Source organism: Aquidulcibacter sp., from assembly GCF_044346625.1.
Lineage (GTDB): Bacteria > Pseudomonadota > Alphaproteobacteria > Caulobacterales > Aquidulcibacteraceae > Aquidulcibacter.
Genome location: NZ_JBIIYV010000005.1, coordinates 1 through 55673 on the forward strand (window position 1 = coordinate 1; position 55673 = coordinate 55673).

Below are 55673 nucleotides of genomic sequence, written 5' to 3' on the forward strand. Positions count from 1 at the left end.
CCTCAAATCCATCGATAGTATCTTTGCCATCCATGTTGGCCTCCATCACCAACATAAATGGTGAATCACATCACACCTGATTTGGGAATACACTCGATTCCTTTTTCAGGAAAACCGCTCTAAAGTCTCCAGATGAGTGAATTTACCATGTTCACAATCAGAAGTGTGTATTTGTTTGGTTTATTCACAGTCCCAAGCAAGTATCCTAAGTCAATGCATGGGTAATGACGTTTTTCTTTAACTAAGCCACAACACTCCTAAGGTATTGTCGAGCATTCGCTATTCAACCAGTACAAAGAAGTTTAGGTGAAACTTGAACACCATCGCAACTTACGTAAAGCTGGACTCGGAGACACTTGAGGCTGTCTTGAACCTTCATGAGCGTTATGCAAACGGGATCGACGGCGGCAAACGAGCCTCTTTGAAGTTTGTCGACTTTTCTGGGATGGACCTCTCAGGTCGCAATTTAGCAGATGCCGAGCTGACCGGCTGCGCATTTGAAAACGCCAAATTGATCAAGACAATCTTTGAGCGCGCTGTGCTTTTTGCCTGTGATTTCCGCAAGGCTGACTTGCGCGGAGCGCGTATGGCGAAAGCGGATATGCGCGGGGCAAATTTGCGCGGTGCAGACCTCTCCCATGCCGACTTGACCCAATCGGACTTCCGCGAAGGCGAAGTTGCCGTTGCAGACAAAAAAAATGGCATGATGGTCATCAAGCACCGGATGCGCCCGGGTGATGCAGAGGGCACCTTGTTTGTCGGCGCGACGCTTGACGGTTCGCAATTCAACGGCGTGCAAGCCAAGGGTGCTGACTTCCAAGACTGCTCGATGAAGGGTGCCAAGCTATCGGGTGCCATTTTGAAGGATTGCAATCTGGCTGGTGCCGACCTGCAAGATGCAGACTTAACCGGGGCTAGGTTGGAAGGTGCGCATTTTGAGGACGCAATTCTAACGGGTGTTGCCTTAGGCTACTCTAAGATTGACCCCAAGATGGCCAAAGGTGCCTTGGGCGACCCCAGCGACAGCGCAAAAATTCGTGCTATCCAACTTGAGAATATGGCCAATGAGCACCAAGCTTGGTGGGAAAGCAATGGCACCGCGGGTCAGCACGCTAAGTTCGATGGCGAGGACTTGCGTCCTATGTCTTCCATGTTCAAAGGTATGCGATTAACGGCTATCTCAGCCGTGAAATGTAACGGCGTTGGCGTGCGCTTCGTTTCGACCCAGTTGCAAGGTGCCAATTTTTCTGAAGCCGACTTGCGCGGAGCGTGTTTTGCCGGGGCCGACTTGCGCGGGGCAAACTTCACGCGTGCACGCCTGAAAAAGGCCGACTTCCGCAATGCCAAACTTAGCCCATTGCGGATCACCGCTGACAAGACCAAAGCAACCGACTTTACCGGCGCAGAAATGCGCTACGCCAATTTCGACCAAGCCGATATTCGCGAAGCCCTTTTTTATGATGTCGATATGCTGGGGACGAGCTTCCGCGGCGCGCAAGCGACAGGGGCCAAGCGGGGTAAGTCCCCCACAGCCGAACACAGTGGCAATGCTGCAACTGGCTCGCCAGCAGCTGCTGAAGCCCAGGCAAACGCCGCTTAGTCTGAACAAGGAAGAAGGCCCGATGGTGGCGGGAGAGAGACTTGAACTCTCGACCTCACGATTATGAGTCGTGCGCTCTAACCAGCTGAGCTACCCAGCCAACGCATCGGGGAGCCGTCATTTAGTGCGCATCGACTCTCGGGGCAAGCCTTTGGGTCAGTTGGGCCAAAAGAGTCTTCCGTTTGGCTTCTGTCCGCACCAAACTTGCCTCTTTCACATGGCCAAAACCACGCACATCGTCTGGCAAATTAGCCAGCTCTACAATCTGGCGATGGGTGGAAGCCGATAGGCTTTGAAGCCAGACGGACAAGTCTGCCAGATATTGATCCCGGAAGGCGCGCTCTTTAGCCCGCTCCTCTGTCGCGCCAAAAACATCAAGCGCTGTGCCGCGCAAAACTTTGCCGTGCTGCAGGACTTTAAACGCACCCAAAATCCAAGCGCCGAATGCCTGCTTCTTGGGAAGGCCGGTTGCCTCATCCTTGGCGGCAAGCAATGGTGGGGCCAACCAAATCTTCAAAGTCTTCCGGCCGCCCAAGGTGGCGTTTAGGCCATCCAGATAAGCAGGGTCGGCATACAGGCGCGCAACTTCATACTCATCCTTATAAGCCATGACCTTCGCCAGATTGACGGCTACCGCTCGTGTCAAAATGCTGCCGAGGCTTGCTTGGGTTTCAGCTTTGCGGACTTGGGCGACCGCGTCCGCATAGATTTGCGCATAGCTTTGGTTTTGATAGGCGGTCAGATGGGCAATGCGATGGGCGATTAAATCGTCGAGGGATTTTTCGGGTGGCGGCTCACGAACCGGAACCATTTCTGTTAGCCGTGCCGGATCATAGGCCGCTAGACGGCCCAAATCGAAGGCCAATACATTTTCATCAATCGCCACGCCATTGAGCTTAATCGCCCGATAAAGCCCGCGCAAGGAAACTGGAACCAAGCCACGTTGCCACGCAAAGCCCAACAGGATCATGTTGGAGTAAAGCGCATCATAGAGATATTCTTCTGCCAAGCCTTCGGCATGGATCACGCCCAGCTCGCGAACCGCTTGGCCAAACAAATCGACCTTTGGCTGGCCGCGATAGCCGCGGGTGCGGTTATGGATGAACTCGCTAGTCGGCTGAATGTCGAAATTGGCGACGGCACGGGTGGTCTCTTTGCAAACCAGATTGAGGCCATCGAGATTGGTCGCAACGATCAAGTCGCCGGCAATCATCACATCGGCAGACGCAGGTGGAACCCGACCCGAACGAATATCTTGCGGCTGATTAGCGATGCGCACATGGCTCAACACCTGCCCACCCTTTTGCGCCAGCCCGGTCATGTCGAGCGTAGAGGACGCTTTGCCGTCAACATGCGCTGCCATGCCGACAATTGCGGAGACAGTTGTCACGCCCGTTCCACCAACGCCAGTAAAGACGATGGAGCGTGGACGGTCCAAACTCATTGGCTCTGGCAGAGGGATATTGGTGGCGTCAAAGGTGGGGCGTGCCCGCTCGCGCTTGGCATTATGGCTGCCTTCAATTGTCACGAAGGACGGGCAGAAACCATCGACACAGCGCGTATCTTGATTGCAAGAGGATTGGTCGATCTGGCGCTTGGTGCCGAAATCGGTTTCGAGCGGATGGATCGATAAGCAATTGGATTGTTTAGAACAATCGCCGCAGCCTTCACATACCGCTGGATTGATATAAGCGCGGATCGAAGTCGCCTTGAGCAGCTTGCGCTTGATGCGGCGGCGCTTTTCCGTGGCGCACATTTGGTCATAGATCAGGACGGTAACGCCCTTGGTCTCGCGCAGGCGGCGCTGGACCGCGTCTAATTCTTCGCGCGGATAGACGCGGACGGACGGCTCTAGCACCACATTGGCATAGCGCGTCGGCTCGTCGGCGACGATCACGACTTTCTTGACGCCCTCACCCAGCAATTGCTTTGCAATCTGGGGCGTGGTCTGCCCGCTTTCCGTAGATTGGCCACCGGTCATGGCCACAGCGTCATTGTACAAAAGCTTATAGGTGACATTGACGTTGCCAGTCACTGCCGCGCGAATGGCCAAAGAGCCTGAGTGGGAATAGGTGCCATCGCCCAAATTGACGAACACATGGTCTTCTTCGGTAAATGGTGCTTGGCCGATCCAACCAATGCCCTCGCCGCCCATTTGGCTGGTCATGTCGGTTTGACGCTCAGGCATGAAAGTTGCCATATAATGACACCCAATCCCGGCTAGCGCGCGCGAGCCTTCAGGCACGACGGTTGAGCTATTGTGGGGGCAGCCAGAACAGAAGTGCGGTGTGCGGTGCGCGTCGCCTTCCAGCGCTTGTGCCCGGTCCTTACTTTCCTGCACGCGGTTCAAATAGGCTAAAGCCTGCTCGCGGTGTGGGCCTTCTGGCACCAAATCAAACAGCGTCTTAGCCAGCACGGGGATGGAAATCGAAGCGGTGTCTGGCAGCAATGGCGCGCCATTCAATCCCTTTTTACCAATCACCCGCGGGCGCCTGCCATCGGGCAAATCATACAAGGCATCGCGGATCTGGGGTTCGATCAAAGCGCGCTTGTGTTCGACCACCAAAAGCGTCTCTAACCCCAAGGCAAAGCCGCGCAGATGATAGGGCTCCAAAGGCCAGGGCATCGCGACTTTATAGATGGCAAAGCCTAAATCGGCGGCCAGTTCTGGACTAATCCCCAAGGCATCTAAAGCTTCGAAGATATCGCGCGTGGCCTGCCCCGTCGCGACCAGTCCGATGCGGCGCTTTGGTCCAGCCAAGATTTCCCGGTCAAGGCCATTGGCCCGCACAAAGGCTTGTGCAGCTGGCAGCTTATACTGACGTAGGCGCGCCTCTTTCGCCATCGGATCATCTCCGCGACGCAGGCTCAACCCTTCGGGCGGTAAGTCGAAGTCTGTGGGCAGGCGGATATCAAAGCGGTGGGCGCCGACATCGATCACAGCGCCCGAATCCATTGTGTCGGCCAAAGCAATCAAGCCAGTCCAAGCACCTGAAAACCGCGATAGAGCAAAACCGTACAGACCAAAATCTAGCACGTCTTGGATCGACGCGGGCGACAGGATCGGCATTTCCGCGTCGATAAAGGCAAATTCAGACTGGCTCGGCAATGTGGAGCTTTTACAGACATGATCATCGCCTGCAATCGCTAAGGTACCACCAAACTTCGACGTCCCTGCGAAGTTTGCATGCTTGAAGACGTCGCCGGTGCGGTCAACACCGGGCGCTTTGCCATACCAAATGCCAAACACCCCATCAAAGCGGGCACCAGCAAATTGTCCTAGCTGCTGGCTACCCCAAACAGCCGTCGCGCCCAGATCTTCGTTGAGGCCCGGCCAGAACTCGATGTCATGGGCTTTCAAAAGCTTAGAGGCGCGCTCCAGCTGCATGTCATAGCCGCCCAGCGGTGAGCCGCGATAGCCAGAGATAAAGCCAGCCGTGTTCAATCCGGCCTTCACATCGCGTCTTTTTTGGTCCAAAGGAAGCCGCACGAGCGCTTGGATGCCGGTGAGAAACGCTCTACCCTCGTCGAGTTCATACTTGTCGGTCAGAAGAACTTCGCGATGGAGCATCTGGTTTGGCCCTCGGGTTTATGACCACGACGAGCATGGCCTGCTTTTATCCCGGCATCATCTTCTGTTTTCGCGGAAAAAGCTTGCTCTTTTTTTCGTTATTTGCAAAAGAATGCGCAAGATACATGTTCACTTTGCCAGAATTGAGAAAAATTCGTGTCTGAAGAATTAGACGCCATTGATGTCCGCATCCTCGATCTAGTCCAAGAAGATGCGGCGCTCTCCGTTGCCGAGATTGCCGACAAGGTTGGCCTCTCGTCAAGTCCATGTTGGCGGCGGATTAAGCGGCTGGAAGAGATTGGCGTCATCACCAAGCGGGTGACCATACTGGAGCGCGCCGCCTTAGGCCTAGATTTTGAGGTCATGGCCTCTGTGAAGCTGGCCCTGCCAAACCGCGAGAACCTCGAAAAGTTTGAAGCCGCTGTGGCAACTTGGCCTGAAGTCGTCGATTGCGCAACTGTGACGGGGGCCGTCGACTATATGATTCGGGTCGTGACCACAGATATGCACGCCTATGATGGCTTCTTGCGCGACAAATTGTTGGGCCAAGGACTGGTCTCCGATGTGCAATCGCGCATCGTGATTCGCGTGGCCAAGCGCACGACTTCGGTTCCCTTGGGTCTGAGCCAGTCTAAGCGGCGTTGAGGACGGCAAAGCCGCGTTCAAGGTCCGCGATCAAGTCTTCTTGCGCTTCCAAGCCAATCGAATAGCGCATGATCGGCCCGTTTGGATGGTGGGCTGGAAACTGTCGGGTGATTTGGACGGTACTGGGCAAAGCCAAGCTCTCAAACCCACCCCATGAAAAGCCCATGGAAAAAATCTGATAAGCTTCTGCCATCGCATTGATTTTCGAAGCAGCGATTGGCTTGAACACGACCGAGAACAAGCCACCGGCACCGGTAAAGTCGCGCTGCCAAATGGCGTGGTCGGGGTGGGATGGCAGTGCAGGATGCAGCACTTGGGCGACTTCTGGCCGCCCCTCAAGCCAGCCAGCGATTTCGCGCGCAACCCGGTCTTGATGGGCCATACGCAGACCCATGGTGCGCATGCCGCGCAAGGTCAGCCAAGCATCTTCGGCGGATGTGCCGATACCCAGCATCTGGTGCATGGTTTTAAGCTTGGTCAGCCAGTCGGGGCTATTCGTGATTAAAGCGCCTGCTAGCACATCGGCATGTCCGCCCTGATACTTCGTCAAGGCTTGCATGGAGATATCCACGCCCAGATCAAACGGCCTCATATAGACGCCCGCCGTCCACGTATCGTCGATCAGGGTTGCAACACCATGCGCCTTCGCGACGGCGGTAATGGCCGGGACATCTTGCAGCTCAAACGTAAGCGAGCCAGGGCTTTCAAGGATGATCAAGCACGTGTCAGGCCGGACTAGGCCAGCAATGCCTGCCCCAATTCGTGGGTCATAAATCTCTGTTTCGACGCCATAATTGCCCAAGACTTCGCGGCAAAACCGTCTGGTCGGGCCATAGGAAGAATCGGTCAACAGCACATGGTCGCCAGCCTTTGTCGCCGCCATCAGGGCCAAGGTCAGCGCTTGCAACCCAGACGGCGCGAGCACAGTGCCAATCCCGCCAGAAATCTCGGTCAGCGCGTCACACAAGCGATCCTGCGTTGAAAGGCCTTCGAGCCCATAGCCCTTCATGTCGGCCAACGGGCCCGCGCGATAAAGGTCGTCGGCTTGATCAAACAAAATTGTCGAGCCGCGCTGGATCGGCGGATTGATCACCCGCTCATGAGAAAACGGATCGCGGCCAACTTGCACCAACCGGGTAGCCACAGAAAGGCTCTCGGCACCCCCAGCTTTTGACTTCTTGCTCATCCAGCAGCCTCAGTCTCGATCGGCGAGGCAGGGTCTGCTGCCCACTCGCTCCACGCCCCGTCATAGACAGGCACATCCCACAGCCCCAGACGGGCTAAGGCTAAAGCAATGACGCAGGCGGTGACCCCAGAGCCGCAGGTGGTCACTAAGCGTTTACTCAAATCGACACCCGCGGCCTTAAAGACCTCCGCCAAGTCGGCTGGGTCCTTCATCGTGTTGTCAGGCTTCAACAAGCTTGAGAAAGGCACATTGAAGGCACCGGGCATATGGCCGCTGGGTAGATTGGCGCGCGGTTCAGGTGCTGTTCCCGCGAAACGCCCTGCAGGGCGGGCATCAAGAATTTGCGCGACCCCAGATTGGACCTTTGCCAAGACTTGGCCCTTATCGCGGATCAAATCGGCGCGACGGCGAACGGTAAAGTGGCGTTCACGCGCGATCGGGGGCATATCCTCTGTCGCACGATTCTCAGCCTGCCATTTCGGCAAACCGCCATCGAGAACCACAACATCGTCATGACCCATATGGCGAAACATCCACCACACCCGGGCAGCAGAGAACACACCTGTGCTGTCATAAATGACCAAACGCAAGCCGTCGCCTAGGCCCAGTTTTTTCACCCGGCTCGCGAATTTTTCAGGGCTGGGCATCATATGGGGAAACGGGCTGGTGGTGTCTGAAATCTCATCAATATCAAAGAAGACTGCGCCTGGAATATGGGCCACATCATACTCTTCCTTGGCATTGCGCCCAGCCGCTGGCATATGCCAAGACGCATCAATAATGCGTACGTCTGGCGCATCAAGCTTGTCGGCCAGCCATTGCGTGGAAACTAACGGATCATCAGGATTGGCCCAGCCTGCCATTGTCTTATCCTCAACCAGTTCATTGCGCTGCACGCCCAAGGCGTGCGACACGGGGTTTTTTCAGTTCTTATGATCCACTAAAGGGATTTCAGCGTAAGTTGCAAAGAATATCTCATAACCCAACGGCACAACAAAGCACATGAACGACGAATTCATCACGGACACGATTCAACAGGATCAGCGCTATCAGGCGCTCTTGCTGGACTACGCGGCAGGAAGCCTACCGCGTGGGCCTGCTTTGGTGGTTTCGGCGCACTTGGCCTTGCAACCCCAAGCGCGCGAGTTCACACGCACCTTTGATGCGGCTGGCGGCATATTGTTGGACGCGATTGAGCCGGTGGACATTGCCCAGCCAACTTGGTTGGCGGCCGAAGTTGGCCAAGACTATTCAAATCATGCGCTACGCGAGATTGATGATATGACCCATGTCTTGTCGTCACTCGACCAAGGTCGTTGGCGTCGCAATTTGGCTGGCATGTTGATGATGCCTTTGCCGGGCAGTGATGCTGAATTGCTGAAGCTAGAAGCGGGCCGCAAGGTTCCCGAACACGGCCACGCAGGTCTTGAAGTCACGCTTGTCCTTTCAGGCGCTTTGGACGATGGCAATCAAGTCTATCGTCGCGGCGATTTATTGGTGCATGATGAAGACAGCGAGCATCAACCCGGTGCAGCCAAGGGTGGCGATTGCATTTGTTTGATCGCGCAAACCGGCCCAATACACCTGAAGGGCCCCTTGGGCTGGCTGATTAACCGTTTCAACTGACTTTTGCCTGATACTCTCCTTAGCTTTCATTGAAAGAGGTTTTTGCGATGTCTGCCCACAGCACCTTCCAGAAGTGCATTTTTGCTGCCGTCATTGTGCTGGGTGGCACGGCGATGGCGTCTAGCGCGGCCGCTGCCACGACGCCGGGGCGGACGGAGTTTGAAATTCTGATGAACGGCAAGCCTGTAGGTCGTCACAGCGTGACGGTCTTTAAATCTGCCGATATCACAAATGTTCGCATTGCGATCGATATGGCAGGCAAGATTGGTCCAATCGGGTTTACCTATCGACACCGGTGCGAAGAAGCTTGGCGCGGTACCCAACTCACCAGCCTGAACTGCACCGATAAGGAAAATCGGTCTAGCAAGTCTGTCGCGGCGAATTTGCGCGGCACAGACCTAGTTGTCGACGGCACAGGTTTCAAAGGTAGCGCTCCGGCGAGCCTGCTACCGTCCAGCTGGTGGCGATTCAGCACCATCAATCAAACCCGCCTCCTCGATAGCCGCGATGGCAAGCTAAGCCGCGTCAATGTGAACCGGGTTGGCGAAGAAGTGCTGCAGATCGGTGGTGCCCCAGTTAAGGCCAATCACTACCGCGTTCGCGGCGCTGTCAATACAGACCTGTGGTACGACGGGACGGGGCGCTGGGTGCGCACTGCGTTCAAGATTGCGGGCCAAAGCTTTGACTATCGCAAGGTGACTACCCTTACCGGATCGCCTCGCGAATAGGCCTAAACGCTTGAATTCCGGCGGTTGGCCTCAATTTCGGCTCGAATGCGAGACTGTTCTGCCGCATCAATCGGGAAGCCGCGCATCAAAATGATCGAGACGAGTTTCAGGCCAATTGGAATGGCGCAATAAAGCGCGACAAGGCTGTTTAGCGCCAAGTCGGTTTGGCTGCCGCCTTGCGTATTGAACCCGACCAATCCCAAGATTCCAAAGGCCGCCCCGGCCGCCACCGCTAGAGCCAGCTTGGTCGCCACGCTCCACAGCGCAAAGTAGAGGCCGGTTCGGGGCGCTTGACCGGTTTTGAGCTCATCAAGGTCGACAACATCAGCCTGCATGGCCGCTGGCAACACGATGTCGGCACCCAAAGCCAGACCCGAGCCGACGCAGACGATTAGAAACAAGATCCAATCCTGTGGCCCGGTAACGCCCAACGCCAGCGCAAAAATCAGGCAGGCCCAAACCATCGCCCACCGCCAGACGCGGTCTTTGCCAAACCTCCCGCCCAACCAAGCCCAAAAGGGCGCAGAGATTAGGCCTGCGAGAAAATAGGTCCCCAACAAGGCGCCTTGCAGGTCGGGGCGGCCCAAACGCTCGGATACGAAATAGAGAAACAAAGTCGCCGGTAGCCCATTGGCAATGCCATTGATAACATAGGCCACAACTAAGCGCCGAAATGGCTCATTGCCGGCACAATCCTTCAAACCCTCCTTCAAACTGGCCACCGGCTGTGTGGTCAAAGGGGGGTCTGGCACCAAAAGCACACAGATGCCGCACGCCAAAGGCGTTGTGATCGCAGCAAACAGCCCCAGCATTGCCAAAGCTTCCCGAAGCGGGCCGCCGTTTGAGACAATGGCCACAAGACCCACCGCGCCAATCACACCTAGAACCGTGGCAATCTCGCGCCACGCCGTCACCACAATGCGCTCGCGATAATCAGGGCTGAGCTCTGCGCCCCACGCATTCAGGGGCAGCGTTATGGCTGCCCAAGAAATTGAAACCAGCAGGGTCCAAAGCGCAAAATAGGCGGCCCCTGCCCCATCGGGCGGCGTCATAATCATATAGGCCGACCAAGCCGCCAACGGGCTCGCCAGAAGAACCCAAGGCCTGCGCCGCCCAAAGCGGCCACCGGTTTGGTCCGACAAACGGCCAGCCGCCAAATCGCTTGCCGCATCTAACACGCGCACAATCAACAGGATAAGGCCAATCATGCCCGCCCCGATGCCAACTTCCTTGGCATAAAAGGTCGGTGCAAACATGTAGAAGGGCTGGCCCAAAGCTGCGATGGGCACCGCTGGCAACGCATAGGCAAATAACCGCAATGGCGAGACGGTTACGGCAGTGCTGGAGCGCGCTTGATCAGTCATGCGGGTAACATGGTGCCTGCAACCCAAGCTGCCAAGCCGCTAGACAGCGGTGAATTTCGCTCGTAAATGTGTGAAATTCACACACATTGAGTGCCAATGTGTAAGATTAACACAAAGCGGATGTCAAAATGCCCTCTCAAGGTCGGAAATTCATCGTCATAGGCGGCGCAGGTCTCGTTGGCAGCGCAGTTGCGCGGCATTTGGCAGATGATGGTAGCGCACAAGTGATCATCTGCGACCAATTAGGCTCTAGTGCTTCGGGCAAATGGGCCAATCTGCCCGCGAAACTGGCGGATCTTTGGTCCCCAGACGATCTTATGAAGCATCTCGACCTGGCTTGGCGCGAAGTTGCAGGCGTTTTGTGTTTTGCTGATGCGGGCCATAGCGCGGGCGACATGGATGCCTTGTTTGAGACTTCGTACCATTTACCACGACGCGTATGGGACTATGGCGTTGCTAAACAGCGGGCGATCTATTGGGCATCGTCCATGCAGGTTTATGGCGACGCAACGCCGGACCTCTCCACAGACCCGAATGTGATTGCTGGCTTCCAGCCTAAGACAGCCTTTGGCCGCGCCAAGCAAGCGTTTGACTATTTTGCCGCCAGCCAAGGCACAGGCCCAGATGCTGCCCCGATTGCCACAGGCTTTCGCTTGGCTTCCGTCTATGGCCAAGGCGAAGGGCACAAGGGCGCACTCGCCAGCCTGCCACACCGCGCCCTGGAACACGCAGCGGCCGACCGGCCCTTGGCTCTCTGGGAAGCCAGCCGCGATTGGGTCCATGTTGAGGATGCAGCCAATGTGATCGCCCAGATCGTTCTGCAGGGTCATGCTGGCTTCTTTGATGTGGGCAGCGGGTCCTTGACCTCTGTCGCAGCCATAGCCAAGGCCAGCGAAGTGGCAACGGGCAAAGCTTTGACCATTGAAACGCGTTCGGCTCCCGCCGATGTGTGCGCCAATCAAACTGCGGCCGCCGATCACACTGCCCTTGAAAAGCTGGGCCTTACGTACACATTCCGAACGATGGAAGCCGGACTGTCCCCTCTGTGAGCGCGCCTGACGCCATCACCCATGCCGCCCGCCTCTTGCAGGCGCGCTATGGCGAAGATGGCGCTGTGATTGCGGTTATGCGCGCGGCAGAAGCCGCCGCCATGGGCGACCTTGAGATGGCAGATCATTGGGAAGCGGTGGCGGCAATGATTGATGAACCAGACGCCACAGCTCCGGATGCCTTAAACTAGCCCCCGCCCCGCGCCATCACCCCATAAAGCAGTTGCGCAAAAGGCGTGATGATTTAGAAGGCCTCTGACCTGTCCGTTAGGGCCATTTGGCCCTGTCGCGCCAACCACGCACCCGGGGATCCTTATGACCACTTTTGACCGTGACGCCTTTATCGCTGGCCTGCCCAAAGCAGAGCTTCACTTGCATTTGGAAGGCTCGCTGGAACCCGAACTGATGTTTGCTTTGGCCCAGCGTAACAAGATCGCGATCCCGTTCAACAGCGTCGAAGAAGTCCGCGCCGCTTACAGCTTCTCCAATCTGCAAGACTTTCTCGACATTTATTACCAAGGCGCGGGCGTGCTACAGGTGGAGCAGGACTTTTATGATCTAACCATGGCGTATCTGAAGCGCGTTGCCGCCGATGCTTGCCGCCATGTGGAAGTCTTCTTTGACCCCCAAACCCATACCGATCGCGGCATTGAGATGGGGGTGGTTATCGGCGGTATCGCGCGGGCTTTGGCCGATGGCGAGACCCAATTGGGCGTAACCTCAAAACTTATTCTCTGCTTCCTGCGCCACTTGGACGAAGAAGCAGCGTTTGCGACTTTAGAAGCGGCAGAGCCTTATCTCGCCCATATCTTTGGCGTCGGCCTCGATTCTAGCGAAGTGGGGCACCCACCGTCGAAATTTGCGCGCGTCTTTGAAGCGGCGCGCGCCAAGGGCCTGCATCTATTTGCCCACGCCGGTGAAGAAGGCCCGCCAGCCTATGTCTGGGAAGCGCTCGACCTGCTCAAAATCGACCGCATAGACCATGGCAATCGCGCCCTGGAGGATGAAACCTTGGTCGCGCGCATCGCCCAAGACGGCCTGACCTTGACCGTATGCCCGCTGTCAAACCTCTCCCTATGCGTGGTCCATGACCTTACCCAACACCCCTTGCGCACTATGTTGGAAAAGGGCCTCAAAGCCACGATCAACTCAGACGATCCGGCCTATTTCGGCGGCTATCTCAACGCCAATTGGCATGCCATCGCCAAAGCTTTGGACCTCAGTAAGGATGAATTGGTGTGCTTGGCGCATAACAGCTTCACCGGCAGCTATTTGACCTCAGCCGAGAAGCAGGCCCATGCTGAAGCGATTGAGGCTTGGGCGGCACGTTTCTAGCCCCATCCGCCCTCTGCCCCGATCCAGGGCCGAAAGGTTCGTAACATGACCACAATAAAGCCACTGGCGCTACTTGGATTGGGTCTTGTTGCCCTCAGTAGCTGTGCCAGTCAGCCTCCAGCCGAAAAGTCCAAGGCCATGATTTTTACCGTCGCCGACTCGGACACCTCCAAGACGCTGAAGACCGGGCAGAGCTTTGAGGTAAAGTTGCTGGGCACCCCCACGGCAGGCTATTCGTGGGAAGTGCAGTCCTTGCCTACGGGCGTGACCTTGGTCGACAAAGCTTCAGAGCCTGAAAACCCTAAAGGGCGGGCGCAAGGCATGGTGGGCGGCAATGATTGGACAAGCTTCCACTTCAAAACCACTTCTGCCCCTGTGGATTTGCAAGGCACGGCTGGCCAAGCCTTGGTTCTGCGTTATGCGCGGCCTTGGGAATTTGAAGCTGGGAAGCCTGCCGATCAAATCTGGCAAATGCAGATTGTGGTGAAGCCGGGGTCTTGAGAAGGTGCCCTCTGAGCCCCCAACAAAAAAGGGGTCCAGCTGGCCCCCTTTCTTCCTGATATGAGAGATGTCAGTGTCGTCGTCGCAAATTCTCAAGTTCTTCCTTCAGCTTGAGTTTCTGTCGTTTTAGAGCGGCAATCTGTGCGTCACTTGAGGCTAGGCTTTTCATTTCGTTTTGGATCGCTAAATCAAGCTTTGCGTGTTTATCAGACAGTTCACGGATATGCGCTTCAATCGCCATGTGGCGGCCTCCTTTGCGTTCAGAGACCTGTAGGGAAACACGTGATAGGGGAATCGCCAAGTACTTTTTTGTCGCATGCCAAACAAGGTTTATCACGATCATGTCAAAGCGCTTGATAATAGGGATAAGTGGAGCTTCGGGCGCTGTTTATGGTGTCCGCGCCTTGGACATGCTGGCCGAACTTGGGGTCGAAACCCACCTTGTACTGACCAAAGCGGCTGAACTGACTCTCGCTTCAGAGGGCTTGCCCAACTCCACCGCATTGAAGAGTCGCGCCTCCTACGTGCACAAGATCGCCGATGTGGGGGCTTCGATCGCGTCGGGCTCGTTTAAGACCGATGGTATGCTGATTGCGCCCTGCTCGGTGCGTACCATGGGCGAAATTGCCACCGGCGTGACCTCAAACCTATTGACGCGCGCAGCCGATGTTCAATTGAAGGAACGTCGGCGCGTCGTCTTGATGCTGCGCGAGACGCCCTATCATCTGGGCCATATTCGCACGATGGCAGCCGTCACGGAAATGGGCGGCATCATCTTCCCGCCTGTGCCTGCGTTCTACGCCCAATTGGAAACCCTTGATGCTGTCGTCACCCAATCGGTAGGCCGCGCCCTAGATCTTCTCGGGTTTGAGGTCAAAGGCATCAAGCGTTGGGGGGAAGATGTCGGGCCCGTCTGAGCACGATCCACGCCTCACCATCTGGGACTTTGCGCTGGCCTTCTACGCCCAAGATGGGGTTGAGGCGGATTGCCTGACAGCGCAAGACCACTATGCGCTGGACGTGACTTATCTGATCTTTGCCCTCCATCGGGCCCGCCTTGGGCAAGGGTTTGAAGCCACCGATACCCAGCGCTTGGCACAAAAGCTGACCCGCCAATTGGTAACGCCCCTGCGCCAACGCCGACGCGCCCTGAAAACCGAACCCAAGACGGAGGCCCCCACTTTGGTTGCCGAAACCCGGGTTCAATTGTTGGCTGCTGAATTAGCCTCCGAACAAACCATTTTGCAGATTTTACATTTAAGCGAAATTAAGGGGCAGCCCTTAAGTGGCTATGACGGCCTGATCCAATGCGTCCGTGCAGCCCATGTCCCTCTTGACGCGGCGCTAGACGCACTGTTGAAGCGCCTCGCCCATGCTGGGCAATCGGTTTGATAACTTGGCACGCGCTCAGAATGAGGAAGCCTAATGGCAAACGACTGGACTTCACCTTCCGAAGATGCCGATGCAGAACGCTTCGAGGCCAAAATTTATGCGCTGCGTGAGGAACACCGCGCCCTAGATGGTGCGATCCAAGCCCTGCAAGAGACCGCGCCCTATGACCAAATTGGCATCATGCGCCTGAAGCGCCGCAAACTCGCCCTCAAAGACGAAATCGCACATTGGGAAGACCAATTGACGCCGGATATCATTGCTTGAGGGGCAAGCCTCAATACATCGTGAAAACAACCGAAATATCGTAATCCTTTAGGCACGGCGCGGGCACATTCGCGGGCAGATCAAACTGCCAAGTTGAAATCCCATTGAGGGTCGCTTCGCCATAGGAAGAATCAGGCACGGCACCAATGACGCGGGGACGGATAACCTTGCCATCGGGCGCGAGGTCCGTCAGAACCTGCACGCCGCCTAAGTTTACGGTAAAATAGCCGACTTGCATGGGTTCAATATCGCGCCCAACCCGTTTGCGCTTAAACTTTGTGAAACCCGCACATTCTGGCTTTGGGCTCATGACTTTAGCCACTTCTTCTTCCGTCATGTCTCGGGGCTCAGAACGGCTCCATTTAATCCTGCTTGCCGTACCTCCATTAGCCGAGTTAGTAGCCTGAATCAGGCCATTCACGACCATTTGCCAGGCACTTAAGGCCCCCCACGTTGGATCATCGGACTGACGCATGGGTCCATACGCAACCCGCGCCTTTAGGATGTCCTCATAGGCTACCAGCAATTTGTTTTGATCAGACAATTTAGAGACGGCTCGTGCCAAATTGACCAGTGCTAAGCGATCAACATCCTTCGGATTTAATCGCTGCACTTCTGCCGCGCTTCGCTCTGCGAGTTTCGCACCAAGGCTAGACCTGCCGGTCACCGAAAAGTGGATGGACGCCCGCAACAAGGCGTCGGCAACCAGCATATCCCCCCAAGCCCCCTCGACCGCTTGAGCAGCGACGTCGATGGCTTGCGCTTTCTTAGGCAACTGACGCGTCGTCGCGGCCTCGAACTCAGCATAGGCCAACAGAAACTGCGCTTCCGGAGCCTTATAGGCCTTGGCCCCAACCTCGGCGAGTTCAACCGCGCGCTTTGCAGGCTCCAACCCCTCGGGGGCTTTGCCGATCAAGGCGAGCGACCAAGCTGCATTAAAGGCAAGCCCCGCCGTATTGGCATTCGTGGGGCCCCAAGTGGTCTCCGCATTTTTCCAAGCCACTTGGGCATAAGCGGCAGCATCGACCAGCTTGCCGTCGGCCACTGCCTGATCATAGGCGCGGTAGGCAATCATGGGATCGTTGGAGGTTGGGTTGCTTGAATCAGCGAAAGCAGACCCAACGCTGAAAGCTAAACAGGTGACGCTTAAAAGTAAGCGCTTCGCTTGAGAAAGCATATTAACCCCCATAAAAATTGCTCTAAAAATAGCACCCGCTCATAGCAACTATATCGCACAGCTTAAGTGCGATTTTCTAGGTCTGCAACTTCTTTTTGAGCGGGAGCTTTAGGAAAAAATACTTCCGGCGGAAACCGGATTTCCACGCAAGAAATCGGTCGCATCCAAAGCGCCTTTGCCCTCGCGCTGGACCTTCAAAAGGCGCAACGCCCCCTGTCCGCAGGCGATGAGGAGGCGGTCATCCAGCGCAGTCCCCGCAGCGCCCTCACCTGCTTCTGCTTGGCACAAGAGTATCTTTGCGCGTGCGCCATCAGGCAAAAGACACCAAGCGCCGGGAAAGGGTGAAAAAGCACGAATGGCACGGTCTAGGACGTCGGCAGGCTTTGCCCAATCAATCTTAGTCTCAGCCCGGTCGATCTTGGCCGCATAGGCGATGCCGTCTTGAGCTTGTGGCACACAGGGCAAAGCGCCTGCGGCAATCTGTGGCAAAGCCTCAACCATCAAAGCCGCCCCGAGGCTTGCAAGGCGGTCATGTAAGGTGCCTGTGGTATCTTGCGCGCTAATTGGCGTGCGGGCGGTGGCATAAATGCCGCCTGTATCGAGGCCGACCTCCATCGCCATGACTTGTACGCCGGTCTCAACGTCACCGGCCGCAATGGCCCGCTGCATCGGCGCCGCCCCACGCCAGCGCGGCAGAAGCGAGCCATGCAGATTAAAACAGCCTAAGCGGGTCGCGTCTAAAACGGCTTTCGGTAGGATCAAGCCGTACGCAACGACAATGGCAGCATCGGCCTGCACAGCGGCAAACTCGGCTTGTGCTTCGGCCCCCTTCAAGCTCGCTGGGGTGCGCACTTCGATACCGCGCGCTTCTGCCCAAGCATGCACCGCCGTTGAGCGCAGCGCTTTGCCGCGTCCGGCAGGCTTAGGCGGTTGAGAGTAAACACAGGCGATCTCGTGACCCGCTTCAACTAAAGCCGCCAAGGTCGGCACCGCGAAATCGGGGGAGCCCATGAAGATTAGGCGAAGGGGCGAAGGCGCAGTCACGTCGGGCTCACGCAGCCCGCTTGATCTTCTTCACTTTGGCCAAAGCGCGATCCCGGCGCAGGCGCGAGAGGTGATCGATGAACAAAATGCCTTCCAAATGGTCCATCTCATGCTGAATGCAGGTCGCGAACATGCCTTCGGCATCTTCCTCCACCAGCTCATTCTCACGGTTGAGATAGCGCAGGCGCACTTTGGCGGGGCGTTCCAGCTCATCATAATATTCGGGAACCGACAAACAACCCTCTTCATAAGGGGCCAAATCGTCGCTGTGCCAAATGATTTCAGGGTTCACAAAGAAGCGCGGTGCCCGATGGTCTGGCGCATCGGCCTTGCCCCATTCAAGGTCCATGACGATCACGCGGACGGGCTCGCCAATCTGAACAGCGGCCAAACCAATGCCCTTGGCTTCATACATGCTTTCCAGCATCTCATCCATCAAAGCGCGGATGGCATCATCAACCGCCGTAACCGGGGTAGAGATTTGCTTTAGAATAGGGTTCGGAACGGTGAGAATAGGGCGTGCGGTCATGTCGCTTAGGTATGAGCGCGAGGACAAAAGGTCAAGTAAACGGGGTGTGAGGGATGGGGCTCAGAATGTCGAAGTGCGCGATGCGGAGCTTTCATCGCACGGTGAAAGGCGCTTTTGCGCAGAGACCCCTTCACTTCCCCGTTTACGAGCAAGCTCCGGCGAAGCCGGTGAAAGGGTAGGCTCCGCAAAGGTCGCCACAAACACCCTAATCCACCGCGTGCAAGGCCTCACCAATCGTGTCGACCAAGCGGTCGATATGGCTTTCTTCAATGATTAGCGGTGGCGACAGAGCGATGATATCTCCCGTGACGCGAATCAGGGCACCGGCTTCATAGGCCTTGATGAAGACATCATAGCCGCGTGCACCCACCACACCATCGCGGGGGCTGAGTTCAATCCCGCCGATCAGGCCCAGATTACGGACATCAATGACATGGGGTGCGCCTTTGAGTTCATGCAAGCGCTTCTGCCAATAGGGCCCGATCTCGGCCGCGCGTGTCATCAAGCCTTCGCGCTCCATAATGTCCATCGTGGCAAGCCCTGCTGCACAGGCCGCTGGATGGCCCGAGCAGGTATAACCGTGGAACAGCTCAATCATGTTCTCAGGGCCCGTCATATAGGCATCATGGACTTCGCGGCGGGCAAATACCGCCCCCATCGGCAAAGCGCCATTATTGATGCCCTTGGCAGTACAAATCAGGTCAGGCCGCACGCCCAAAGCTTGGGTGGCAAATGCCTTTCCCAAACGGCCGTAGCCGGTGATGACCTCATCAAAGATCAAAAGACAGCCAACGCGATCGCAAGCTGCGCGCAATTCTTCGAGATAGCCCACAGGCGGGATCAAAACCCCGGTGGAGCCTGCAACCGGCTCAACAATCACAGCAGCAATGGTTTCAGGGCCGTGCAGCGCAGCAATCCGGTCCAATTCCTTGGCCAGATGCGCGCCCTGGGGCGGTTGGCCTTGGGCGAAGACATTCTCAGCCAAGCCATGGGTATGGGGCAGATGGTCAACGCCCGGCAGGCCCGGACCAAAGACGCGGCGATTGGTGACAATGCCGCCCACCGAAATGCCGCCAAAATTCGTCCCATGATAGCCGCGCTCGCGCCCAATCAAGCGCGTTCGGCGGTGGTCGCCACGGGCATAATGATAGCCCAAAGCGATCTTCAGCGTCGTCTCAACACTCTCAGAGCCGGAATTGGTGAAAAAGACGCGGTCAAACCCATCGGGCGCTATGCTGGCCAAACGCTCAGCAAATTCAAAGGCGATCGGATGACCCATTTGAAAGGTCGGCGCATAGTCCAACGTCGCCATCTGGCGGGCCACCGCATCGACAATCTCTTGCCGTCCATGGCCTGCATTGACCGTCCACAGACCCGCGGTGCCATCGAGGATCTCGCGGTCATCATGGCTGCGATAAAACATGCCCGAAGCCGAAACCAGCAATCGTGGTCCGGCCTTAAAGCGGCGGTTGGCCGTAAACGGCATCCAGAAGGCATCGGTGGCGGGGGTATTGGAGGGCGCAGGATTTGTCATAACAAAATGCTAAACCGCGCGCGCGGATCAATCAAGCATAAAGCGAGATGGTGTGAGAGGTCCTATCCCCTAGCGCTTGCCCCGCTCTGCCCGTTCCACAAGCTTCTCCATGCGCGCGACCAATTGGGGTAGCCTACGCGCGGTGGTGAGCGCGTTGGAAACGTCGGCAAACATTTGACGGGTGACGCCTTCAGGGCCCAATTCCGTGTGCATGAAGCGCTCCACCACCGGGCGGGAGGCTTCCCAAATGTCGTGATCGGGGTCGATGTTGCGGGCAACGCCTTCAACCTGCACCATGGTCTTCTGCAACAGCACCAATTCGGGCCGCATATGCATGCCAAATTGTTCGGTCACATCAAACAATTGCGTCAAAACCCGGCCCATGGAGACCTCACGCGCTGGCCTGCCCCAAATCGGCTCCCCCACCGAGCGCAGGGCGTGAGCAAACTCACCCTCATCATGATCGGCAGAGACATAGCCCGCTTCGATATGGACAGCGGCGGCTCGGCGATAGTCGCGACGGAGGAAGGCGAAGAGGATTTCGGCGAGATAGCGGCGCTCGGCCATGCCGATCCGGCCCATAATGCCAAAGTCCACGGCCCAGAGCGCACCGTCTGTGCCCAAAATGAGGTTGCCCTCATGCATGTCGGCATGGAATACGCCGTGGTCCAAAGCGGCAGCCAGAAAGCCACAGGTGACGGCATTGGCGAGCTTAGCCCGGTCCGCACCGTCCAATGCACCGGGCTTGGTCAAGGGTATACCCTCAACCCAAGACGTGGTCAGGACGCGTCGCGCTGTGCGTTCCCAGTCAATGCTAGGCACTTTCAAATAGCCATCAGCGGAGACAATCTCGCCAAAGGCATCGCCGGCACCTGCCTCGCGTCGCAAGTCAAGCTCCTTCTCCAGCGCGGTGCGAATGGTAGCGACAAAGGCGACAGGCTCAAGGCGGCGGGATTTGGGGACAAGGGCTTGGACAAGATTGGCAGCCAAGGCCATGGCTTTACCTTCGGCCGCGATTTCCTTCTCAATGCCCGGCCGCAACAATTTGACCGCCACTTTGCGCCCATCTGCCAAAGTCATCTGGTGGACTTGGGCGACCGAAGCTGCGGCGATTACAGGACCTAAGTCTGGAAACAGGGCTGCGCGCTTCTCACCAAATGCGGCATCGAGGCTGTCTAAGGCGATGGTTTGCGAAAAAGGCTCCAGCTGATCTTTGAGGCGCGAGAGGCCTTCAGCGGCTTTGTCGCCCACAATGTCGGGTCGAGTTGCTAGAAGCTGGCCAAACTTGATCCAAGCCGGGCCCAGCTTCTCCAACGCTGTTGCCATGCGCGTGCCAGGATCGCCACTGATGTGGCGCGACCCCAGTCGAAGCACACGCCCCACCATACGGGCAGGCAAAGGTAGCAGGTCATAATATTCTCGCGGTAGGATCGCATCATAGCGCCCTAAGGTCCAACCGGCCCGCATCAACCGCATGAGCGCGTCAATCAAACCTTCCAGCCCCCGTGCAAGGCGGTAATGCCACCGGAGAAATTAGTATATTCGACACGGTTGAAACCAGCATCGCGGATCATAGCCGCAAAGGTCTCTTGGTCTGGGAAGCGGCGGATGCTTTCCACCAGATATTGATAGGGCTCTGCATCCCCAGTCACGGCCTTACCAATCGGCGGGATCGCCTTGAATGACCAAGCGTCATAAAAGGCTTCCAACGCGCCAGTGGTAGGCTTGGAAAACTCCAAACAATAAAAACGACCGCCGGGCTTGAGGACGCGATAAGCTTCGCGAAGGGCCTTGGGGATGTCGGTCACATTGCGAATGCCATAGGAAATGACATAGCCGTCCGCCGAATTGTCCGGGAACGGCAATGCTTCGGCGTCGCCCACGGCCCAGCCAAGTCCGTCCAAGCCGCGTTCACGACCTGCTGCAATCATCTCAGCATTGATGTCGACCACGATGATCTCAGACGGAGGACCGCCAGAGCGCGTCCGCGCGGCATCGGCCAATGCCTTAAAGCGTCGGGCTAAATCGCCTGTGCCGCCCGCGAGGTCCAAAATGCGTTCGCCCGGGCGCGGGTTCAATCGCGCAGCCACAGCATCTTTCCAAGCCCGGTGCATCCCGGCACTCATCAGATCATTCATCAAGTCATAGCGGCTGGCGACAGCGTCAAACACACCGCGGACGCGTGAGGCCTTCTCATGTGCCGGCACATCTTGAAAACCGAAGGAAGCAGTCTTGGAGTCAGTCATACTACCGACATAGCGCCTTGCACTCTTGTCCGCCATATCTACTAGTGCGTCATTATGCCTGAATTACCCGAAGTCGAAACTGTTAGACGAGGCCTTGAGCCCACTTTAAAGGGCCAGACCCTTGTCCGCGTGGAAGCACGCCGCCCAGACCTGCGCTTTGCGTTTCCAGCCCGGTTTGTCGAGCGCCTTGAAGGGGCAACAGTGGAAAGCCTCGACCGGCGTGCGAAATATCTTATTGCTTATCTCAACACCGAAGAAGCCTTGATTATGCATTTGGGCATGTCAGGCCGCTTTTCGATTGTCGATGAGCGCGGCGTGCTGGCCTTTGACGACTATGCCTATGACACGGGGGCAGACCCCAAGCATGATCATGTCGTGCTGCATGTTGGGACAGGTGCGAAGGTCATTTACAATGATCCCCGCCGCTTTGGCTTTATGGATATCGTTCCCACGGCAAGGCTTGAACAGTCAAAGCACTTTGCCAAGATGGGGCCAGAGCCCTTGGGCAATTACTTCTCGGCCGATCATTTGGCCAAAGCACTCGCCACAAAGAGAACCCCGATCAAGTCAGCCTTGTTGGATCAAGCTAATGTGGCGGGCTTGGGCAATATTTATGTCTGTGAAGCCTTGTTTCGTGCCCAAATCAGCCCGATGCGTCTGTCCAACACGCTGACTCCGTCAGAGGTTGCCATTTTAACAGAGGCCATCCGCGCGGTACTCATAGAAGCGATTGAAGCAGGTGGCTCGACCTTGCGGGATTTTGCTGCAGCCGATGGCTCCTTGGGTGGTTTTCAAGAAAGGTTCGACGTATATGGCCGCGAAGGGCTGCCCTGCCCGCGCAGCCCGGCTGTCGGAACGCCGCATGAGCGGATTCATCGGACTGTGCAGTCAGGGCGTTCCAGCTTCTATTGCCTAACCTGTCAGACCTGACGCTGCCCCGTATTATAATCTGTAACAGGAGTTTACCCATGGCCTATGAAACCATCCTTCTGAACGTCGCTGACGGGGTTGCAACCATCACCCTTAACCGTCCAGAAGCCCTGAATGCCTTCAATCAGCAATTGATGAACGAACTGACTGCTTGTCTTGATGTGGTTGAAGCCAGCGAGGATGTTGGCGCGATTGTTATCGCCGGCTCAGCCAAGGCTTTTGCCGCAGGCGCGGATATTAAAGAGATGGCGACCAAGACGTTTGCAGATGTTTATGGCCAAGACTTTATCACCGCCAATTGGGAGCGAGTAACCCGTTGCCGCAAGCCGACCATCGCGGCTGTTGCCGGCTTTGCTCTAGGGGGCGGCTGCGAACTTGCCATGATGTGCGACATGATCCTCGCGGCGGACACAGCAAAATTTGGCCAGCCAGAGATTAAGCTCGGCGTTATTCCAGGTGCCGGTGGCACGCAACGGTTTGCCCGCGCTGCGGGCAAAGCTAAGGCAATGGATATGATTTTGACCGGTCGGCTGATGGATGCAATCGAGGCCGAACGCTGCGGGATTGTTGCACGGATTGTGCCTGCGGACACGCTGTTGGACGAAGCTCATAAGACGGCGAAAACCATTGCTGGCTATGGTAAACTGGCAGTGATGGCGGCCAAGGAAGCCGTTGACCGCGCCTTCGAAACGCCGTTGAGGGAAGGGGTGCGCTTTGAACGCCGGATCTTTCATGGTTTGTTTGGCACCGAAGACCAAAAGGAAGGCATGGCGGCCTTTAATGAAAAGCGTCCAGCGCAATTCACTGGCCGCTGATGAAACATAGGCAATATTGCTTGACCTTTGGCCCCTGTTTCGGCATACACCGCCCCCTCTTGGGTAGCCACGTGGCTATCTCTTTCACACGTTAAATCGGATTAAACGATGGCCAATACGCCTTCGGCCAAAAAAATGGCCCGCAAGATCGTGCGCCGCACGCTGGTAAACACCGCCCGTCGCTCGCGCATGCGCACATTTATCCGCAAAGTCGAAGAAGCAATCGCTTCAGGTGACGGCGCAGCAGCTACCGCAGCCCTTCGTGTTGCGGAACCAGAAATCATGCGCGCAGTATCGAAGGGCGTTGTCCATCAGAACACTGCTTCTCGCAAGGTTTCGCGTTTGGCTCAGCGCGTGAAGGCAGTTGCACGTCCAGCTTAATCAGTTGGGAGCAATTTCGCCGAGCATGGACTGAAAAGTGAGATAATCCGGATACCTCGGTTTTAGGGTTTTTGGACTTGGACATCTCACCAAAATAATTTGTGCCGAATGCCTTACTTTTGAGCAGTCAGAAATGGCGCGGTACACGGAACATTCTAAGTCAAGTATCCTACAGCCGCATACGCCAGTATGCGGCTGTTTGTGTTTATAGGGTTTATTTGGCTTTCTTTGCCTTAATTTTATCTAAGTATATGGTTTAATTGAATTTTTTACGAGATTATTGGTTCGGAAATTTTATCCACAGGGTTGTATAGCATCACGCTTTTGTTAGTTTTTGCATAAGCCCCGCTGATTATTGGGAATCTTCACCTGTCAAGCGAATCAGGTGCCTCAGCAGCAGAAAAAACAGATGTCAAACGCATGAAAATGCTGTTGCGTACCGGCGCTGTGTAGGCTTTAGTTTAACCACGACGTCGGTCCTCTTGCTTCAAGCGGGGATGGCGTTTTGCCCAGTCTTGGACCTCTTCCAGCGAATAACGCCAAATGGCGAACGCGGAACTGTGTCTGGAGCACTGAGTACAAAATGGGTGGTCCTTTGGGACAGTTAAATGGCGGGGTGGTTTGAGTAATGGTCTATGGGGTGCATACGAGCGTTTCGGCGACACTTGGTTTAGCCAACCTGCCTGCAGATCTAGAGCTGTCTTCGGCTCGGGGATTGTGGGCAACGGCTTTGCCTCGTTTACGCGGAGAGCTGGGCCCTGACGCATTCCGGGCTTGGATCGAACCTTTGCGCCTAATCGCCATTGACACGGCTTCGGTCACATTTGGCGCACCTAATGGTTATGCCGTAGCCCGACTGACCACAGATTATTTACACCGTCTGCAAGCGCGCTGGTCCTCACTGGATCCAGCTGGTCGCCGCGTGCGCTTGGTTGTGGCGGACGCTGAGGCGCTTGCATCTGATGATGTGATTGCGGATGAAGACCTTGAGCTAGCCCAAGAGCTTGCCGTCGCAGAAGCCGCGCAAGACCCCGTGGAATTGTCCGGCTCAGCCAAAACTTTCTCCAATTACGAGGTGGGCGAAGCAAATCGGGTCGCTGTCGCGATCGCACGCGGCCTTGCTGAAGGGCCAGGTACAGGCGATCTCGTATTCTTTCATGGCTTGCACGGGGTTGGGAAAACCCACCTTCTTGAAGCCGTTACTACGCGCTTGCGCGAAACAGCGCCAAAGAAGCGCGTGTTATTGTTGACCGCACAGCGCTTCCTGAACGAATTTCAATCTGCTCTGCGTGACCGCGAGACTGGGCCTTTCAAGGCGGCCCTGCGCGGGGCAGACGTTTTGTTGATCGATGATCTGCAGCTCATTTGCGGCAAGTCCGCCACTCAGGACGAATTTTTCCAGACGTTGGACGATCTAATTTCGCGCGGACGCACAGTTGTCTGCACAGCTGACGTCGCCATTGACGGCTTGCAAGGCCTCAACAGCCGGATGCGCTGCGTGCTGCAAGGCGGTTTTATTGCAAAAATCAATGAACCTGACTTCGAATTGCGTCGGGCTATTGCCAAGCGCAAAACAAGCGAGCTCAATGCACGTCGGGGTGGGTTTGTATTGCCCGACGAAGGGATTGATCTGATTGCAGCGCGCATCACGGGAACTGGGCGTGCAGTTGAAGGGGCCATCAAACAGGTGTTTGCGGCTTCAGCTTTGATTGGCCGGGAGGCAAGTATGGAAGTTATTGTTGAGGCGTTATCGGGCAATTGGAGCCCTCCTGAAAAGTCAGTGCCGGTTGAGACGATTAAGCGTCGGGTCGCAGCTTTCTATGATATGACTTTGGAAGATTTAGTTTCTCAACGTCGTCATCGCGCCGTGGCTCGGCCGCGCCAAGTGGCGATGTATTTCTGCAAGCGACTAACCCGTCGCTCCTTCCCAGACATTGGCCAAAGATTTGGTGGGCGCGATCACACCACGGTTATGCATGCGGTGAAGCGGATTGAAGAATTGGCCGCTCTAGATGTTACCTTTGCAGCCGAATTGCAGGAAATTGGCCGGAAGATCACCGAATAGCGGCTAAAGTCATTGCGCAAGGTGATAAAAATCGGGCAAAATGAATCTTCAACTTGGCCAGAATCAAAATGGTTCTGCCCGTCCGTTGCGTTTGTAGCCCGCGGATGGAATGTCGAGTGCCATTGACTGAAGATTTTCTCGGGGAGCGGGTTCGGGTATGCGTCTAACGATCGAACGTGGAGCGCTTTTGAAAGCTCTGGGCCATGTGCAAAGTGTCGTTGAGCGGCGCAATACAATCCCCATTTTGTCGAATGTTCTGATCGAAGCCCGCGATGGCAGCGTCACGTTCGCGGCGACCGACCTTGATATTGAGATTGTTGACGGCGCTGAAGCCGATGTCGAACGTCAGGGTGCCATCACGGTTCCTGCTCATTTGCTGTATGAAATCGTCCGCAAACTGCCGGATGGGTCGCAAGTGCGGTTGGATTTGTCGCCAGACGACCCGCGCGTGACCATTACCGCGGGCCGTGGCCGCTATAATCTCCCTGTGTTGGCAGCTGGCGATTTCCCCGCCATGTCCAGTGGCAACTTTGACTCTCGCTTCACCTTAGAGCGTTCAGCCCTCGCCCGTTTGATTGACCGCACACGCTTTGCTATCTCGACCGAAGAGACGCGCTATTATTTGAACGGCGTTTACTTGCATTCGGCGACCGGGGATTCAGGTCCAGCCTTGCGTGCCGTTGCCACTGATGGCCACCGCCTGGCCCTCGCCGATTATCCGCAGCCTGAAGGCGCGACGGCTGTACGCGGCGTCATTATCCCGCGGAAAACTGTGCAAGAGTTGCGGCGCTTGTTAGATGATGCGGCTGATGAAGTTGAGATCGCGGTCTCGGACGCCAAGATCCAGTTTTCATTTGGCCGCACAACGCTGACCTCGAAACTGATCGACGGCACGTTCCCAGACTATACACGCGTCATCCCAAAGGGGAATTCGCGGATCATGACGGTGCGTAATGATGAGTTTTCGCGCGCAGTTGACCGGGTGGCGACCATGGCGGCAGAGCGTTCGCGCTCCATCAAGCTCACCATTGGCGATGCGAAAGTCATTTTGGCGGTCAACAGCCCCGAAACCGGTGCAGCGACCGAGGAAGTGGAAGCAGACTATAGCGCCGAGACAATTGAGATTGGGTTCAATGCGAAATACCTCCTCGATATCGCAGGCCAAATTGGTACCGGTGAAGCGCGGTTTGAGTTTGCTGACGCAGCATCACCTACCCTTGTGCGCGACGGTAATGACCCCAATGCGCTCTTTGTGCTGATGCCGCTGCGCGTGTGACGTCTGACCTTGTCGCGACCCCGCGCGCCTTTGTGCGGCGGCTTAATCTAACCCAATTTAGAAACCACCCGCGCCTCGATCTAGAGACAGGCGATGGGCCCGTCTGTTTGTTTGGCCCCAATGGTGCCGGCAAGACCAATATTCTTGAAGCCCTCTCGCTTTTGGGGCCGGGGCGCGGCCTGCGTGGGGCAGACCTTGAGGAAATGGCCCGCCAAGGCCCTGACGGTGGTCCTTTTGCTGTTACAGGCCTAATACAATTAGGCGATGAGGCGCGGCGGATTGGGGTGGGACTTGAGCGCACCGCGACAGGGCAAAGACGTGTTGCCCGCATTGATGGCAAGGATGCTGGGCCCAAGGATCTGGCAGAGACGGTACGGTTGCTCTGGCTCACCCCCGCCTATGACCGCCTTTTTGCAGGCCCGGCGGGCGAGCGGCGCAAATTCCTCGACCGTTTGGTGTTTGCAATTGCTCCAGAGCATGCTCAGCAGGCCAGCCAATTTGAGAAGGCCCTGCGCGAACGTGCGCGCCTGTTGGAAGAACCTAAGCCTGACACGCGCTGGCTGAACGTTGTTGAAGCTGAAGCGGCTGCGGCCGGTGTAGCGCTAGGTCTTGCGCGCCTTGAAGCGGTTGATGCCTTGCAGACCGAGATTGCCCAACGGCCTGATGGTGCCTTTCCCAAAGCAACTCTTGCCCTTGAAGGTTCATTCGAAATCAGCCTGCGTGAAGCGAGCCACGCAGCACTGGCAGAAGCCGATTATGCGCGCCAATTGCATGATTGCCGGGCCCGTGATTCGGCGGCTGGACGGGCCTTAGATGGCCCGCATCGTTCGGATTTAACTGCGATCCACGCCCCCTCTGGCATGCCCGCTCAGAAATGCTCGACGGGAGAGCAGAAAGCCCTTGTAGTTACACTGATTTTAGCCCAAGCGCGGCGGATAGCTTCAGGCCTTCCAACGGCAAAAAGTACGGGCTTTTCTGGGCCGAATCCGCTAGTCTTACTGGATGAAGCCGCAGCCCATTTTGACCCTGCCCGACGCGCCGCACTCTGTGAGGAATTACTGGTGCTTCCAGGTCAATCTTGGCTAACGGGCACGGATCAAAATCTGTTTGAGGAGTTTGGTTCGCGCGCAACCCAGTTTGAAGTCTCACCGGGATCAGTCCGGTTGATGCAGTGAAAGAAGTGTGACGCCACATGAGCGATCTTCCCAGCAATAGTGAGCCAGAAGCCGAGTCAAACGTACCAGAAGTCGAAGATAATCGCGTCTTTGATGCCGAAGGCTTTGACGAGAATGGCCGTGATGCCAATGGGCAAGCCTCTTATGGCGCGGATTCCATCAAGGTCCTCAAAGGACTGGATGCGGTGCGCAAGCGCCCCGGCATGTATATTGGTGACACTGACGACGGCTCTGGCCTGCACCACATGGTCTATGAAGTCGTCGATAATGCGATTGACGAAGCTCTTGCGGGCCACGCAACCATTTGTAACGTAACACTTTATCCCGACGGCTCCGCCGAAGTGGAAGATGATGGACGCGGTATCCCGACCGACATTCACAGCGAAGAAGGTGTTTCTGCCGCTGAAGTTATCATGACCCAGTTGCATGCGGGCGGTAAGTTCGACCAGAATTCTTACAAGGTGTCTGGCGGCTTGCATGGCGTGGGTGTTTCGGTCGTGAATGCTTTGTCCGACCTGCTTGAGTTGACCATTTTCCGCAATGGCATTGAACACACCATGAGCTTTGCCTTGGGTGAAGCCAAAGCGCCTTTGCGACTTGTTGGCCCGGTTGAAGCCGGGAAGAAGGGCACACGCGTCCGCTTCTGGCCTTCGCCCACCATTTTCACCATGGTGGAGTTTGATCGCAAGACGTTGGAGCACCGCCTCCGCGAATTGGCCTTCCTGAATTCCGGCGTCACCGTGCGCTTCCGCGACTTGCGTGGGCCGGAGCCCTATGAAGAGATCATGCGCTATGACGGCGGCGTGGAAGCCTTCGTCCAGCATATTGACCGCAACCGCGTCAGCGTCACCGAAAAGCCCATCTTCGTGAAGGGTGAGAAGGATGGCATCGTGGTGGAGGCCGCGTTGCAATGGAACGACAGCTATCACGAAAATATGCTGTGCTTCACCAATAACATCCCCCAGCGTGACGGTGGCACCCACTTGGCGGGCTTCCGTGGTGCGCTTACCCGCGTGATCAATGCCTATGGCGAGAAGTCCGGTATTTCCAAGCGCGAGAAGGTCGACATCACCGGCGATGACGCGCGCGAAGGCTTAACCTGCGTCTTGTCCATTAAAGTCCCGGACCCGAAATTTTCCAGCCAAACCAAGGACAAGCTGGTCTCGTCCGAAGTCCGCCCGGCGGTTGAAAACACCGTCGGCGAAACTCTGGCCGCTTGGTTTGAGGAAAATCCAAGCCTCGCCAAAGTCGTGATGGCCAAGATCGTCGAAGCCGCTGCGGCCCGTGAAGCAGCGAAAAAGGCTCGCGAATTGACCCGCCGGAAAAGCGCACTCGATATCGCTTCCCTGCCCGGCAAGCTTGCTGATTGCCAAGAGCGTGACCCCGCGAAGTCAGAAATCTTCATCGTCGAGGGTGACTCGGCAGGCGGCTCAGCCAAACAAGGTCGTGACCGCGGTTTCCAAGCTGTTCTGCCCCTGCGCGGCAAGATTTTGAACGTCGAGCGTGCGCGCTTTGATAAGATGTTGTCGAGCCAAGAAATCGGCACCTTGATTACTGCGCTTGGCACCGGGATTGGTCGAGATGACTTTAATCCAGACAAATTGCGTTACCACAAGATCGTCATCATGACGGACGCAGATGTCGATGGCGCGCACATCCGTACCCTACTTTTGACCTTCTTCTTCCGCCAAATGCCTGAACTGATTGAGCGTGGGCATTTGTTCATCGCGCAACCGCCTTTGTATAAGGCCTCCAAGGGCCGGTCAGAGCGTTATTTGAAAGACGATGCGGCGCTGGAAGCCTATCTCATCGAAGAAGGCACCACGGATGCCATTTTGACGCTGTCCAGTGGCGAAGGCCGCCTTGGGGCCGATCTGGTGGCAACTGTGAAAGATGCCGAAGGGTTTGAAGGCTCCGTCCGTCGTCTGGCCACCCGCTTCCCGGCGTTTGCGATTGAGCAGGCGGCGCTTGCCGGTGCGCTTGTGATCGGGGCCGGACAAGAGTCGGCGCAACGTTTGGCCTCGCGGCTGAACGAGCTGGCTGATGAAGGCGAAGATAGCTGGACCGTCATGATTGATGCCTCGGGCCTTGTGATGACGCGCGAAGTGCGCGGTGTTGCGGAAACCATCAAGCTGGATCAAAACGTCTTGGGCTCATCAGACGCCCGCCGCTTGGCAGAGCGCGCCGCAGCTATGGCTGGTGCTTATGACGGCTTGGCTAAGATCAAACGCCGCGAAGTCGAAACCCAAATCCACGGACCTTTGGCTTTGTTGGAGGCCGTCCGCGCGGCCGGCCGAAAAGGCATCACCATCCAACGCTATAAAGGCTTGGGCGAAATGAATGCCGACCAATTGTGGGAAACCACCTTGGACAAAGAGGCCCGCTCGCTTCTGCGCGTCTTTGTCGACCATGCTGACACAGCCGACGGCATGTTCACCCGCCTGATGGGCGACATCGTGGAACCCCGCCGCGAATTCATCCAAGAATTCGCGCTGGAAGCCGAAGTGGACGTTTAGGTCTGGCCTCTTGTCATCAAGTGCGTTTAACTCATTAAGTCGGCGCACGTCTAAGGGCTTTCCTTTTAGTCTGGACCCATTTTGGTGGAAACCCTGTTTCACCAAAATTGATCCTCCAGGATTAGCGCGACATCTGGTTAGTCAAGTGTCCGTTTTCTTTGAAGACGGATCGCCTCACGACGCGGCAAAGTTGCGCACTTGACTACTCAGAGGTCGCACGAACAATTGAGATAGCGGTTGGGTGACCAGAATTGGCACCAAACCGCTTCCAAGTAGCTACGTCATTCAAAGGGGTCGGCTTTGCAGAAAAGCACGCCCAAAAGACCGCGCACCACAAGGTGCGCATAGATACGTGGTGACATGCGCTGCTCGTGGCTCACGCGCTCCAATATCCCCGCCGAAGCGAAGCGCAGAGCAGAGCAGCCCCCCTACTGCACCCGCTTATAAGCCGTATATTCCTTGGCTGGATCTTGCAGCACAGGGCGCAGCAGCATGGCCGTATTGGCGGGCACTTCGACGCGGATAAGGCCTGCGCGGGCACGGGTTTGATAGCCGGTGAAAACGTCCTTCAATGGCTCGTTATTCATCAGCTTTGAATCTCGGACAGACAGGAATTCGGATACCGGCGCATCAGTTGGATTGACCAACACCACCGCCAGCTCCCCCACTTTGTCGGTATAGCGGGTGAAGGCCAGCAGGGTTTCGGTATCGAGGCGGCGGAATTCGCCAATGCGCAGGGCGCGCATCTCTTTACGTAGGCGTGTCAGTTGGCGCAGCCAGACGAACTCTGGATTGTTGTCATTGGCTTTTGACCAATCCATCGGTGCACGGTTCATCGGGTCATCTGCGCCTTCTAGTCCCACTTCAACGCCATAATAGAGATTGGGCGAGCCCGGCAGTGTGAACTGAAGAACTTGCGCCATGCGACGGTTAGCAAGATCGGGCAAGCGATTGATCAAGCGGGGCCGATCGTGATTGTCCAGCACAATCCATGACCGCAGCAGGCCTTCGTAATTGCTGTCGGTCACCATGCGTTCCAAGATCGACGCGGCTTGGCGGCCCGAAACCTTGCCATCGACGAGCTCATAAATCACTTCACCAGCGGTGATGTTCAACATCCCATCCATCGGCCCCAGCCATTGTTCGGGATAATTATAAATCTCACCCAGCATCAGCGAGCCCGGCTTAGCACGGTGAGCAGCCCGCGTAGCATCGCCTAAAAACTTAAAGCCAATGTCATAAGCCACATCCAACCGCCAGCCATCGACCCCATCGCGCAACCAGCCTTGAATGACCGAATCAGGATCGCCATACAGACGGGCCTGCACGGCAGGGGTTTCCCATTTCACATCGGGCAGATTGGCAATATCCCACCAGCCGCGATAGCCCATTTTGTATTCTGGGCCGATGAAATACCAATCTCGGTAAGGGCTTTGGGGGTTTTTAAGCGCGTCCTGAAACTGTGGCGAATTGCGCCCCATATGGTTCAAAACGCCATCCAAAACCAGTCGCATGCCCTTGTCGTGGAGGCCCGCTGCCAGCTTCTTGACATCATCGCGGGTGCCATATTCAGGCGAGACTTTGAAATAATCATTGGCGTCATACTTGTGGTTGGTGAAAGCGTCATGGATTGGCCCCAAATAAAGGACGTCCACATCCAGATTCTTTACATAGTCGAGTTTGCTGGCGAGGCTGTCGAGATCGCCGCCCCAAAAATCCAGCTCATGCGTCCACAGGCCTTGCTCTGGCAGGAGCTTGCCGCGCGTGGGTGCCTTAGACCAAGGTTGCAAGGTCCGAGGGGCCGCATAAAGGGCGCGCTTGGCTTCTAAATCGCGCGAGGGGGCAAACCGATCAACCATCACCTGATACACAACCGGACCAATGCGCCAATCGGCTTCACGCGCGGCAAGCTTGGGCGCAAGCGCCAGATCATGGGGATTTGCAAACGAGATGGGTTCAGACACTTTCGGACGTTCCTTTTGTTGCACCGGGTGCGGTGTTTGAGCAAAAGCCAAGGTGCTGACAAGCAAAACACTCGCCGCACAGGCACCCGTGCGCAGGATCATTTTCCAGCGATTCTTAAGCATGCAGCCCTCCACCCAGATTCTTGTTGTTTTCCTACATAGTGCCGGACAATGTCTGAAAAGCAAGGGTGTGTGATGCGGCTCGACCCCTGCTACAAATAGGCTTAGAGCAGAAGTTAGCCTTATCTGTTTGTGAAGAATTAAAGAAACTTGGCTTTAAATTCAGATGGACTGGGCCACCAAGCAGGTATGTAGGTCGCAAAACGCAAGAGGCTTAAAATGACCTCAAGGGGACTGTCACGATGAACCGGCGCTGGATGATTTTGGGCGGTACAGGCCTTGGCGTTGCGGCTGGCTGGGGCATTTGGTCTTGGTTTTCTCGTAACAAGGACCGTGATGCCAATCCGCCCGCACCCGAACCGACCCCTGCCCAGCCGACGCCAGCACCGACGCAAGCTCCAGCCAAGCCAGAGGTGGGCAAAGCGGGCCCTCCTAAATCTTCAATCCGGGACGGCTTGATCAAGGACCCCGCCGTGCGCGAAAGCCCCGAAGCAGCGGTCGCGCGGGGAACCGGCCTTGCTTGGCGCAAGCCGCAATTGGCTGAAGTGGTGACGCCAGATAAATGGTTGGCGGTCCGCCCGTTAAGTGAGCCAGGCTTTGGTGCGCGTGCCGGCAGCGGCGTGGACATTACCGATGCGGTTTTGCGAGAGGTCGTTGGCGATCAAGAGCTCGCGTCTGGCCCTGTGGTCTTTGCCATTCGCGGCGCAGTGTCAGATCGTGCTAGCAATCCTTATGCATCCGGCCACCGCTTGACGATTGTTGCCCCCGACCATTTGAATTTCTGCTGCACTATCGGGGTCTGGGACCCAGAAACCAAGCAATTATCGACCTATGCAGCCTCAACCGTGCCAAACCGCACGGCCATTGTCTCCTCTGCTTTAGGGGTGCAGGCCGCCAATATGTTGCTGCCGGGCGTATTCAATTACGTGCCTGGCTCGCACTCCAATTACAAAAAATACGGCTTCCCCTTCTCCATCATCGGGGCGCTTCGCCAGAACGGACCGGGCGGCGGGGCGGGTTCGTTGAAAGTGCTGCGCGCAACGACCCCGATGGGCATGCACGGGGCCACTGTCTCGACCACCACGGACGACAATATTCATTGCGCGGAGACCCCCTTGCTCGAACCCTATGACCGCTTTTCTTCAGAGGGCTGTTTGGTGGTGGCTGGGCGCTATACACCACAAGAAGGCCATACCGGGCCTTGGGCGCGCTTCTTGAAGGACGCGAAGTTTAAGGGCCGCTCGCAAGTCACCGTCATTCTGGCCAATAGCACGCAACTGCCAGTCGTATGACCGGCTTGCCTTAACAGAGTGACCTAACTGGGCTATGACGCGCGCCATGAACATCGCCCACGCCCTTTTTGCCCTGTTTCGAATTATCAGCCCGGCACGCCGCTGACTTCGATTCCGCGTGCCGGGAAGACATCGCCACAAAATCAAGTCATGACACGCCTGCCGTGAGACCACGCAGCGCGCTTAGCTAAAGACCGGACCGATGACCACAGAACCACGCGACTATCGCCCCACCATCTTTTTGCCAGACACCCCTTTCCCGATGCGCGCAGGCCTGCCGCAGAAGGAGCCGCAATTTGTCGCGAAATGGCAGGCAGAAGACCTCTATGGTCGCCAGCGCAAGGCCAGCGCAGGGCGCACGCGCTTTGTCTATCATGATGGCCCACCGTATGCGAACGGCAACTCCCACATCGGGCACTCGCTGAACAACAGCTTGAAGGACTTTGTCTGCCGGTCGCGCCAAGTCTTGGGTTTTGACGCGGACTTTGTGCCCGGCTGGGATTGCCACGGGCTTCCGATTGAGTGGAAGGTCGAAGAAGAGTTTCGCGCCAAGGGCCGCAAAAAGGACGAAGTACCAGCCGCAGAATTCCGCGCCGCTTGCCGCGTCTATGCACAAAAATGGGTTGAGATCCAAAGCGGTGAGCGTCAGCGCATGGGCCTGATGGCCAATTTCGCCAATCCTTATCGCACGATGGATTATGAAGCCGAAGCCACCATCGCCGAAGAATTCCTGAAAGTCGTCAAGACCGGCCTCGTGTTCCGTGGTTCCAAGCCCGTGATGTGGAGCCCGGTGGAGCGCACCTCGCTGGCCGAGGCCGAAGTTGAGTATCAGGAAAAAGTCAGCCCGACGATCTGGGTGAAGTTTCCGATCCTGATGGGCCCCGCCAAAGGTGCGAGTCTGATCATCTGGACCACCACGCCTTGGACGATCCCTGGCAACCGCGCCGTCAGCTATTCGCCAGACATCGCTTATGGTGTCTATGAAGTCGAAGCCATGGAAGCCGACCTCGCGTTCGCGCCTTGGGCAGCGCCTGGCGACCGTCTCGCGGTGGCCGATAAGCTAAAAGACGATGTCTTTGGCGCGGCAAAGATTGCCGCAGCCAAGCGCGTGGCAGACTTTGATCCATCCACGGCCCGATGCGCCCACCCCTTGCGTGGCCAAGGCTATGATTTTGATGTCCCCCTCCTCTCTGGCGACCATGTCACCGATGAAGCGGGTACGGGCTTTGTGCATACCGCGCCCAGCCACGGCACGGACGACTATCTGGTGTGGATGAAATCTGGGCTGCCACAAGCTGACATTCCGTTCACCGTGGATGCCGATGGCCGCTACACCAAGGAAGCGCCGGGCTTTGAAGGCTTGGCGGTTCTGGAGCTGGAAGGCAAAAAGGCCGGTAAAGAAGGCCCAGCTAATGGTGCAGTGATTGCGGCTTTGATCGAGGCTGGCGGGCTGTTGGCGCGTGGCCGCTTGACCCACCAATATCCTCACTCGTGGCGCTCGAAAGCGCCCTTGATCTATCGCAACACGCCGCAATGGTTCATCGCCATGGACAAGCCGGTCGAGCATTTGGGTGGCAAGACCCTGCGCGATGTGGCGATGGCCGAGATTGCTGCGACCGATTGGGGCAATGAAGCAGGCTCTAACCGCATCACCGCCATGGTGAGCGAGCGGCCAGACTGGTTGATCAGCCGCCAGCGTGCTTGGGGCGTGCCGTTGGTCATGTTCGTCCACAAGGACACGGCCACCATCCTGCAAGACGAAGTGGTGAATGAGCGTATCTTTGCGGCCATGCGCACAGGCGGGGCGGATGCTTGGTTCACCAATGATGCCAAATTCTTCCTCGGCGATGCCTATGATCCTGCCGAATATGAGAAGGTTGAAGACATTCTCGACGTCTGGTTTGACTCTGGTTGTACCCACGCCTTTGTAACGCGCAAGCGCTACGGCGAAGATACCCAAGCAGACCTGTATCTGGAAGGCTCTGACCAGCATCGCGGCTGGTTCCAATCCTCTCTGCTCGAAAGTTGCGCCACGCGCGGCAAGGCACCCTACAAAGCGGTGCGCACCCATGGCATGATCGTGGACGAGCAAGGCCGTAAAATGTCCAAGAGCTTGGGCAATGGGGTCGAGCTGGAAGATGTGCTGCGCCAAAACGGCATGGAAATCCTACGCCTTTTGTTTGCTGCCGCCGACTACACCAATGAGCTGGCCTTGGGCAAAACCATTCTGGATCAAGCGAGTGAAACCTATCGCAAGCTGCGCAACACGTTGCGCTATATGTTGGCGAGCTTGAAGGACTTCAGCCCAGACAAAGCCGTCACCTATGCGGACATGCCTTTGCTGGAAAAATGGCTGTTGGGCCGAGCTTACGACGTGGGCCAAGAAGTCCGCGCGGCTTGGATGGATTACGACTTTAAGCGGGCTTTGTCGGCTGTGTCAGACTTTGCCAATCTCGACGTCTCGGCCCTTTACGTCGATGTCCGTAAGGATGCGCTTTACTGCGACGAATTGGACAGCTTGCGCCGCCGCGCGAGCCAAACGGTGCTGGACCTGTTATTTGAGCGCATGCTTCTGTGGCTTGCGCCCATCCTGCCTTTCACCACCGAAGAAGCGTGGGGCACACACTTCCCAGAGGCTGAGTCTATCCATTTGCACGCCCTGCAAGATGATCCGGCCGAGTGGCAAGATGCGGCTTTGGCATCTCGCATGGGCCATTTGCGTGACTTGCGTCGGGTCGTGACCGGTGCGTTGGAAGTCCAGCGTCGGGAGAAAACAATTGGCTCGTCGCTGGAAGCCGCCCCCATCGTCTATGTCACCAATGATGCCATTCGTGGGGCAATTGGGCAGGAAGACTTAGCCGAATTGTGCATCACTTCGGGCCTAGAGCTTCGCAATGGCGACGGGCCAGCCGAGGCCTTCCGCTTGGAAGAAGTCGCTGGCGTGGCGGTCGTCTTTGAACGCGCGCCCGGCATCAAATGCGCGCGCAGCTGGAAGTTCTTTGATCCCGCAACCGCGCTTTCAGGCTTCCCAGATATCACGCCGCGGGATGCGCGCGCCGTGATGGCTTGGGACCAAACGAACCCCGCCTAAGGGAACAAGCGGTGAGGACAAGCCTTGCGCCTCTGCGCGGGCCGTGGCACGCCCGTGCTTGTGTCTTCACCTACCAGCCCTCCCCGTCCCGGCGTCCTTGATTGGAGCTTGTTGGCCACTTTGGTCATCCTGTGGGGCTCTGCCTATGCGGGCACCCATATTGGCGTAGAAGTCCTGCCACCAGCCGTTCTGGTGGCGTGCCGTCTCTGTATCGGGGCGCTTGTGCTGGGTCTGGGCTGTATCGCGATGCGGGCACGCCTGCCCCGTTTGACGGACTATAAGACATGGGGCGTGCTGACCCTGATTGGCGCAACGGGCACACTACTGCCGTTTCTCTTGATTTCAATCGCGCAAAAGACCGTGCCATCGGCTTTGGCCGCGATTTATATCGCCGCAGCGCCGTTAACGGTGGCGATCTTGTGTCACTTTCTGGTGCCGAGTGAGCGGCTAAACCTCAAACGCGCCGTTGGCGTGGGCGTCGGCTTTCTGGGCGTTTGCCTGTTGTTTGCCCCAGCCTTGTCCAACCATGGCATTGGGGCGACGCCTGTTGTGTCCCAACTTCTCTTGCTCGCAGCTGCTGTCCTTTATGGCTCCACCAGCGTGATGGTGCGCATGGTCAATCCAAACCTGCATCCGGTGGCTATGAGTTTTGGTTTTGTATTGGTGGCCGCTTTGCTGTCCCTGCCGCTGGCGGTCAGCGCTTGGCCAGCAGGCGGAATACATCTGGAAGCCCGCCATGTCTTCGCGATCTTGGGCCTTGGGGTTTTATCAACAGGGGTTGCTAACCTCGTCTATGTGCTGACCATTCGCCGGGTTGGCCCCGTCTTTATGTCCAATGTTGGCAATCTGGCACCCTTCTGGTCGATCCTTGTGGGTGCCTTAGCGTTTGGTGAGGCCTTGCCCGCGACGACCTTTGCCGCGCTTGCAATCTTGCTGTTCGGCGTGTGGCTGGTTCAACGCCAAGGCGCGCGCTAAATTTTAGCACTCACTCGACACTTGTCGCTGCAATAGAGCACCTGATCCCAATCTCGCGCCCACTTCTTACGCCACGAGAAGGGTCTACCGCACGCTTTGCAGGGCTTATCGGGTAGATTGGATTTCGAGACGACTTTACCCTTGGCGTTTTTCACGGTCCACCATCAAGGTTTGCAGGCGCGGGCGCACTTTCAAGAATTGACCATAAAGCCAATCCAAAAACGGCAAGATCAAGGGCAATTGCGCCAGATAGCCCAAAGGCTGAAACGGTGTGACTTGCTTCCACATGGCCGCAAAGGCTTTCGCGCCGGATATCAAGGGTCCGCCAGTCTCTTGGGCGTGAAAGCGGGCCAGCATGTCTGCCCGGTTTATCGGGCATGTGCCATCACCGGTCAGATCAACAAAGGCTATCCGGCCAGCCTTTTGATCCAGTTGCTGGTAGAGCGATATTTCTGCCCGACATAGGGGGCAATCGCCGTCGAACCAGACGGTCAAGCGCGGCTGATCCCTTCCGTTTAGATGGGTTTGGCTCATCTGCGCGCAGGCTCCAACAGATAACAGCGGCAGCGCTGATACGATGTTGACGCGCTGTCAGGATTTCGCCAAGCTATTGCAACTAGGTGTATTTGGTACCCCCAAGAACAGAGGTCGATCCCGGTGCAGGTGCTGAGAGCCATGAAATCCACTTCCGTTTCTGCAGACAAAGATAGGGCAGACAGCCCCGAAGGCAACCAATCGGGTAAGCGCGAACAGACCAAGCTTGCCAATCGGGCAGCCATCCTCGAAGCCGGCCGGCAGATTTTTGCTGAATTGGGCTACGAAGGCACCACGGTGCGCGACATCATTCGCCGCACGGAGCTCGCCTCTGGCACTTTCTACAATTATTTCAAATCGAAAGAAGAAGTGTTCCACGCCTTACATGACGATGGGCTGGCACGTTTCAAGCCGCTTTTGCGCGCAGCCCGCGAAAGTGCCGGGCAGGATTTCCAAGGTTTCATGATCACCGCCTTTGGGGCCTATTTCAACTTTCTGCTGAACGACCAATCAATTGACCGGGAAATGGCGGCGATGCCGGAATGGACGCGAGTCCGTTTCGATACGCCTGAAAGCCTAGCTTTGTTTGACGAACTAAAGAGCGACATCGTCTCCTTTGCCACCGAGTTTAACCTAGACCACGTCGACCCTGAGCTGCTGACGGCCTCTTGCATCGGTATTGCGCAAGAGATCGGCGACCGCCTCTTGCGCGGCAGAGTTAAGGACATTCAGGCAGCGGCACGATTTGCCGCCTATTTTGTGCTGGGCGGATCTCAGCGCGTTCAAAGTGAGATGCAAGCATGAGCCTTCAGAAGACCATCATCAATTTGCTGTTGAAACTGCCAGACCCAATCCTTGTTTCCATGGCCGGTGGCACACCCGTCGTGCGCGATGGCAGGACCTTGGATGCCCGTTTCCAATTCATCGCCCATAGCGTGACAAAGCGAGGCCCACCGCCAGAACTGACCAAGGAGTTTGCGCGTCAAGGGACAGAGATTTTGACGGTGCTGTTCGGCGGGCCATTGGAGCCTGGCGTCAGCTGTCAGGACCGCACCCTAGAGCTTGCGGGACGCACGGTCGCGGCGCGCAGCTATCGCCCTTCGAACCAAAACTCGCAAGCACCGCTGATGGTGTTCTATCACTTCGGCGGTGGCGTGGTCGGCAGTCTTGAGACCTGCCATGCCTTTTGCTCCATCCTCGCTAAGACAATCGGCTGCCCCGTTTTGTCGGTGGATTATCGCTTAGCGCCAGAAAATCCTTGGCCAGCTGGCCTCGATGACGCCATCGATTCTTTCCTCTGGGCACGCGACCACGCGCAAGAATTTGGTGCCCCTACAGGCGTTGCAGCCGTTGGTGGCGATTCTATGGGTGGCAATTTCAGCGCAATTATTGCCCAAGAGATGCAACGGCGTGAACTGCCGCAGCCTTTCCTGCAGCTGTTGATCTATCCCGCTACCACCATTCTTGAAACCGAAGGCTCCATGCAATCCTGTGCCGATGCCTATCCGCTGACGGCCGATATCATGGCTTGGTTTATGGCCAATTATCTGCCAGATCCAAATCTGGGCGAAGATCTGCGCGTCTCCCCCGCTTTGGCTCCAAGCTTAGCTGGCCTTGCCCCGGCGGTCGTTATCACAGCGGGCCATGACCCCTTACGCGATCAAGGCAAAGCCTATGCTGAGGCCTTGGAAGCGGCAGATGTTAAGGTCCATTACCAATGCTATGACAGTCTTGCGCACGGCTTCACCGCCTATACCGGCGGCGTTGCACAAGCTGATCGTGCCTGTCGCGAGATTGCAGGCGTAGCTGCCCGCGCCTATCGCGCCATGGGTGGCTGAGGGATCATGCGCGCCTTTGTGTGCCATGCCATCAGCGATGATTTGTCTGGGACTGGGCTGGCCGAGATCGCCACTCCTCAGCCCCAAGCGGGCGAAGTTCTGATCAAAACTAAGGCGGCGAGCGTCAATTTTCCTGATATCTTGATGTGCCAAGGCAAGTATCAATTCAAGCCAGACCCGCCGTTTACCCCTGGCCTTGATTGTGCGGGCGAGATCGTCGCCTTAGGCGCGGGCGTAACCGACTGGGCGGTGGGTGACGAAATTGTCGGCGGCGCACGGCTCGGCGGTTTTGCTGAGTATGCGGTGCTGTCTGCTTCCGCCATCCAGTTAAAGCCCCCTAATCTGAGCTGGGAAGAGGCTGCTGCCTATCAAGCAGCCTATCTGACGGCCTATGTGGCCTTGGTCCGTCGGGCCAATCTTCAAGCGGGTGAGACGCTGTTGGTGCATGGCGCGGCAGGGGGCGTCGGGCTGGCAGCGGTTCAGTTGGGCTTGCATGTAGGTGCGCGGGTGATTGCCACTTCGGCCTCACCGACGAAATTGCAAGCGCTGCGCGATCTGGGCGTAGAACACACATTGCTGGTGCAAGATGGCTTCCGTGACGCGGTGAAAGCCCTTTCAGGCGGACGTGGGGCCGATGTTGTGTTTGATCCAGTCGGCGGCGATGTGTTTGATGAGAGTGTCCGTTGTATGGCATTTGATGGCCGCCTATTGGTCATTGGCTTCACGAGTGGCCGCATCCCGACTGTTTCGGTCAATATGCCCCTCATCAAAGGCTTTTCCGTCATGGGTGTGCGAGCGGGCGAGTATGGTCGCCAATTCCCCGAGCGCGGGCGCGAGAATGTAAAAGCGGTTTATGATCTGGTTGCGGATGGTCGCCTCAAACCCCATGTCGGTGCCGTCTTCGCCCTGAGCGAAGTGCGGGACGCGTTTGATCTGATGATAGCGCGCCAGCTTGTCGGAAAAGCGGTGATCGTGCCCTAATGGGTTTTAGCCGACGCCAACTTTAGCAATGACTTCTTCAAGCCCACTCACCACTTGGTCGCGCATGCGGGTCTGAAGGTTGGGCGTCTTGAACAGAACATCAATCGCATTCAAATGCGTCTGGATTACATCGGGGCGCACCGTTTCAGGCCCGCTGGCCCGGCTAAGGTAGCTCCGAAGCAATTGCGCAACGCGGGAGACGTGGAAGTCTTGGATCTCGTCCGCAATCGAATGAACTTCGCCAACTGCCCGCAGCAAGAGCGGCATGATATCGGTCCGGCCATCCCGCAACGCGTTGACATGTAAGCCAATTCTGGCAACTGCTAAGTTCATGATCGAGCGCATCGACTCAACCATTTCTTCTTCTGTTGCGATCTCTAAGGGATCATCAAAGCGACGATAAGGCCCTTTGAAGGTTGGCTCCGCGCGTCGGCGACGGCAAGGGCCAGAATAGCCAGGATCATCAATGAAGTTACGTGGCCGCTCGATCACTTCGCGTAGTCGATCACAAACCGACTTCACCGAGACAGGCTTTAGAATGAATTCATCCACGCCAGAATTGCGCGCAAACTCGATTTGGCTCTTGCGATTATTGGCGGTCACCAAAATGATGGGGGTGACTTTCAGAACATTATCATCTGAGGCGCGTACCCGCCGTGTCAGTTCAATGCCATCAATATTCGGCATCATCCAGTCCGTGATTAAGACATCAGGTCTAACCGAATCAAAGGCGTCGAGCCCATCTTCCCCGTCGACCGCGACCGAAACGCTGTGCACGCCTAGATTGCGCAAGATCTCGGTTAGCAAAACGCGAAAAAATGGCTGGTCGTCGACCACGAGGATCGACAACAATGACAAATCTAGCCGTTGTGGTGTCCTCTGTTTGAGTGGCACGCTTGATATTCCCTATATTCAGCCTCAAACTTACTCAGTTTGGAGTTAAGATCGCCTTACCAAGGGCGGAATCTTCCACACATGTTACTGTGAGAAACCCACCTAGGGTCGATCACCTGATTTGGTCATATCTGCAACAGCATCGCGCTTTACCCGCGCAATCGCGTCGATCACGGCTTGGCCATAGATCGGGCCGAGGATGGTCGTATGACTGGCAGCGTCAACATTGATCGACGATCCTCGTTTGGATAGACGCGCCGGGCGGGCTTGGGCCTCTTTCCAAGCATTTCGACCGGCCGATACAGGCCCCGCTGTAAGGGTAGCCACTGGGATGGCCTCCAAATAGCGATCAGCTGCCATCGCAGCCTCGGCGCCTTCAATCGTGGCTGCAATCTCAGCAGCTGAAGCCCGCATGTGGGACGGCGCGCCAAACATGCGGCGTTTCTCTCGCAAGGGTGCACCGCCCAAACCAATTCGATTGGCGTAGAACGGGGCCAGAGGCTTCACAAGGCCAAACTGGGCAAACCCAGCGCCGACGCTGGCGAGCCTCTGATAGCGCTTAATCCAAATCTGGGCCTCAGGAATTGAAATTGCACTGGGGTCGGCTGCATCGATCAAGACGAGACCGACCACATCATCCGGGTTTTGACTGAGATAAGCGCGCGTCAAAAGCCCAGCCATGGAGTGGCCGACCAACACATAAGGGCCCTTTTCGCCCGCAGCATTCAACAAGGCCTTGAGTTCTCTGGCTAAAGTGGCCGGATCGCGCGGGGCTTTTGAGGGTTCAGACCAGCCCATACCCGCGCGGTCATAGGAGCAGGTGCGCCCTGTTTTAGCCACTTCAGGCTGCAGGTACCCCCAGTCTGCTGCTGCCGAATAAGCGCCGGATTCAAAGATAATGGTCGGCTCCCCCGGACGAGCCTCACCCTCACAGACCAGACGTTGCTTGCGGCCATCGACCTCAATGAAAACCCCGCGCGGTGGGTTCTTCCATCCCCCTGCTGCCATGGCCAATCCCGTCCCTGTCCAAGTCAAAACGCTCGCCAACAAGACGAGCCCAACCCAACGCAATGCTGTCAAAAGCAGTTTCTTCACGGCCACTTCAACTCGCCAACGGCAGCTTTTGCGCCAAAAGCGACAGCCACAGGCGCACCCGCTTTTCGTTCACGCCCATATCGCGATAGCCATATTTCGAACGCGAAAAGACGCAAATAGAGGCTTTGCCTTCCCCCAAATCGACGGGCATTGCGGTGATCCAATCGGGAAAGCCGACCAAAGCTGTGCGCTGGACCGCCTCAATCTGCCCGTCACCTTCGCGAATGTCTGACACCCGGGACTGGCTGCGCGCAATTTCCAGCCAAGCCTCGCGGACTTGGCTGACGCTGGCTTGAAATACCCCTGACTGCAGATCGGGCGCTTCGCCAGCCTGAAAGCCCGACGGCAGTGCCAAGCATTGATTGGGTCTTGAGATTTTCTTGAAGCGAGCAAAGTCGAGCGGGAAATCTTTGATCATGCGGTGTTCCTTAACGGGCCGAATCTGAACGGCAGGGTGTGTCGGCTAAAGGGTAATGACAAGGCCTACTTTGGCTGAGACCTGATTATCCAACAGCCGCTTCCAAGCTGCTTGCGCCGCATCGAACCCTTCGCTCTCCACCACGTCGAGCCAAGCCCGCGACTCATGGGCAAACCGGTCAAAGGCTGCATCAACCGCGCGGTTAAACTCAGCCCCGCCCCAAGCCGCGCTCAAGCGGGCCATATGGGTTGGTGCAAAGAAGAATTGTGGCTTGGGGCCCGGCAGAGCGGCAGGTGCCGCGGTGCGCTCTGCATCCCAATGCGCTCCACCGACAATGATGGACTGCTTCAATAACTCGGCCAGATGCGTATGGACGCCGGCAGTCACCGCTGGGTCGCCCGCAAAATCGACATAGATCGAGCTTTGCAGCGGCAAGTCTGCCAATTGGTCATAGGTCACCACAAGATCATAATAGCCTGTGGCTTCCAAAAAGGCTTTGGACCGGGCCGATGTCAGACCAATCAGCTTGACCCCGCCACGACGCTTCAAGCAGGCATTCATCGCCAAGGCCGTCTTGCTGGAGGCGCTGGAGGAGATCACATAGTCGCTCTCCCAATGCCGCTCGTCCGCAATCCAGTCATCGAGTAAAAAGCCTGTCATAAACAAGGGCTTCAACAAAGCGACCCGGCCTTCGGTTTCTGCGTTCTCTGGCTGCACCACGCTATAATGATTATAAGCGGCGGCCATTTCTTGGCGATGCGCGGCCCCGTCACGGAAGCCTGCAGCACTGACTTTAATCGGCTGAACTTTCAGTGTGTTCGCAATCGGGAAGTAGCCATAAACACGGGTGCCAAGGGCGACCCCTTCGGTCTTCGACGCGATGACTTCAGCAAAACCCCAGACAGGCACGCGGCCGAGGCTGGCGCTGGAGGCTGGGAAGAAGTTCCAATACTTCATACCGTCGCCAAACATGGCATAGGTCACATTATTGGCCGTTAGAGAGAAGCGCGAAATCGCCAGCAGGGCTTCGCCGTCTGCCAGATCATCGGGCGATTGCGCCGTTAGCTGCATGTCGCGAAACGACGGACGTCCCATTTCCAGCACGAATTGATTGACGCTCATGGCCTGTTCTCCCTAAAATTCTTGTTCGCACACCTTGCACTGACTGGATCAAAAGTGCGAGGCCCCTCGACCATTTCTTAAAGTCCGTCTATCGGCTTGTCATCATGACTTCCGCTTTGCAAATTCTTCGTCTGGACATCGGCCTGCCCTTAGACAGTGGCGCGATCTTTTCGCCGCTGGAAATCGGCTATGAGACGTGGGGCGAATTGAACGCGGAAAAGTCCAATGCCGTCCTGATTTGCCATGCTTTGACCGGCGACCAGTTTGTGGCTGGCCCCAATCCGGTGACGGGCCAACCGGCTTGGTGGGCGAATTTGGTGGGGCCAGGGCGGATCATCGACACCAACCGCTATTTTGTTATCTGTTCTAACGTGCTGGGCGGGTGCATGGGCACCTCAGGTCCAGCCTCCATTGGACCAGACGGTCAGCCCTATGGCCTCTCCTTCCCCGTCATTACGATTGCCGACATGGTGCGGGCGCAAGCGGCTTTGATCGACCATTTGGGGATAGAGCGTTTATTTGCGGTGATCGGTGGCTCGATGGGTGGCATGCAGGTGCTAGAATGGATCGCCAGTCGGCCAGACCGGGTGGGCGCGGCCATGCCGATTGCCTCTGCTGCCCGTCACTCAGCTCAGAATATCGCATTCCATGAAGTGGGTCGCCAAGCAGTGATGGCAGACCCGGAGTGGCAAGGTGGCGCCTATCAGATCAAAGGCACCAAGCCTGTCAAAGGCCTGTCGGTCGCGCGCATGGCTGCGCACATCACCTATTTGTCCGATGCCGCTTTGCACCGGAAGTTTGGTCGCCGGCTACAGGACCGCAATGAGGTTGCCTTTGGCTTTGATGCGGATTTCCAGATTGAAAGCTATTTGCGCTATCAGGGCAGCCGCTTTGTCGATCGCTTTGATGCCAATTCCTACCTCTATATCACGCGCGCGATGGATTATTTCGATCTGGCGGCAGGGTTTAATGGCCGATTGAGCGACGCTTTCACCGCCTTCAAGGGCCGCGCTTGCGTCGTGTCCTTCTCCTCCGACTGGCACTACCCCCCTGCCGATAGCCGCCACATTACCCGCGCGATGATCGGGGCAGGCGTTGAGGTCTCCGCTTTTGAAGTCGAAACCGACAAGGGCCATGACGCTTTCCTGCTGGACGAACCCCAGTTCCACGAAGCCATGGCAGGCTTTCTGGCCGCCAGCGCTGCAGATCAGGGTTTGTGATGTCAAACGCCGCCTCGACCCGCGCCGATCATGAGATCATTATCAATGCCGTGCCTCAAGGCGCGCGCGTGCTGGACGTTGGCTGTGGCGATGGCGTTTTGCTGCACCGCCTGAAGCAAGAGCGGAACGCCGTCGTGCGCGGCATGGAATTGAGCCAAGCCGGGGTGAATGCTTGCGTGGCAAAAGGGCTCTCGGTGGTCCAAGGCGACGCAGACCTTGACCTTGCGCTTTATCCCGATGATTCCTTTGATATTGTCGTGCTGTCGCGCACCATTCAGGCCACGCGCAAGCCCGAGATGGTGCTAAAGCAAATGCACCGAATCGGAGCCAAGGCAGTCGTGTCGCTACCCAATTTCGGTTTCTGGCAAGTACGGCTTTCGTTGTTTTTGCGAGGTCGTATGCCAGTGACGCAAGGCTTGCCGGATTCCTGGCACGAGACCGAGAATTTGCACTTGTGCACCCTGTTGGATTTTGACGATCTGGCCAAGCAATCGGGCTTTGATCTGGAATCGGTTACCCGAATTGCAGCCGGGAAAGCCAGCCCACCGTCGCAGGCAACATCCAGCTTGCTCAACTGGCTCTCTGAAGAAGCGGTGTTTGTTTTAAAGCGTGCCGGGATGACTGCCCGGTGACGACCATGCCAGCCTTGCACCACGATGTGCGCCTGCAGATTTCGGGCGTTGCCCTGCAGCGCGGTTTTCGTCGCTTGGTAGCCGACTTTGATCTCACCTGCGCGCCGGGGGACATCATCGCCCTGCAAGGCCCAAACGGCAGCGGAAAGACCACCCTTTTGCGCGCCATTGCCGGCTTTCACACCCCTGCCGCAGGCCGGATCACATTATCGCGCCTGCAAGGTCCCGAGATTGAAGAGCCCGGCGAAGTCCTGTCCTTTTTGGGCCATCAAGACCCGGTCAAGGCCGGGGAAAAGCTGATCGATCAATTGCGCTTTTGGGCCGATCTGTGCGGGGCCAGCAGCAATCGCGTGGCGGAAACCTTGGCCCAAGTTGGTTTGAGCAAACAAGCGGACCTGCAAGGTGGGGTCTTGTCGGCAGGCCAGCGCAAACGCGCCGCCGTTGCCCGTTTGCTCCTAGAAAATCGCGCCATCTGGCTGTTGGACGAGCCTGCCTCACCCTTGGACCAAGAAGGCCGCGCTTTACTTGGAGCGCTGTTGGACCAGCACGCGCAACAGGGTGGCATCATCTTGGCCGCCGTGCACGACCCCTTGCCTGTTGTCAGCGCTCGCATCCTCACCCTCGGCACGGTCGAAAGCGGGGTAGCGGCATGAGCTTGCTGCGCGCCTGTTTGGCGATCTTAAGACGCGAAGTCCGGCTTGGCTGGGGCGCTGGCGGCGGCGCGCTTTTGTCTGCGAGCTTCTTTGCAGGCTCCGTCATGGTGGCCCCTTTTGCCTTGGGGCCTGCGCCCGACACCTTGGGTAAGATTGGTCCGGGTTACTTATGGCTGGCCCTGACGCTGGCCAGTTTGGTGTCGCTAGAGCGCCTGTTCCAAGCCGATCTGGAAGACGGCACGCTTGACCAAATGCTGCTCAGCCCCGTGCCGCATAGCTTGCAGGTATTAAGCAAAATCCTCGGCCAATGGCTGGCGACGGCTGTGCCTCTGCTCGCCGTCAGCCCGATTGCGGCACTACTGGTCCGCGTAGAACCTGAAGTGATCTTGCCGCTATGTGGTCAATTGGCGGTAGGCAGTTTGGGTCTGTTCCTGATTGGCGCGATTGGCGCAGCACTTGGGGCCAGCGTGCGGCGCGGTGGCCTCTTGGTCGCACTCGTCGTTCTGCCACTTTATGCGCCGAGTGTGATTTTTGGCGCGAGCGCGGCCGCAGCCCTTGCCAACGGCGGTAATTTTTTCAGCCAGCCATTTTTGTTTTTGTGTGCTTTGGTTCTGGCAGCCTTGGCCTTTGCCCCAGTAGCGGCAGCAGCGGCGGTGCGCCTGCACGTGGATTGAGGTGGGGGGACCACCCCTTCACCGCCTTCGGCGGCATCGGCGCATGCGCCGAAACCCCGCAAGCGGGGAAGCGGTAACCGGAAACAGTTGGACATGCCGCTTCCCCATTTATGGGGAAGCTGGCCGCGAAGCGGACTGAAGGGGCCTGCTAAGCTCCCCCCTACTGATCCATCGCAGCCTGAATCAGCGCCCGCGCCTCCGGGCTATTCCAATCGGCTTCACCTGCTAGCCGGGCTAGCTCCTTGCCTTGCCGGTCATAGAGAATGGAGGTCGGGAAGCCTCGCGCCTTTAGGGGATACACAATCGCCATTTTGGGGTCGTGGTAAAAGGCAAGGTTGCCTTTGCTGAGCTCTGCCAGTTCCTTCTTGGCCGCTTCGGCTTCATTAGCTTTGTCGACACTAATAGCGACCACCTTGAAGTCCTTTTCGCCCATTCCTTGCTGGAGGGCTGCCAAGGTCGGCATTTCGGTGACGCATGGCGCGCACCACGTCGCCCACAGATTTACCAAGACAACTTTGCCGTGAAACGCACTGAGTTGGGTGGGCGCACCGTCAGGCCCTGCAAAGCTGTTCGGTGGTTGGGGTACCGGGTCTTTGGCGATCTCGAGGCCCTTCAACGGCCCAGCAGCAAAAGAGGCGAAATCCTTCCCACCTGCAGAGATTGGCACTGCCTGATAAACTCCGTAAAGGATAATCCCGATCAACAAAGCCCCAAGCAGCGCCCATTGCGCCCGTTTGGGCTTTCCCGTCGTCACAGGTCCATCGCGCTCAGGTTGCTCTTCACTCATGTCGTCCTCAGATTCCTCTACCCCGCCAGCTTCCGCCAAAGGCCAACAAATGTGGGGCGGTCGCTTTGCAGCCAGTCCTGATGAAACCATGAAGGCGATCAATGCCTCCATCGATGTTGATCAACGTATGTGGCGCGAGGACATCGCCGGGTCAAAGGCCCATGCTGCAATGTTGACCGCCACGGGCATTCTTACGCAGGAAGACGGCCAAGCGATACAAGCTGGCCTTGACGAAATTGGTGCCGAAATTGAAGCGGGCACCTTCCCCTTCTCAACCGATCTTGAGGATATTCACCTCAATATCGAAGCACGTCTCACAGAGCGGATTGGCGATGCGGGTAAGAGGTTGCACACGGGCCGCTCACGCAATGACCAAGTGGCGACGGATTTCCGCCTCTGGGTGCGCCGCGCCTTGGGTGAGGCCGATGAGGCATTGCTCGGCCTGATGCGCATTTTGGTGATCCAAGCCGAAAGCCATGCTGACTGGATCATGCCGGGCTTTACGCATTTACAGACGGCGCAACCCGTCACCCTTGGCCATCACCTGTTGGCCTATGCCGAGATGTTTCAGCGCGATCGCACCCGGCTGCAAGCCTCGCTCAATCACGGCAATGAATCGCCCTTGGGTTCTGCCGCTCTGGCAGGGACACCCTATCCGATTGATCGCGATGCAACTGCAACAGCGCTTGGCTTTGACCGCCCGATGGCCAATTCCCTCGACGGCGTCGCAAGCCGGGATTTCGCGATGGAAGCGCTCAACGCGCTCTCGATCAGCGCCGTGCATTTATCGCGCTTAGCTGAAGAGATTGTGCTTTGGACCTCGTCGCATTTCCGCTTTGCGCGCTTATCCGATAGCTGGTCGACTGGTTCCTCGATCATGCCGCAGAAGCGCAATCCCGATGCGGCAGAGCTCGTCCGCGCCAAAGCCGCTCGCATTGCCTCAAACGCACAATGCTTGATGATGATCGTCAAAGCTTTGCCCCTAACTTATGCCAAGGATTTGCAGGACGATAAGGCTATGACCTTTGAATCCTTTGATGCTTTTATGCTGAGCGTCGGGTCGATGGCAGGCATGATGCAGAGCGTGACCTTCAACCGCGATGCGATGCGCCAAGCGGCCACGTACGGCTATTCCACCGCCACTGATCTTGCCGACTGGCTGGTGCGGGTCCTCAACATGCCGTTCCGCGAAGCCCATCATGTGACGGGTGCCGTCGTTAAAGCCGCAGAGGCCGCTGGTATTGCAGAGCTATGCGATGTGCCTTTAGCGACCTTCCAGACAATTGAGCCGCGCATTGATGCATCTGTGATCGCACTCCTCTCGGTAGAAGCCTCGGTGGATGCGCGGGATTCTTACGGCGGGACGGCCCCAAAACGGGTTTTGGAGCAGGTAAAGCGCCTGCGCCAAGCCCTTCAGTTGGATGCGTGATCGGCTTTGATTGCTGGGCCGTTTCGCTCTATAGCTGTGTTTCTTCCCCAACTTTGACCGCAAAGATAACGCCCATGAAAACCCGCCTTGCCTTAGCCTGTGTCGCGCTCTGCCTGCTGAGTGCGTGCGGAATCAAGGGACCTTTGGAGACAGCACCACCCATGTGGGGTCCTGACCGGGCCGCCTATGAGGCAGAGCAAGCTAAAGAGGCGGAAGAGGCAAAAGCAAAGAAGGCGGCCGAAGAGGCCGAAAAAGCGGGCAATTCAGCTCCCTCCACCGCCCCCCAATAGGCCTGCCATGCGCTTTTTTGATTATCGCGATGGCGCGCTTTATGCCGAAGACGTGCCGCTGGCAGAGATTGCCGAGGCTGTTGGCACCCCCGTCCATATCTATTCCCGCGCGACACTCGAGCACCATTACCGGGTGTTCAAAGCCGCCATGGGCGATATGCCAGTCCATATTTGCTATGCCGTAAAGGCCAATACCAATCGCGCAGTGATCGCGACTTTGGCAGCTTTGGGCGCTGGCGCAGACACGGTGTCGGAAGGCGAAATCCGCCGGGCGCTAAATGCCGGTGTGCCACCCGACGGGATTGTGTTCGCGGGCGTGGGCAAGACGGATCAAGAATTGGCCTATGCGATTTCGGTCGGCGTGCGCCAAATCAACATCGAAAGCGCCAGCGAACTCGACCGGATCTCTGCATTGGCAGAAACTCTGGACCGGGTTCAGCAAGTCTGCATTCGGGTCAATCCCGATGTCGGCGCTGGCGGGCATGCCAAAATCACCACCGGCAAAGCCGATAACAAATTTGGTGTCAGCTTTGACCTGGCCGAAGAACTCTATGCCCGCGCCGATCACTTACCGGGCGTAGACCCTGTTGGCCTGTCCGTTCATATTGGCAGCCAAATCATCGATTTTGCGCCGATGGAAAAGGCCTATCAGAAGCTCGCTGATTGTGTCGTGCGATTGCGCGCGCGCGGGCTGAAGGTCACGCGCCTCGATTTAGGCGGTGGACTAGCCGCGACCTATGATGAAACCGTCACAGGGCCGGATCTTGCGGCCTATGGCGCGATGGTACGGCGCGTGGTTGGTCATTTGGATGTGGAGCTGGAGTTTGAGCCCGGCCGTATGATCGCAGCGAACGCCGGCGTCCTCCTATCGCGCGCGATCGTTACGAAAGACAATGGCGGCAAGTCCTTCTTGGTCGTGGATGCGGCGATGAATGACCTGATCCGCCCTGCCCTCTATGAGGCTTATCACCAGATGCTGCCGGTGAAGAAGGCCGACGACCATGACAATCTGGCGCCCCTCGATGTGGTTGGCCCCGTTTGCGAGACAGGCGACACGTTTGCCGAACAGCGCCCGATGCCAGCGATAGCGGCAGGCGAGTTGTTGGCCTTTATGAGCACGGGTGCTTATGGCTTTGCCATGGCCTCGACCTATAATTCTCGGCCCTTGGCGGCGGAAGTCATGGTCAGCGGTGATCAGTGGCAAGTCGTGCGGCCGCGCCAGACCTATGAAGAGATGTTTGGGATGGAAACCCTCCCCGATTGGTTAGGAAGCAAGACATGAGTAAGCAAGAACCTACGCCTGCCCCTGCCCCGGCATCAAAGGGCGGCGCAAGCTGGGTGCGGCTGGTCAGTGACCTTGGCCCCGCCGTCGTGTTCTTCTTGTCTTATCAGCACGCGGAAAAGAACGGCGTGCCAGAATTTGCGCGTGCGCTAAGCGGCGATCAGGCGGTCTTGTTTGCCACCGTTTTGTTTATTCCAGCCGCGATAGCGGGCTTTGCGTTTTCATATTGGAAAGAGCGCAAAGTCAGCCCGATGGGCCTGTTTACCTTTGCCATGATCGGTGTTTTTTCGGGTTTGGCGCTGTGGCTCAAGAATGACATCTTCATCAAGATGCGACCCACCTTGGTCTACACCCTAATCGGTCTGATTTTGTTGGGATCGGTCTTGTTTAAGCGCAATGTTTTGAAGGCCTTGTTTTCAGGTGCGCTTCACATGCCTGAACCGGTCTGGCACGGCCTCGCCCAGCGCGCGGGCCTGATGTACATCGCGCTGGCCATCATCAATGAAGCCGTGTGGCGGACGCAGCCGTTAGCAACTTGGGTGACCTATAACACCTGGGGCGATATGGCGATTAACATGATCTTCTGGGTCGTAAACTTGGCGCTTTTGGCCAAATATTTCACCGATGCAGACGGCAATCCGCTGCTCGAAGAGCCCAAAGACAAAGTCTAAAATTCTGGTAACAATTCTGCGTCTTGACCTCAGGCAGAAATGGTTATTTGTGATACCCACAAGATAGAGGGGATCACATGAACCGTCGTAACCTATTGGCCGCCATTTCGACCACAGCTTTGGGATTTCTCGCTTTGAACACATCCGCCCTCGCCCAAACTGCCGCCGATGCGGTGAGCAATGATCCCTTTTTGTGGCTTGAGGAAGTTGAAGGCGACAAGGCACTCTCCTGGGTGCGCGGGCAAAACGCGCGCTCGCTGCCTAAGCTGACGCAAGACCCTCGCTATGCGAAGCTTGAAGAAGATGCCCTCAACATCATTCGCGCCAAAGACCGCTTGACCTTTGGCTCCTTTGCCAACGGCTTTGTCAGCAATTTCTGGCAGGACACCAATCACGTGCGCGGCATTTGGCGGCGGGCAGACTTTACGGCTTGGCGCCTCGGCAGCCCTGCTTGGGAAACCGTGCTGGACATTGATAAGCTGGCCAAGGATGAGGGCAAGAATTGGGTCTATCAGGGCAGCAACCCGCTTAACCCGCATGATATCTGGAACACCCGCCTATTGCTGGACCTATCCAATGGCGGCAAGGATGCAGACACTAAGCGCGAATGGGACGTAAAGACCCGCTCGTTCGTTGAAGGTGGCTTTGAGCTGCCAGAAGCAAAATCCGGGGCTGTTTGGGTCGATAAAGACACATTGTTGGTTTCAACCGACTGGGGCCCGGGCTCGATGACTGAGAGCGGTTATGCCTATATCGTCAAACGCTTAAAGCGCGGGCAAAAGCTTGAAGATGCTGTTGAAGTCTATCGCGGCACGGAAAAGGACGTGGCTGTGGCTGCGTTCCGTGTTGATGACGGCACGCGCTACCATCACTTCATCAACCGGGCCCCCACCTTCTTCACGACCGAGACCTTTTATCTCGAAGCTGATGGCAAGGTTGCCAAATTGGACTTGCCCAGCAAGCATAGCTTGCAAGGTCTGCGCGCTGGGATGGTCTATCTGACCCTGCAGGAGGACTGGACGCCACGCGGGGCTAAGAAGGCGATTGCCGCAGGCTCGCTTGTGAGTGCGCCTTTGGCCGCATTGAAGGCCAAAACAGGCGTTATTGCCACGACGACCATCTATGCACCTGGCCCCCGTGAGGCCCTGCAAGATGTGACCATGGCGAAAACGGGCCTTTACGTCACCTTGTCGACCAATGTGAAAAGTGCCGTTCGCTACTACACCCAGAACACAAAGGGCGCTTGGTCGTTTAAGCCTGTGGCTTTGCCAGCCAATGGTGTGGCTTCTGTGGTCGATGCCGGCGTTCGCCAAGAGGAGGCCTTCTTCTCCTACAACGACTTCATCACGCCACCGTCAATCTTGTTTGCGGCCAAGCCAAGCGACAAGCCAGCAACGGTTCAAGCCCAAGCCGCGCGCTTTGATGCGTCAAACCTTGAGGTCAACCAGTATGAAGCAACCTCAAAAGATGGCACCAAAATCCCCTATTTTGTGATTGCGAAGAAGGGATTGGTCCTAGACGGCTCGGCCCCAACGCTTCTTTATGGCTACGGCGGCTTTGAAGTCTCGCTTTTGCCAAATTACTCCGCGATGAATGGCAAGCTGTGGAACGAACGCGGCGGCGTATATGTACTGGCCAATATCCGTGGCGGGGGTGAGTTTGGCCCCGCGTGGCATACAGCTGGCCTGAAGGGCAAGCGCCAAGTGATCTATGATGACTTCATTGGCGTAGCTGAAGACCTGATTGCGCGCAAAATCACCAGCCCGCGTCGGTTGGGCATTCAGGGCGGCTCTAACGGTGGTCTTCTGATGGGTGTGATGATGACCCAGCGGCCAGAGCTTTTCCAAGCCGTCGTCTGCCAAGTGCCGCTTCTGGACATGCTGCGCTATCATAAGCTTCTGGCGGGCGCGTCCTGGGTGGATGAATATGGCGACCCCGATGTGGCGGCTGAGCGGCCTTGGTTGGAACAATTCAGCCCCTATCAGAACTTGAAGAAGACTAGCCCCTTCCCGGAAGCCTTCTTCCTGACCTCAACCAAGGACGACCGCGTCCATCCCGGCCATGCGCGCAAATACGCAGCCAAGATGGAGAGCTTGGGCATGCCGTTCCTTTATTATGAGAATATCGATGGCGGTCACTCGGCGGCGGCAAACTTGGTCGAAAGTGCCAAGCAGCGCGCTTTGGTGGCGACCTATCTGATGCAAAAATTGGTCGATTAGGTCAAAAGGCTTGGCCCACGCGGCCAAGCGACCTAATTGGCTCCTAAGAGGGACGCAACAGAGCAGGAGACAGGCAATGAAGCCGATGAAGATCATGCTGGCGTGCGGGCTTTTGGCCCTAACCGCCGCTTGCGAGACCATTCCGTTTGAAGAGCGGGCAAAGGCCTATGAAGACCAGATGGCGCAACGTTTTGTCGGCAAATCGGCCGACGAATTGGTATTGGCTTTTGGCCCGCCACAATCGTCCTATAAGCTGACCGATGGTCGTGATGTGCTGCAATATGAGCAAAAGCGCACCAACACCCAAGGCGGGGAAAGCTATACCAGCTTTCGCGAAGTCACCCGCTTCCGCACGGAGACGGACGCCGCAGGCAATGTGCGCACAGTGCAATATAGTGAATCCATTCCTGTGACGAATTCATCCCCCGTCTACACGGTCAATCAAAATTGCATCCGCCGCTTTGTGGTGGCCAGCGATAAAAAGGTTGAAAGTTTCCGCTGGGAAGGCAATGCCTGCTTTCGCTAAGCAGGTGTCGCCGGATT

Annotated in this window: 54 protein-coding genes and 1 tRNA gene (1 of these 55 running past the window's edge); 34 read left to right on the plus strand and 21 right to left on the minus strand. The window is 56.9% G+C overall.

Annotated features, from left to right (window positions below):
- Positions 1–313: 313 nt before the first annotated feature.
- On the plus strand, positions 314–1600 hold the full coding sequence (locus tag ACIQ20_RS02805; protein ID WP_395777218.1) for a pentapeptide repeat-containing protein: 1287 nt from the start codon (positions 314–316) through the stop codon (positions 1598–1600).
- A 23-nt stretch (positions 1601–1623) separates the two neighbouring features.
- On the opposite strand, the gene ACIQ20_RS02810 is transcribed toward ACIQ20_RS02805, so the two are convergent.
- Together ACIQ20_RS02810 and ACIQ20_RS02815 are read right to left on the minus strand one after the other, a co-directional pair.
- A tRNA-Met gene (locus ACIQ20_RS02810) sits at positions 1624–1700 on the minus strand.
- A gap of 21 nt (positions 1701–1721) precedes the next feature.
- Positions 1722–5171 carry an indolepyruvate ferredoxin oxidoreductase family protein gene (locus ACIQ20_RS02815; RefSeq protein ID WP_395777220.1) on the minus strand — a complete coding sequence of 1150 codons (3450 nt, stop codon included), beginning with the start codon at positions 5169–5171 and terminating at the stop codon, positions 1722–1724.
- A 156-nt stretch (positions 5172–5327) separates the two neighbouring features.
- Between ACIQ20_RS02815 and ACIQ20_RS02820 the strand changes: the two genes are divergently transcribed.
- Positions 5328–5816, plus strand: a complete 489-nt coding sequence (locus tag ACIQ20_RS02820; protein WP_290801781.1) for an Lrp/AsnC family transcriptional regulator — start codon at positions 5328–5330, stop codon at positions 5814–5816.
- On the opposite strand, the gene metC is transcribed toward ACIQ20_RS02820, so the two are convergent.
- Together metC and sseA are read right to left on the minus strand one after the other, a co-directional pair.
- Positions 5803–7002 carry a cystathionine beta-lyase gene (gene metC / locus ACIQ20_RS02825; RefSeq protein ID WP_395777222.1) on the minus strand — a complete coding sequence of 400 codons (1200 nt, stop codon included), beginning with the start codon at positions 7000–7002 and terminating at the stop codon, positions 5803–5805. The genes ACIQ20_RS02820 and metC overlap by 14 nt on opposite strands.
- Entirely contained in the window at positions 6999–7916 is a 918-nt protein-coding gene (sseA, locus tag ACIQ20_RS02830; protein ID WP_395777224.1) for a 3-mercaptopyruvate sulfurtransferase, read from the minus strand. Before sseA ends, metC begins: the two co-directional genes overlap by 4 nt.
- 88 nt (positions 7917–8004) lie before the next feature.
- Between sseA and ACIQ20_RS02835 the strand changes: the two genes are divergently transcribed.
- Positions 8005–8628: a ChrR family anti-sigma-E factor gene (locus tag ACIQ20_RS02835; RefSeq protein ID WP_395777226.1), complete on the plus strand. Its 624-nt coding sequence runs from the start codon at positions 8005–8007 to the stop codon at positions 8626–8628.
- A gap of 47 nt (positions 8629–8675) precedes the next feature.
- Positions 8676–9356, plus strand: coding sequence for a DUF6134 family protein (locus ACIQ20_RS02840; RefSeq protein WP_395777228.1), 681 nt, complete (start codon positions 8676–8678; stop codon positions 9354–9356).
- A 2-nt stretch (positions 9357–9358) separates the two neighbouring features.
- On the opposite strand, the gene ACIQ20_RS02845 is transcribed toward ACIQ20_RS02840, so the two are convergent.
- The gene (locus tag ACIQ20_RS02845; RefSeq protein WP_395777230.1) at positions 9359–10720 is read right to left on the minus strand and encodes an MFS transporter; all 1362 of its coding nucleotides are present in this window, start codon (positions 10718–10720) and stop codon (positions 9359–9361) included.
- 128 nt (positions 10721–10848) lie between these two features.
- Here ACIQ20_RS02845 and ACIQ20_RS02850 point away from each other — a divergent pair, with 128 nt between their 5' ends.
- The 4 genes from ACIQ20_RS02850 (at position 10849) to ACIQ20_RS02865 (ending at position 13605) form a co-directional block, all read left to right on the plus strand.
- Positions 10849–11769 (plus strand): NAD-dependent epimerase/dehydratase family protein, encoded by a 921-nt coding sequence (locus ACIQ20_RS02850; RefSeq protein ID WP_395777232.1) that lies wholly within the window; start codon positions 10849–10851, stop codon positions 11767–11769.
- Entirely contained in the window at positions 11766–11960 is a 195-nt protein-coding gene (locus ACIQ20_RS02855) for a hypothetical protein (RefSeq protein ID WP_395777234.1), read from the plus strand. The genes ACIQ20_RS02850 and ACIQ20_RS02855 overlap by 4 nt, the downstream gene beginning before the upstream one ends.
- A 124-nt stretch (positions 11961–12084) precedes the next feature.
- The gene (locus ACIQ20_RS02860; RefSeq protein WP_395777236.1) at positions 12085–13104 is read left to right on the plus strand and encodes an adenosine deaminase; all 1020 of its coding nucleotides are present in this window, start codon (positions 12085–12087) and stop codon (positions 13102–13104) included.
- 45 nt (positions 13105–13149) lie between these two features.
- On the plus strand, positions 13150–13605 hold the full coding sequence (locus ACIQ20_RS02865; RefSeq protein ID WP_395777238.1) for a protease inhibitor I42 family protein: 456 nt from the start codon (positions 13150–13152) through the stop codon (positions 13603–13605).
- A gap of 70 nt (positions 13606–13675) precedes the next feature.
- Here the strand turns inward: ACIQ20_RS02865 and ACIQ20_RS02870 are convergent, their stop codons facing one another.
- Positions 13676–13846 (minus strand): YdcH family protein, encoded by a 171-nt coding sequence (locus tag ACIQ20_RS02870; RefSeq protein WP_290807887.1) that lies wholly within the window; start codon positions 13844–13846, stop codon positions 13676–13678.
- A gap of 100 nt (positions 13847–13946) precedes the next feature.
- Here ACIQ20_RS02870 and ACIQ20_RS02875 point away from each other — a divergent pair, with 100 nt between their 5' ends.
- From ACIQ20_RS02875 to ACIQ20_RS02885, 3 genes are read left to right on the plus strand one after another with little or no spacing between them, the layout of a single operon-like run.
- Positions 13947–14522: a UbiX family flavin prenyltransferase gene (locus tag ACIQ20_RS02875; RefSeq protein WP_313587890.1), complete on the plus strand. Its 576-nt coding sequence runs from the start codon at positions 13947–13949 to the stop codon at positions 14520–14522.
- Positions 14506–14997 carry a TIGR02444 family protein gene (locus ACIQ20_RS02880; RefSeq protein ID WP_395777241.1) on the plus strand — a complete coding sequence of 164 codons (492 nt, stop codon included), beginning with the start codon at positions 14506–14508 and terminating at the stop codon, positions 14995–14997. Before ACIQ20_RS02875 ends, ACIQ20_RS02880 begins: the two co-directional genes overlap by 17 nt.
- A 33-nt stretch (positions 14998–15030) precedes the next feature.
- A complete protein-coding gene (locus tag ACIQ20_RS02885) occupies positions 15031–15261 on the plus strand; it encodes a YdcH family protein (protein ID WP_395777243.1) in 231 nt (76 codons plus the stop codon).
- A gap of 10 nt (positions 15262–15271) precedes the next feature.
- Here ACIQ20_RS02885 and ACIQ20_RS02890 read toward each other — a convergent pair whose 3' ends face one another.
- From ACIQ20_RS02890 to ACIQ20_RS02915, 6 genes are all read right to left on the minus strand, one after another.
- Positions 15272–16438: a hypothetical protein gene (locus tag ACIQ20_RS02890; RefSeq protein WP_395777245.1), complete on the minus strand. Its 1167-nt coding sequence runs from the start codon at positions 16436–16438 to the stop codon at positions 15272–15274.
- Between the two features lie 108 nt (positions 16439–16546).
- Positions 16547–17449 (minus strand): methionyl-tRNA formyltransferase, encoded by a 903-nt coding sequence (gene fmt / locus ACIQ20_RS02895; RefSeq protein WP_395777378.1) that lies wholly within the window; start codon positions 17447–17449, stop codon positions 16547–16549.
- Positions 17450–17489: 40 nt separating this feature from the next.
- Complete coding sequence (gene def / locus ACIQ20_RS02900; protein ID WP_395777247.1) at positions 17490–18011, minus strand: peptide deformylase; 522 nt, start codon at positions 18009–18011, stop codon at positions 17490–17492.
- Between the two features lie 205 nt (positions 18012–18216).
- Complete coding sequence (locus ACIQ20_RS02905; protein WP_395777249.1) at positions 18217–19545, minus strand: aspartate aminotransferase family protein; 1329 nt, start codon at positions 19543–19545, stop codon at positions 18217–18219.
- A gap of 69 nt (positions 19546–19614) precedes the next feature.
- Positions 19615–21036 carry an AarF/UbiB family protein gene (locus ACIQ20_RS02910; RefSeq protein ID WP_395777251.1) on the minus strand — a complete coding sequence of 474 codons (1422 nt, stop codon included), beginning with the start codon at positions 21034–21036 and terminating at the stop codon, positions 19615–19617.
- Complete coding sequence (locus ACIQ20_RS02915) at positions 21033–21791, minus strand: class I SAM-dependent methyltransferase (RefSeq protein WP_346383562.1); 759 nt, start codon at positions 21789–21791, stop codon at positions 21033–21035. The genes ACIQ20_RS02910 and ACIQ20_RS02915 overlap by 4 nt, the downstream gene beginning before the upstream one ends.
- A gap of 54 nt (positions 21792–21845) precedes the next feature.
- On the opposite strand from ACIQ20_RS02915, the gene mutM reads away from it, so the two are divergent.
- From mutM to gyrB, 7 genes are all read left to right on the plus strand, one after another.
- Entirely contained in the window at positions 21846–22721 is an 876-nt protein-coding gene (gene mutM / locus ACIQ20_RS02920) for a bifunctional DNA-formamidopyrimidine glycosylase/DNA-(apurinic or apyrimidinic site) lyase (RefSeq protein ID WP_395777254.1), read from the plus strand.
- 38 nt (positions 22722–22759) lie between these two features.
- Positions 22760–23536 carry an enoyl-CoA hydratase gene (locus ACIQ20_RS02925; RefSeq protein ID WP_395777256.1) on the plus strand — a complete coding sequence of 259 codons (777 nt, stop codon included), beginning with the start codon at positions 22760–22762 and terminating at the stop codon, positions 23534–23536.
- A 108-nt stretch (positions 23537–23644) separates the two neighbouring features.
- Positions 23645–23917 (plus strand): 30S ribosomal protein S20, encoded by a 273-nt coding sequence (gene rpsT, locus ACIQ20_RS02930; RefSeq protein WP_290807448.1) that lies wholly within the window; start codon positions 23645–23647, stop codon positions 23915–23917.
- Positions 23918–24545: 628 nt separating this feature from the next.
- Positions 24546–25982 carry a chromosomal replication initiator protein DnaA gene (dnaA, locus tag ACIQ20_RS02935; protein WP_395777259.1) on the plus strand — a complete coding sequence of 479 codons (1437 nt, stop codon included), beginning with the start codon at positions 24546–24548 and terminating at the stop codon, positions 25980–25982.
- A gap of 157 nt (positions 25983–26139) precedes the next feature.
- Positions 26140–27258 carry a DNA polymerase III subunit beta gene (dnaN, locus tag ACIQ20_RS02940; RefSeq protein WP_395777261.1) on the plus strand — a complete coding sequence of 373 codons (1119 nt, stop codon included), beginning with the start codon at positions 26140–26142 and terminating at the stop codon, positions 27256–27258.
- Positions 27255–28433: a DNA replication/repair protein RecF gene (gene recF / locus ACIQ20_RS02945; protein WP_395777263.1), complete on the plus strand. Its 1179-nt coding sequence runs from the start codon at positions 27255–27257 to the stop codon at positions 28431–28433. The genes dnaN and recF overlap by 4 nt, the downstream gene beginning before the upstream one ends.
- A gap of 17 nt (positions 28434–28450) precedes the next feature.
- Positions 28451–30949: a DNA topoisomerase (ATP-hydrolyzing) subunit B gene (gene gyrB / locus ACIQ20_RS02950; protein ID WP_395777265.1), complete on the plus strand. Its 2499-nt coding sequence runs from the start codon at positions 28451–28453 to the stop codon at positions 30947–30949.
- A 428-nt stretch (positions 30950–31377) separates the two neighbouring features.
- Here the strand turns inward: gyrB and ACIQ20_RS02955 are convergent, their stop codons facing one another.
- A complete protein-coding gene (locus tag ACIQ20_RS02955) occupies positions 31378–33036 on the minus strand; it encodes an alpha-amylase family glycosyl hydrolase (RefSeq protein ID WP_395777267.1) in 1659 nt (552 codons plus the stop codon).
- 239 nt (positions 33037–33275) lie between these two features.
- Between ACIQ20_RS02955 and ACIQ20_RS02960 the strand changes: the two genes are divergently transcribed.
- The 3 genes from ACIQ20_RS02960 (at position 33276) to ACIQ20_RS02970 (ending at position 38391) form a co-directional block, all read left to right on the plus strand.
- Positions 33276–34325 carry a hypothetical protein gene (locus tag ACIQ20_RS02960; protein ID WP_395777269.1) on the plus strand — a complete coding sequence of 350 codons (1050 nt, stop codon included), beginning with the start codon at positions 33276–33278 and terminating at the stop codon, positions 34323–34325.
- 202 nt (positions 34326–34527) lie between these two features.
- Positions 34528–37416 carry an isoleucine--tRNA ligase gene (ileS, locus tag ACIQ20_RS02965; protein WP_395777271.1) on the plus strand — a complete coding sequence of 963 codons (2889 nt, stop codon included), beginning with the start codon at positions 34528–34530 and terminating at the stop codon, positions 37414–37416.
- A 111-nt stretch (positions 37417–37527) separates the two neighbouring features.
- Positions 37528–38391, plus strand: coding sequence for a DMT family transporter (locus ACIQ20_RS02970; protein WP_395777273.1), 864 nt, complete (start codon positions 37528–37530; stop codon positions 38389–38391).
- Here the strand turns inward: ACIQ20_RS02970 and ACIQ20_RS02975 are convergent.
- The gene (locus tag ACIQ20_RS02975; protein ID WP_395777276.1) at positions 38388–38546 is read right to left on the minus strand and encodes a DUF2256 domain-containing protein; all 159 of its coding nucleotides are present in this window, start codon (positions 38544–38546) and stop codon (positions 38388–38390) included. The two genes, ACIQ20_RS02970 and ACIQ20_RS02975, sit on opposite strands and share 4 nt — an antisense overlap.
- On the minus strand, positions 38527–38925 hold the full coding sequence (locus ACIQ20_RS02980) for a thiol-disulfide oxidoreductase DCC family protein (protein WP_395777278.1): 399 nt from the start codon (positions 38923–38925) through the stop codon (positions 38527–38529). The genes ACIQ20_RS02975 and ACIQ20_RS02980 overlap by 20 nt, the downstream gene beginning before the upstream one ends.
- 141 nt (positions 38926–39066) lie before the next feature.
- On the opposite strand from ACIQ20_RS02980, the gene ACIQ20_RS02985 reads away from it, so the two are divergent.
- From ACIQ20_RS02985 to ACIQ20_RS02995, 3 genes are read left to right on the plus strand one after another with little or no spacing between them, the layout of a single operon-like run.
- Positions 39067–39729, plus strand: a complete 663-nt coding sequence (locus ACIQ20_RS02985) for a TetR/AcrR family transcriptional regulator (RefSeq protein WP_395777280.1) — start codon at positions 39067–39069, stop codon at positions 39727–39729.
- Positions 39726–40763, plus strand: coding sequence for an alpha/beta hydrolase (locus ACIQ20_RS02990; RefSeq protein ID WP_395777282.1), 1038 nt, complete (start codon positions 39726–39728; stop codon positions 40761–40763). The genes ACIQ20_RS02985 and ACIQ20_RS02990 overlap by 4 nt, the downstream gene beginning before the upstream one ends.
- Positions 40764–40769: 6 nt before the next feature.
- Positions 40770–41744 carry an NADPH:quinone oxidoreductase family protein gene (locus ACIQ20_RS02995; protein ID WP_395777284.1) on the plus strand — a complete coding sequence of 325 codons (975 nt, stop codon included), beginning with the start codon at positions 40770–40772 and terminating at the stop codon, positions 41742–41744.
- Between the two features lie 6 nt (positions 41745–41750).
- On the opposite strand, the gene ACIQ20_RS03000 is transcribed toward ACIQ20_RS02995, so the two are convergent.
- The 4 genes from ACIQ20_RS03000 to ACIQ20_RS03015 form a co-directional block, all read right to left on the minus strand.
- Entirely contained in the window at positions 41751–42638 is an 888-nt protein-coding gene (locus ACIQ20_RS03000) for a response regulator (RefSeq protein ID WP_395777286.1), read from the minus strand.
- A 102-nt stretch (positions 42639–42740) separates the two neighbouring features.
- Positions 42741–43739 carry an alpha/beta fold hydrolase gene (locus tag ACIQ20_RS03005; RefSeq protein ID WP_395777288.1) on the minus strand — a complete coding sequence of 333 codons (999 nt, stop codon included), beginning with the start codon at positions 43737–43739 and terminating at the stop codon, positions 42741–42743.
- A gap of 1 nt (position 43740) precedes the next feature.
- Entirely contained in the window at positions 43741–44151 is a 411-nt protein-coding gene (locus tag ACIQ20_RS03010; RefSeq protein ID WP_395777290.1) for a DUF1499 domain-containing protein, read from the minus strand.
- A gap of 45 nt (positions 44152–44196) precedes the next feature.
- Positions 44197–45273, minus strand: coding sequence for a DUF2855 family protein (locus ACIQ20_RS03015; protein WP_395777292.1), 1077 nt, complete (start codon positions 45271–45273; stop codon positions 44197–44199).
- A gap of 104 nt (positions 45274–45377) precedes the next feature.
- Here ACIQ20_RS03015 and ACIQ20_RS03020 point away from each other — a divergent pair, with 104 nt between their 5' ends.
- From ACIQ20_RS03020 to ccmB, 4 genes are read left to right on the plus strand one after another with little or no spacing between them, the layout of a single operon-like run.
- A complete protein-coding gene (locus ACIQ20_RS03020) occupies positions 45378–46493 on the plus strand; it encodes a homoserine O-acetyltransferase (RefSeq protein ID WP_395777294.1) in 1116 nt (371 codons plus the stop codon).
- Complete coding sequence (gene metW, locus ACIQ20_RS03025; RefSeq protein ID WP_395777296.1) at positions 46493–47125, plus strand: methionine biosynthesis protein MetW; 633 nt, start codon at positions 46493–46495, stop codon at positions 47123–47125. Before ACIQ20_RS03020 ends, metW begins: the two co-directional genes overlap by 1 nt.
- Before the next feature lie 5 nt (positions 47126–47130).
- Positions 47131–47778, plus strand: coding sequence for a heme ABC exporter ATP-binding protein CcmA (gene ccmA / locus ACIQ20_RS03030; protein ID WP_395777381.1), 648 nt, complete (start codon positions 47131–47133; stop codon positions 47776–47778).
- Positions 47775–48452 (plus strand): heme exporter protein CcmB, encoded by a 678-nt coding sequence (ccmB, locus tag ACIQ20_RS03035; protein WP_395777298.1) that lies wholly within the window; start codon positions 47775–47777, stop codon positions 48450–48452. The genes ccmA and ccmB overlap by 4 nt, the downstream gene beginning before the upstream one ends.
- Before the next feature lie 160 nt (positions 48453–48612).
- On the opposite strand, the gene ACIQ20_RS03040 is transcribed toward ccmB, so the two are convergent.
- Complete coding sequence (locus ACIQ20_RS03040) at positions 48613–49239, minus strand: TlpA family protein disulfide reductase (protein WP_395777300.1); 627 nt, start codon at positions 49237–49239, stop codon at positions 48613–48615.
- Here ACIQ20_RS03040 and argH point away from each other — a divergent pair.
- The 6 genes from argH (at position 49238) to ACIQ20_RS03070 (ending at position 55656) form a co-directional block, all read left to right on the plus strand.
- Positions 49238–50668: an argininosuccinate lyase gene (argH, locus tag ACIQ20_RS03045; protein WP_395777302.1), complete on the plus strand. Its 1431-nt coding sequence runs from the start codon at positions 49238–49240 to the stop codon at positions 50666–50668. The two genes, ACIQ20_RS03040 and argH, sit on opposite strands and share 2 nt — an antisense overlap.
- A gap of 74 nt (positions 50669–50742) precedes the next feature.
- On the plus strand, positions 50743–50958 hold the full coding sequence (locus ACIQ20_RS03050; protein ID WP_395777304.1) for a lipoprotein: 216 nt from the start codon (positions 50743–50745) through the stop codon (positions 50956–50958).
- A 7-nt stretch (positions 50959–50965) separates the two neighbouring features.
- Complete coding sequence (lysA, locus tag ACIQ20_RS03055) at positions 50966–52240, plus strand: diaminopimelate decarboxylase (protein WP_395777306.1); 1275 nt, start codon at positions 50966–50968, stop codon at positions 52238–52240.
- Positions 52237–52911: an inner membrane-spanning protein YciB gene (locus tag ACIQ20_RS03060; RefSeq protein WP_395777308.1), complete on the plus strand. Its 675-nt coding sequence runs from the start codon at positions 52237–52239 to the stop codon at positions 52909–52911. The genes lysA and ACIQ20_RS03060 overlap by 4 nt, the downstream gene beginning before the upstream one ends.
- Before the next feature lie 77 nt (positions 52912–52988).
- Positions 52989–55130 carry a prolyl oligopeptidase family protein gene (locus tag ACIQ20_RS03065; protein WP_395777310.1) on the plus strand — a complete coding sequence of 714 codons (2142 nt, stop codon included), beginning with the start codon at positions 52989–52991 and terminating at the stop codon, positions 55128–55130.
- A gap of 76 nt (positions 55131–55206) precedes the next feature.
- Entirely contained in the window at positions 55207–55656 is a 450-nt protein-coding gene (locus ACIQ20_RS03070; RefSeq protein WP_395777312.1) for a hypothetical protein, read from the plus strand.
- On the opposite strand, the gene ACIQ20_RS03075 is transcribed toward ACIQ20_RS03070, so the two are convergent.
- On the minus strand, positions 55653–55673 hold the end of the coding sequence (locus tag ACIQ20_RS03075; RefSeq protein WP_395777314.1) for a TetR/AcrR family transcriptional regulator. Its footprint extends 555 nt past the window's final position; only the last 21 of its 576 coding nucleotides appear in the window; its start codon lies off the right edge, out of view; it ends in the stop codon at positions 55653–55655. The two genes, ACIQ20_RS03070 and ACIQ20_RS03075, sit on opposite strands and share 4 nt — an antisense overlap.

What these genes read in the sequence shown, in the direction of transcription:
- ACIQ20_RS02815 (WP_395777220.1), bottom strand. Translation starts at nt 5,171, where the DNA reads ATGCTCCATCGCGAAGTTCTTCTGACCGACAAGTATGAACTCGACGAG.
- metC (WP_395777222.1), bottom strand. Translation starts at nt 7,002, where the DNA reads ATGAGCAAGAAGTCAAAAGCTGGGGGTGCCGAGAGCCTTTCTGTGGCT.
- ACIQ20_RS02835 (WP_395777226.1), top strand. Translation starts at nt 8,005, where the DNA reads ATGAACGACGAATTCATCACGGACACGATTCAACAGGATCAGCGCTAT.
- ACIQ20_RS02840 (WP_395777228.1), top strand. Translation starts at nt 8,676, where the DNA reads ATGTCTGCCCACAGCACCTTCCAGAAGTGCATTTTTGCTGCCGTCATT.
- ACIQ20_RS02845 (WP_395777230.1), bottom strand. Translation starts at nt 10,720, where the DNA reads ATGACTGATCAAGCGCGCTCCAGCACTGCCGTAACCGTCTCGCCATTG.
- ACIQ20_RS02850 (WP_395777232.1), top strand. Translation starts at nt 10,849, where the DNA reads ATGCCCTCTCAAGGTCGGAAATTCATCGTCATAGGCGGCGCAGGTCTC.
- ACIQ20_RS02860 (WP_395777236.1), top strand. Translation starts at nt 12,085, where the DNA reads ATGACCACTTTTGACCGTGACGCCTTTATCGCTGGCCTGCCCAAAGCA.
- ACIQ20_RS02865 (WP_395777238.1), top strand. Translation starts at nt 13,150, where the DNA reads ATGACCACAATAAAGCCACTGGCGCTACTTGGATTGGGTCTTGTTGCC.
- ACIQ20_RS02870 (WP_290807887.1), bottom strand. Translation starts at nt 13,846, where the DNA reads ATGGCGATTGAAGCGCATATCCGTGAACTGTCTGATAAACACGCAAAG.
- ACIQ20_RS02875 (WP_313587890.1), top strand. Translation starts at nt 13,947, where the DNA reads ATGTCAAAGCGCTTGATAATAGGGATAAGTGGAGCTTCGGGCGCTGTT.
- ACIQ20_RS02880 (WP_395777241.1), top strand. Translation starts at nt 14,506, where the DNA reads ATGTCGGGCCCGTCTGAGCACGATCCACGCCTCACCATCTGGGACTTT.
- ACIQ20_RS02885 (WP_395777243.1), top strand. Translation starts at nt 15,031, where the DNA reads ATGGCAAACGACTGGACTTCACCTTCCGAAGATGCCGATGCAGAACGC.
- ACIQ20_RS02890 (WP_395777245.1), bottom strand. Translation starts at nt 16,438, where the DNA reads ATGCTTTCTCAAGCGAAGCGCTTACTTTTAAGCGTCACCTGTTTAGCT.
- fmt (WP_395777378.1), bottom strand. Translation starts at nt 17,449, where the DNA reads ATGGGCTCCCCCGATTTCGCGGTGCCGACCTTGGCGGCTTTAGTTGAA.
- def (WP_395777247.1), bottom strand. Translation starts at nt 18,011, where the DNA reads ATGACCGCACGCCCTATTCTCACCGTTCCGAACCCTATTCTAAAGCAA.
- ACIQ20_RS02905 (WP_395777249.1), bottom strand. Translation starts at nt 19,545, where the DNA reads ATGACAAATCCTGCGCCCTCCAATACCCCCGCCACCGATGCCTTCTGG.
- ACIQ20_RS02915 (WP_346383562.1), bottom strand. Translation starts at nt 21,791, where the DNA reads ATGACTGACTCCAAGACTGCTTCCTTCGGTTTTCAAGATGTGCCGGCA.
- mutM (WP_395777254.1), top strand. Translation starts at nt 21,846, where the DNA reads ATGCCTGAATTACCCGAAGTCGAAACTGTTAGACGAGGCCTTGAGCCC.
- ACIQ20_RS02925 (WP_395777256.1), top strand. Translation starts at nt 22,760, where the DNA reads ATGGCCTATGAAACCATCCTTCTGAACGTCGCTGACGGGGTTGCAACC.
- rpsT (WP_290807448.1), top strand. Translation starts at nt 23,645, where the DNA reads ATGGCCAATACGCCTTCGGCCAAAAAAATGGCCCGCAAGATCGTGCGC.
- dnaA (WP_395777259.1), top strand. Translation starts at nt 24,546, where the DNA reads ATGGTCTATGGGGTGCATACGAGCGTTTCGGCGACACTTGGTTTAGCC.
- dnaN (WP_395777261.1), top strand. Translation starts at nt 26,140, where the DNA reads ATGCGTCTAACGATCGAACGTGGAGCGCTTTTGAAAGCTCTGGGCCAT.
- gyrB (WP_395777265.1), top strand. Translation starts at nt 28,451, where the DNA reads ATGAGCGATCTTCCCAGCAATAGTGAGCCAGAAGCCGAGTCAAACGTA.
- ACIQ20_RS02955 (WP_395777267.1), bottom strand. Translation starts at nt 33,036, where the DNA reads ATGCTTAAGAATCGCTGGAAAATGATCCTGCGCACGGGTGCCTGTGCG.
- ACIQ20_RS02960 (WP_395777269.1), top strand. Translation starts at nt 33,276, where the DNA reads ATGAACCGGCGCTGGATGATTTTGGGCGGTACAGGCCTTGGCGTTGCG.
- ileS (WP_395777271.1), top strand. Translation starts at nt 34,528, where the DNA reads ATGACCACAGAACCACGCGACTATCGCCCCACCATCTTTTTGCCAGAC.
- ACIQ20_RS02980 (WP_395777278.1), bottom strand. Translation starts at nt 38,925, where the DNA reads ATGAGCCAAACCCATCTAAACGGAAGGGATCAGCCGCGCTTGACCGTC.
- ACIQ20_RS02985 (WP_395777280.1), top strand. Translation starts at nt 39,067, where the DNA reads ATGAAATCCACTTCCGTTTCTGCAGACAAAGATAGGGCAGACAGCCCC.
- ACIQ20_RS02990 (WP_395777282.1), top strand. Translation starts at nt 39,726, where the DNA reads ATGAGCCTTCAGAAGACCATCATCAATTTGCTGTTGAAACTGCCAGAC.
- ACIQ20_RS02995 (WP_395777284.1), top strand. Translation starts at nt 40,770, where the DNA reads ATGCGCGCCTTTGTGTGCCATGCCATCAGCGATGATTTGTCTGGGACT.
- ACIQ20_RS03010 (WP_395777290.1), bottom strand. Translation starts at nt 44,151, where the DNA reads ATGATCAAAGATTTCCCGCTCGACTTTGCTCGCTTCAAGAAAATCTCA.
- ACIQ20_RS03015 (WP_395777292.1), bottom strand. Translation starts at nt 45,273, where the DNA reads ATGAGCGTCAATCAATTCGTGCTGGAAATGGGACGTCCGTCGTTTCGC.
- ACIQ20_RS03020 (WP_395777294.1), top strand. Translation starts at nt 45,378, where the DNA reads ATGACTTCCGCTTTGCAAATTCTTCGTCTGGACATCGGCCTGCCCTTA.
- metW (WP_395777296.1), top strand. Translation starts at nt 46,493, where the DNA reads ATGTCAAACGCCGCCTCGACCCGCGCCGATCATGAGATCATTATCAAT.
- ccmA (WP_395777381.1), top strand. Translation starts at nt 47,131, where the DNA reads ATGCCAGCCTTGCACCACGATGTGCGCCTGCAGATTTCGGGCGTTGCC.
- ccmB (WP_395777298.1), top strand. Translation starts at nt 47,775, where the DNA reads ATGAGCTTGCTGCGCGCCTGTTTGGCGATCTTAAGACGCGAAGTCCGG.
- argH (WP_395777302.1), top strand. Translation starts at nt 49,238, where the DNA reads ATGTCGTCCTCAGATTCCTCTACCCCGCCAGCTTCCGCCAAAGGCCAA.
- ACIQ20_RS03040 (WP_395777300.1), bottom strand. Translation starts at nt 49,239, where the DNA reads ATGAGTGAAGAGCAACCTGAGCGCGATGGACCTGTGACGACGGGAAAG.
- ACIQ20_RS03050 (WP_395777304.1), top strand. Translation starts at nt 50,743, where the DNA reads ATGAAAACCCGCCTTGCCTTAGCCTGTGTCGCGCTCTGCCTGCTGAGT.
- lysA (WP_395777306.1), top strand. Translation starts at nt 50,966, where the DNA reads ATGCGCTTTTTTGATTATCGCGATGGCGCGCTTTATGCCGAAGACGTG.
- ACIQ20_RS03060 (WP_395777308.1), top strand. Translation starts at nt 52,237, where the DNA reads ATGAGTAAGCAAGAACCTACGCCTGCCCCTGCCCCGGCATCAAAGGGC.
- ACIQ20_RS03065 (WP_395777310.1), top strand. Translation starts at nt 52,989, where the DNA reads ATGAACCGTCGTAACCTATTGGCCGCCATTTCGACCACAGCTTTGGGA.
- ACIQ20_RS03070 (WP_395777312.1), top strand. Translation starts at nt 55,207, where the DNA reads ATGAAGCCGATGAAGATCATGCTGGCGTGCGGGCTTTTGGCCCTAACC.